This window comes from Pseudomonas sp. HPB0071 (genome assembly GCF_000478505.2).
In the GTDB taxonomy this organism is placed as follows: domain Bacteria; phylum Pseudomonadota; class Gammaproteobacteria; order Pseudomonadales; family Pseudomonadaceae; genus Chryseomonas; species Chryseomonas luteola.
Window position 1 is genome coordinate 2,590,372 of the sequence record NZ_KI517367.1, and the last position, 54,915, is coordinate 2,645,286.

Sequence of the window (54,915 nt, forward strand, 5' to 3'; positions counted from 1 at the left end):
AAGCCATGAGCGATATGGGCCAGGAGTATGAAATTCACTACAAATTGCTGGGCGAGCCCCACACCGACCGCATTGCCGACCTGAACGTACCGGTCACCGATGTGGTTCGTGAGCTGGCCGTCAAGCATCTGATTGCCGTCAACGATGCACAGTATCTGCTGTTCGATCTCGAACCGGGCTTGCCTATCGTGGGCATCAGTGATGTTTCGATCCACCGACTGGATGATGGAGTAGCGCAATGATTCGCGCATTCAGGGAAAACCTGACACAGGGTTTTGCGGGTGTATTACTGCTGCTGAGTGCTGTTGTTTTGGGCGGTTGTTCCACCGCCACGGTTGTGACCCTGCAGGATGGTACCGAGTACATCACCCAGGACAAACCCAACACTAAAACTGCCGATGGTTTCTATGAATTCAAAGACGTTTCCGGCCGCCAGATTCGCGTCCGGGCTGATGACGTAGCAACGATCAAAGCCGAAGACTGATCCGTCTGAACAGGAGGCACCTATGCCACGCGGCGACAAGTCAACCTACAGCGATAAACAAAAGCGCAAGGCCGAGCACATCGAGGAAAGCTACGAAGCCAAGGGCATGTCGGAAGACCAGGCGGAGGCGCGTGCCTGGGCTACCGTCAACAAACAGTCTGGTGGCGGCAACAAGAGTGGCTCCGGCAAACAGAAAAGCGAGACGGCCAAGCGCGCCGATCGTAAGGACTCTGCTCGCCGTGCGGTCGCAACCAAGCATGGGCATTCGCCGAATTCAGGACGCTCACCCAGTCGTAGCGCGTCGACGCGCGGACGTCGCGGCAGTACATCGCTGAGTGACATGACACGTGATGAACTAATGAAGAAAGCCGCAGAGCAAGGCGTTACCGGTCGCTCGCGCATGAAGAAAGACGAGTTGATCAAGGCCCTGAGCTGACCAACCCGATTTCGAGTTACACAGACCTCTTCTGCATACCGTGGGTATGTGGTCTGTGCGGGCGCAGCTGGCGCATTAGGTGACCCTGCCCCACCTTGAGCGTATAAAAAAGCCCCAGCGCCTAATAGACGCTGGGGCTTTTTCGTCAGGGCAGAATCAATCCTGTGCCTGATTGGCTTCCGGACGGAACATGCTACCCGTCACCAGATAGCGTTCATGCCAGGAGAGGGCTTCCGGCAACAGGTGAGGCGTATGTTTGCCGTAGCTACCACTGTTGGCCCGATCGATGTAGTCCGCCAGCATGTCGCGGTAGCTGGGGTGAACGCATTTTTCCAGGATGACCTTGGCACGCTGCTTAGGACTGAGCATGCGCAGGTCAGCCAGACCCTGATCGGTCACGATGACACTGACATCGTGCTCGGTGTGATCGACGTGACTCACCATCGGCACAATCGTGGAGATCAGGCCATTTTTTGCCGTGCTCGGCGCCATAAAGACTGACAGGTAGGCATTACGGGCAAAGTCGCCTGAGCCACCGATGCCGTTCATCATCTGTGTGCCCATGAGGTGCGTGGAGTTCACGTTGCCGTAAATGTCGGCCTCGATCATTCCGTTGAGTGCGATACAGCCCAGGCGACGCACCAGCTCGGGGTGGTTGCTCACGCCTTGCTGGCGCAGGATGATTTTCTTGCGCAGCATCTCCGAGTGTTCGAGGAAACGCTCGATACCGGCCGGGCTCAGGGAGAACGAGGTAGCAGCAGCCAGGTCCATCTTGCCGCTGATCAGGAGTTCAAGCATGCCGTCCTGGATCACTTCGGTAAAAGCGGTCAAGCCCGCGAACTCGCTTTCGCCCAGCCCCTGCATGAAGGCATTGGCGATGTTGCCGACCCCGGACTGGATCGGTAGCAGGTTGGCCGGAATACGACCCTGACGCACTTCGAAGCGCAGGAAATCGATCATATGCTCGGCAATGGCCTTGGAGGCAGCATCCGGTGCCTTGAACGGGCTGTTGCGGTCTGGCGCGTCGGTCTCGACCACGGCCACTACTTTCTCCAACGGCACCTGCAAATAAGGCTCACCTACACGCTCACCCGGATGGGTCAGTGGGATAGGAGTACGGTTGGGCGGCAAGGCGGTGTCATAGAAGATGTCGTGCATACCGTCGAGCGCATCCGGCTGCCAGCGGTTCACCTCCAGAATCACGGCATCGGCCATGTCCAGCCAGGTCTTGTTGTTGCCGACCGAGGAGGAGGGCACCAGGCTGCCGTCTTCACGAATGGCGGTTACCTCCACCACGGCAATGTCAACCTTGCCGAAAAAGCCGTAGCGAACCTTTTCGGCCAGTTGCCCCAGATGAATATCCATGTAATCCAGCTGGCCGGCATTGATGCGGCTGCGCAGCTCGGGGTCGGACTGGAACGGTACACGCAACTCGATACCGTCGACGCGGGCCAGCGCACCGTCCAGTTCAGGTGCAGTGGATGCGCCCGTCAGGACACGAATACGAAACGGCTCGCCTCGGCCATGGACTTCGGTAATGTGCTGGGCCAGGGCACCAGGAACGGCCTTGGGGTAACCTGCGCCGGTAAAACCGCTCATGCCAACGGTCATGCCATGGCGAATATGGCGAGCTGCCTGCTCGGCAGACATGCGTAGGGCAGCGAACGCGGGGTGGCGGATGCGATCACTCATCAGTGGAACCTCACAGCAAGGATAGAAGCATGCCCGCTTTCCAGTCTTATCATTGTCATGACGGGGCGGAGCTGCGGGCACCGTAGACCAAAACTAACGTTAGCGCCCTAATCAATAGGTCGTATTCTGCCCCATTGATAAGCGCGCTAGAGCGGCCAATTGTCGCAGATTAGTCGATCAGTTGCCGCTGATAATCTTCTCTGAACTGCATTAGTGAGCTACGCACGACTGTTACTGCGCCGTCGATCAAGCCGCAGCGCCCGCTGCCGGGCAGTAACTCGCACAAGCTTTCCAGGGCACGCAGATCACTGTGCAGACCGCCACCGGTATCGATCCGTCGTAGCAGGCGAGACAGCTGATAAGTGCCTGTTTTACAAGGTGGACATTGCCCGCAGGACCCTGCAGCAAAGAAGTCCACATACTCGGCCACCTTGCGTACGATGCTGGTGCCTTCGGAGATCACAATCATGGCCCCGGTCCCCAGGCTGGATCCGCGTGCTTTCACAGAATCGAAATCCAGCGCTACATCAAGGTGCTGTTCGGTTAACAGTGTATTAGATGGACCGCCGGTAAAGACGGCCTTGAAGGCGCGGCCCTGCAGCATGCCGCCGCCGTGCTCGAAAATGAGCGCGCGCAGCGACGTACCCATCGGCAGTTCGTACAGCCCCGGCTTGAGCACATCGCCGGAAAGCGAGTAGAGCTTGGTACCTGCAGCGCTGCCCATACCCAGATGGCGATACCAGTCTGCACCGTGCCGCAGGATATGCGAGACGTTGGCCAGCGTCTCGGTGTTGTTGATAAGGGTAGGCTTGTTATCCACCCCGCACTCGGCCGGGTAAGGCGGCTTGCGATGGGGGAAGGGAAAGCCTCCGTCGAGGGTGGCAATAACGGCTGTTTCTTCGCCCCCAATGTACAGCCCCGAGCTTTCCACTACGCGCAGGTCAATTGGTCGACCCTGCAGAGCTGCCAGCTCCTGAAAGAGCGGCTCTGTCTGCCATTGCTGTACGGCCTGTCTCAATGACACGACGGACGCGTGCTGATGGGGGTTCACATAGAGCAGTACATGGTTGGCCCCAATGGCCGTGGCGGCAATCAGTGCACCTTCGATAACTTGATGCGGGGATTTTTCCAGCAGTACGCGATCCTTGAAGGTGCCGGGCTCATCTTCATTGCCGTTGCAGACGACGTATTTATCCAGGTATGACGGTTGCGCAGCCGCAGGTGCCCATTTGCGATGGGTAGGAAAGCCGGCACCTCCCATACCCTTTAGGCCGGCTTCTTCCAGAAGGGGGATGATGGCGTGTGGCGCGGCCAGTGCCTGACGTAATCCCTGGCCGCCGCCCTGAGCAAACCAGGCTTGCAGATTGGCTCCGACCTGGGCTGAGGGTGAGAGCAGAACAGGTGTGAAACTCATGACGGTACTCCTCAGGACGGCGTCATGCCGGCCAGCATGGCCTGAACGGCACCGGGTGCGCTGGCACGCAGGGCCACGTCGCGGCGCAGATCGAAATTGCCGTAATCAGGAAACAGACAGGGGCCGCAGACATGGGTGGGCAGCCCTGCCAATGTGATTTGCCGCTGCCAGTCGTACAGGTGATACAGACCTACCTTGGGGGCGGGTTTCGGACTGGCTGTCGCGCCTGCATGCTGCCCCGCCCGGCGGCCGAACGCGATGATTTCCAGCAAGGCATTGCCCATCATGCGGTTACGGCCGTGGATGCCACCGCTGATTTCGCCTGCGCAATACAGGCCGGGTATGGCTGTCGCGCCGTGTTCGTCGATTTCCACACCGCCGTTCTGGTAGTGCAGGGTAGGCCGTACCATCATGGGCTCGATCTTGGGATCGATTCCGCAGCGATGGGCCAGATGCCCCAGACTGACCAGTCGCTCTTCCAGGATGCCCGGACGCCTGCGCTCAAGACCGGGGGTATCCAGGAAGACGCCCAGATTACCGTCACGCTCCACCCCACGGCCCTCTGCGCACTCCTTGAGAATGGCAGCGGCCACTACATCGCGTGGTTGCAGCTCATCAACAAAGCGCCTGCCTTCACCATTGATCAGCCAGGCGCCAGCAGAGCGTGCCGCCTCGGAAATCAAGCCGCCAACCAGGTGCGAAGGCCAGGCCAGGCCGGTCGGGTGGTACTGGAACGAATCCAGCTCCCGCAGTCGAGCACCCATCCGATACGCGAGCACCAGTCCGTCTGCGGTTGCACCGTAGTGGTTGGATGTTGGGAAGTCGTTCAGGTGCAGCCGTCCCGCGCCGCCTGTCGCCAGGATTACCCGGCTGGCGCGTACCAGAATGAACCCATGCCAGTCGAGGTTGTACAGCACGGCTCCTACGCACTGGCCGCTCTCGTCGGAGAGCAGCTCCACCAGCGGGCAGCGATTCCACAGCGAGATACGGTCATCCAGCTCCACGGCCTCACGCAGGACGCGCATCAGCTCAAGGCCGGTATAGTCGCGGTAGGAAAGGATGCGGGCGCATGTTGCACCGCCGGGTTTCTTGCGTAAGAGTTTGCCACCCACTGGGCTGCCTTCGGCCAGGTCGAACAGCATGCCGCGGCTAATCAGCCAACGAATGCAATCAGGTCCCGACTCTGCCAGGCGAGCCACCAGCGTACGGTCTGCACACAGGTGGCCGGCGCGCAGGGTGTCCTCGAAGTGACGCTGCAGGCTGTCCTCTTCACCGACAGCGGCCTGGATCCCGCCTTCCGCCATGACGGTATTGCTGTCACCCAGGCGTAGCTTGGTCGCCAGGATGACGCGTCGCCCCTGTTCGGCGGCTGTCAGCGCGGCCGCACAGCCCGCACCGCCGCCTCCGATGACCAGTACTTCGGTATTGATGACCGGTGCACCTGCCAGATCGGCATCACTGATCTGCGCATTGCTCTGCAGTAGGGCGGCCAGCCGGGAGGGGCATTCATCACCGCGGTTGGCCCCGATGCTCAGGCGAGTACGAGTACCCTCCTGGTAATCCGGGTGATAGCGTTGCAACAATGGTGTTTTGTCCACTGCCGGGGGCGCCATGCCGTCGCACCGGCTCAGGTTCGCCAGGGCAAGTTCGTAGGCAATTCCGCTCATGGCCAAATCCTCAGGTGAGCTCGACGTTTGGATCGACCGGCATGACGCCCAAGTCGATCTGACGTAGTCGCAGCAGCAGGTCGGAAGGACGCAACATCACGGATGCCGTCATCCGGCGAATGTACAGCCCCAGGTGGTTGGGCGAGATGTGTTCCGGGCAGGCAATGGTGCAGAGGTTGCACATGATGCATTCATCGAACACCTTGGCTGCGCTCAAATCGCCCGACGCGGCCAGGTTTACGCCTTTCTGGACTTCAAGATGCTTGGGACAGGCACGGTCGCATCCGCCGCAGTGCCGACAGTGGCTGGCTTCGGGAAAGGCGCTGTTGATGCGATCCAGCAGGTTCCAGGTATCGTCCCAGTCGTTGGTGGTGTAGGTGTGATGGCGGTTCATCGGCAGGTGATCCAGAAAGCTGACCTGCATGCCGTCCTCCACGGCGGTTTCACAAGCCAGGGCCGTCGTGACTTCACGCGAATCCTTGCGGCGCAGCAGCACGCGGCAGGAGCCGCATACACCTTGTCCCATGCAGCCGACACCATCGGTGAGCGGCTGTCCAGAGTCGATCACCGCCTCTAGAAGCGAGCGGCTGGTTGAAGTCTCAATACTGTGGCCGTTGATGGTCACGCGGGCGCTGAGGTCTGTCATAACACCTCCCTGACAGTCAGTGCGGGCGCGGAGTACGCCTTGATCAGCGCAAGGATAGACAGGTAGCCGTCAGTGCATACTGACCTGGCTCAATAGGCGGAGGAATGGCTGGGTGACCGACGAAAGGCCACCCGGGCGGTGCTACGGTCAGGACGGCCGTAGCACCGGTGACGCTTAGTGCCCGTGCTGATCAGGCTCCGAGGGAGCGTTACCTGTCACGCGACGTACGACGCGACCGATGGTCAGGCCCTGCATGAGGATGGAGAACAACACCAGTATATAGGTGATGGTCAGGATCAGGTCCCGTTCCGGCCCTGCCGGTAGCGACAGGGCCAGCGCCACTGAAATCCCACCCCGCAGTGCGCCCCAGGTCAGAATGCCCATGGTGCCCTTGGCCATGTGTCGCCAGTGCGGCGTCAGCATCACGACCGGTGTCACGCTAATCCAGCGGATAAGCAGGATGGCCAGGGTAAAGGCCACAGCGGCGGCCAGGTGCAGTCCTGTCACAGGCAGTAGCAAGAGCTCCATGCCGATGAGCACGAACAGCATGGCGTTGAGGATCTCGTCGATCAGCTCCCAGAAGCCGTCCACATAGCGGCGTGTGGTATCGGACATCGCTTTTTCACGGCCACGATTGCCGATGAACAGGCCGGCCACGACCATCGCAATCGGACCGGATACATGCAGGTGGGGAGCCACGGCAGCGCCGCCAATAACCAGCGCAAGCGTCAGGAGTACCTCGATCTGGTACTGATCGATGCTTTTGAGCATCCGGTAGGTGACATAGCCGATCACCGAGCCGAACAGGATGCCGCCCAAGGCTTCCTCGACAAACAGCATGACGGCGTGCCCGGCGGAGGGTGTCTCGCCGGAGGCGAGAATGCCGAGCAGCACGGTAAACACCACAACGGCAACGCCGTCATTGAACAGGGACTCACCCACGATGGTGATTTCCAATGACTTTGGCGCCTTGGCTGAACGCAGGATTCCAAGAACGGCAATCGGGTCGGTTGGAGAAATCAGCGCGCCAAACAGCAGGCAATACACCAGGTCTACATGCCAGCCCAGCAAGGGAAAGACGTAATAGGCCGTTCCGCCGATCAGGGCGGTAGAAACGAGAACGCCCAGGGTAGCCAGAAGGCCGATCGGCCAGCGGTAGCTGCGAAGATCCTGAACATTGACGTGCAAGGCACCGGCAAACAACAGGAATGACAACATCCAGTTCATCAATAGTTCGTTGAAGTCGATTCTCTGGATCAGCTGTTCAATGGTTTCCTCCAGCATGGGAAACCCCAGCGCCGACGCAATTTGCAGCAGCACACTGAACACCAGTGCAATCACCATGACGCCGATCGTGGGCGGCAGACCGACGAACCGGTAGTTCACATAAGTGAGCAGCGCAGTAAAACAGATAAAGGCAGCGGCGAGTTCAAGCATTGAACATCCTTTCAGTACAGCGATAGAAAGTAGAGGCCATGATGGCCATTAGGTAATTCTCATTAAGAACACCTATAGACGCGGAAAGTTACAGTTTTTTAGGGCAACGGCTGCGGACAGAAGTCACAACGGTAGCCAAGGCCATGAGGGTGCCTGGATCATCTTGTTGATATGTCCGTCTCGCTGGAAAGCGGATATCAAGCGTGCAGAGTCTGGAAAAGCCTTAACCTTTGGCTTATAAACAGGTCACTATCAGGTCTGCCAATTCAAGGAATTCCCATGACGTTCGGCTACTGGTGCATCCTATTCGCCTACCTCATTCCCTATGGCGCCGCGGCGTACGCAAAATTTACCGGCAGTGGCTTTACGCCGGACAACAACCGGCATCCACGTGATTTCCTTGCCAAGCTGGAAGGGCCCCAGGCGCGTGCCAACGCAGCGCAGCAGAATGCGTTTGAAATTACACCGCTGTTTGCCGCTGCCGTGATCGTGGCGCATGTCACCGGAGGTGCGGCTCAGGGAACGATCAATTTCCTGGCGCTCCTGTTCGTGGTCAGCCGTATCATTTATACCTGGCTGTATATCAAGGACCGTGCAACCCAGCGCTCCAAGGTATGGGCCCTCGGCATGCTGTGTATTGTTTTTCTTTTCTTCGCTGCGGTCTGATTTGCGTCGACTGATCAATCGCCAAAACAAAAGGCCGGCATGTTTCCATGCCGGCCTTTTGGTCAGTGATCGCCGCCTGCAGGAGCGGGGCCCTTGGCGCCGAAAGGTGGCTTGGCCAGCCAGATGATCAGGAACAGTCCCATGAACATCCAGCCGAGCAGCGTGAAATAATCAATGGTGGACAGCATATAGGCCTGACTTTCGACCACGCGATCGAGCTGGGCGTACGTGGCGTGAGAAGGGCCCCCCAGCATCGAAATGTAGTCCCGTGTCGCTGGGTCGTACACCGTTACCTGCTCGGTCAGCTGAGCATGGTGGAACGTGGCGCGGCGTGCCCAGATCCAGGTCGTCAGTGACGACGCGAAACTACCGCCCAGTACCCGTAAAAATGTCGCAAGCCCGGAGCCGTCCGCAATGTCTTTAGGCGGCAGGCTGGACAACAGAATGCTGGTTGTAGGCATGAAAAACAGCGCAATTCCCAGCCCCATGAACATTTGCACTTCAGCGATATGGCGATAATCAACCTCAGTATTGAACGTGGCACGCATGAAGCACGAGGCACCGATCACCAGGAAGGAACCCCCTGCAAGCAGGCGCAGGTCTGTCTTATGGGCGAACCGGCCAACCAGCGGCGACAGAAACACAGGCAAAAATCCCATTGGCGCAGCGGCAAGACCCGCCCAGACCGGCGTATAACCCAACTGAGTTTGCAGCCATTGGGGCAGAAGCAGGTTGATGCCAAAGAAGCCTGAATAGCCCAGTACCAGGGCCAGCGTTCCGAATGTGAAGTTACGGTATTTGAACAGCCTCAGGTTCACGATGGGATGCTTGTCGGTCAGCTCCCAGATTACACAGGCTATCAACGCGATGACGGCAATCAAGCTGCCAATGACAATGAAGTTTGATTCGAACCAGTCCAGGTCATTGCCTTTATCCAGTACAACCTGCAGCGCACCGACACCGATTACCAGAAGCGTCAGGCCCACATAGTCGATCGGCTGCCGAATGATCTGCTCCGGCTTTTTGCCCAGCTGTGCCCAAACCACCAGGGTGGCAAAGATACCGATGGGAACGTTGATAAAGAAAATCCAGGGCCAGGTGTAGTTATCCGTGATCCAGCCACCGGCAATCGGGCCGATGATGGGAGCCACCACCGTGACCATGGCCAGGAGCGCCAGGGCCATCCCTCGCTTGGCAGCCGGAAAGATTGATAGCAGCAGCGTCTGGGCCATGGGATATAGCGGCCCGGCCACGAACCCTTGCAGCGCCCGGAAAAATACCAGTTGTGGCATCGATTGCGCGATGCCACACAGGAACGAAGTGATAACAAATAGCACCACCGCAGCAAGGAACAGCTTTACCTCACCGAAGCGACGTGCCATCCAGCCGGTCAGGGGCAGGGCAATCGCGTTGCTGACAGCAAACGATGTGATGACCCATGTACCCTGCTCGGAGCTTACGCCCAGATTGCCTGAAATCGTGGTCAGGGCCACGTTGGCAATGGTGGTATCCAGCACCTGCATGAAGGTGGCCAGCGACAGGCCGACCGTGGCGAGCACCAGGCTCGCCGGGCGGAATGCAGAATCGCTCATGTGATCTCCGATTAGCGCTTGGCTACATCACGGGAGGCCGGGCCGTTCTCGTGGATCAGACGCTCGATCAGGCGATCGGCATCCTCCAGCTGGCGGGTATAGACGTCGGTAGCATAACGGGGCTGGGCCAGCGGCTTCTGTGCCAGTACCGGGCCGTCCAGATCATGCAGGTCGACGTCGACGTTCATCGACAGGCCAATGCGCAGCGGGTGCTTTTCCAGCGTATCCTGATCCAGGCGAATCCGCACAGGTAGGCGCTGCACGATCTTGATCCAGTTGCCGCTGGCATTCTGGGCGGGCAGCAAGGAGAACGCGCTGCCGGTGCCGACCCCCAGGCTCTCTACCGTACCGTGATACTTCACATCCTCACCGTACAGGTCGGAATGAATTTCAACCGGTTGACCGATACGCATGTCGCTGAGCTGGGTTTCCTTGAAGTTGGCGTCGATCCAGATCTGATCCAGTGGCACCACGGCCATCAGCGCTGTACCCGGCTGTACGCGGCTGCCAACCTGGACCGAGCGCTGGGCTACATAGCCTGTCACCGGTGCGATGATGGTGCTGCGGGCATTGTTCAGATAGGCCTGACGCAGCTGGGCGGCGGCGGCTTTCACATCGGGATGGGACGCGATCACCGTATCGTCTACCAGTGCACGGCTGGTACTGAGTTGTTGCTCGGCGCTGGTCAGTGCATTTTCGGCTGCGTTCAGCGTATCACGGGCGTGGGACAGTTCTTCCTGCGAGATCGCACCGCCGCGTGCCAGATCCTGACGACGCTTGTAGTCAGATCGTGCACGTTCCAGTTCGACCTTGCGTGAAGCTACCTGAGCCTTGTAGCTGTCCACGTTGCTGTACAGGCCGCGGACCTGACGAACCGTCTTGGCCAGATTGGCCTCAGCGCTCTGCAGCGCGACCTCGGTGTCGCTCGGGTCGAACTTCACCAGGACCTGACCCTCATGCACCAAGTCACCATCGTCAGCGGTAATGCTGACAACCGTACCGGTCACCTGCGGCATGATCTGGACAACGTTGCCGCTCACATAGGCATCATCGGTGCCCTCATGAAAGCGGCCATAGAGTGTGTGATAGAAGTAAGCGCCCACTGCTCCCAGGATGACGAGCAGAAGCAGGAGCAAAAGAAAGAACTTGCGCTTGCCGGATTTAGGCTTGCTGTTCTCGTTAGTGGCGGTTTGTGCGTTTGATTCAGCCATGTCTTACGTCTCAGCGATCCGAAGTTACACGTGGGCCCGGTTGCAGAGCCGGTGTGTCAGAAGAGGGTTCAAAGCCACCACCTAGCGCCTGCATCAGCAGGACGGAGGTATCAATACGCTCCGTCGCGAGGCTGGCCAGTTGGCGGTCTGCCTGAAGCAGTTGTTGCTCGACACTCAGCGCATCGAGATAACTGCCGATACCGGCGCCGTAACGCTGCATCGCGATGTCGAAAGACGCCTGAGCAATGTCGCGGGCACGCTGCTGTTCCTGAATCTGCTGATTCAGCGAGCGCAGCCGGGAAATGCTGTCGCCGATATCACCAAGGGCATTGACCAGCGTCTGGTTGTACTGGGCGACAGCCAGGTCGTAATCGGCGTTGCGGCTGGCCAGGTCGGCCCGGCGGCGACCACCGTCAAAGATCGGCAGCGAGAGGGCAGGACCGATATTGAAGAAGCGGCTGGGTGCTCCAAACAGGGCGTCGCCCAGCAGGGCATCGGTACCGGCCGCGGCGACCAGGTTGAGGTTTGGATAGAAATTGGTCCGGCTTGAATCAATGTCCTGCGAAGCGGCCTCCACACGCCAGCGTGCGGCTACCAGGTCGGGACGACGACCGATCAGCTCGGCGGGCAGCTGACTGGGCAGGGCGATTGTCTTCGGAGCAATCAGTTGTGGACGACCAATGCTGGCACCCCGGTCAGGACCTTTACCCAACAGGACGGCCAGACGGATCTGCGCACTTTCTACAGACTGCTTGGCAGCAGTGAGCTGCGCCTCCGAGGCGGCCTCCAGGCTCTGGGTCTGTTGCAGCTGGAACTCACTGTCCAGGCCCGCCGAGACACGCCGCTGGGCAAGATCGAGCATGCCGCGGGTACGCTTGAGGTCTTGTTCGGCCAGGTCGAGCATGACGTAAGCCTGGCCTAATTGGTTGTAGGCGCGTGTAACGTTGGCGGCCACGGTCAGCTCAGCGGCCTTGCGGTCTACCTCGCTGGCGCGGGCGCGGCCCAAAGCGGCTTCCCAGGCGGCACGTTGGCCACCCCAGAGGTCGAAGGTATAACTGCCATTAACGGATAGCTCGCGCAGCGTGCTATAGCGCCCGCCCTGGCCGGTCGGATCATCGCGACGTGACAGCCGGGAGCGGGTTATCGAGGCGTTGCCATCGAGCGTCGGCTGGCGATCGGCGTTTGCAGCAATCACTGCTGCATTGGCCTGGCGGGAGCGGGCATCGGCCACTTGGAGGTCCGGGCTCGATTGCAGCGCTTCACGGATGAGGCTGTCGAGTTGGCGATCTCCCAAGGTGTTCCACCAGTCGCTTTTCGGCCAGGCAGCCGGTGACAGGGCAGAACCCGCAACGGTCTGCTCGCTGTGCAGGCTCGCTGCGTCAAGCGCCCGGCCGTCTGTATGCAGGCCTGTAGGTGACGCGCAACCCGACAGCACCAAGGCAATGGCCAGGGCTGAGAGAGGGTATTTAAGGCACATGGCGTTATTGTTCTCCTTCATTGGCCGGGACCAGGCCGGCCGGAACCAATATCTTCTTGAGCAGGCGCTCCAGCTCATCGATCTCGGAATGGGTCAGCTCGCCGGTCAGGTCGTTCATGGCGTCAGCTGCAATCTGCGGGATCCGTTTGCTCAAGCTGTGGCCTTGCTCGGTGAGCTCGAGGCGAACCTGCCGTCTATCGGTGGTGCTGCGCACCCGAGCAATCAGGTCTTTGCTTTCCAGCCGGTCGATCATGCGGGTCATGGCGCCACTGTCGAGGGACAGGCAACGGCACAGCTCTGCAGGCGTATCCGCCGTATTGCGTGCCAGCATCAGCAACACCTTGAACTGGGCAGCCGTGATGTCATAAGTGACAAGGTGCTTGTCCAGCAAGCGATCCTTGAGCGAATTGACCAAGTGGATCAGATGGCCGAGCGAGTAACGCAGCGAAAAATTATCTGGTTTGAAACGTGTCATGGCAGTATCTGCCCAGGCAGCTAAGTCTGAGTAGAATACTGCCTAGGCAGCTATCTGTTTAGCAACATTTTGCAAAAGTCTCTGTTGCTAAGAGCGCAACAATGATTAGAAGTGCCTGAGAGGAAGAACAGTGAAAACGAAAAGGCCGGGCAGTCGATGCGATGCCCGGCCTTTGGCGTTACTAGAAAAGGGTCAGCCCTGCCAGTTGCAATAGCAGCCTACCGACAAGGTATTGGTCGACCGTACGCTGCGCCCTGACACGAGCGCTTCGAGAATAGGCTCGATAAAGCTGTTACCAGCTGTACAGATCATGCCCTCGCTATAGGGGCCGACATAAGCCAGCTTGCCAGCATTATCCCAGATGGCCACGGCTGGGCTGGCGGGCAGCGTATCGGCTCCAGGAATCGTCGATAGGGCCTTCAGACGTCCATCCAGCATGGACGGCAGCTTTCCTTCGCTCCCTGGTTTCTGCACGCTGTAGAACTCGACGCCCCGATCACCAAAGCGCGCCGTCAGGTTACGCAGGTGCGCCTGGTTGCCTTCGTTGCATGGGCAGTCCGGGTCCCAGAAGTGCACCAGCCGGATCGGTCCCGGGCCCGCAAGCTCGGGCGGGAGTTGTAGATGACTGCCATCAAAAAAGGCGGTCTGCTCGGCAAACGACCGTAGATAGCGCAGCTCGAACCACCAGTAGGCAGCACCCGAACCAGCAATGACAAGGATGGTGAATAGGCAGAGCAGAATAGTGAATCGACGAGAGGGCATGGCGTGACTGTTAATGCAAAAGAAGACATAGCTTGCCACGCCAGGGCGTGAAGCAGAACATGATTAAGTGTCCAAGCTTTACATGGGCAGGCCTCTCTTTTTAGTGTGACGACCATGACCACGCCGTTTCATCCAGAACAACTGCGACCGCTATTGGCGGAGCTGTCCCTCGATCCTGGCGAGTCTGGCCCGGCTATCCTGGCGTATCAGTCCTTTTATGGACTCGACATGAGCCAGCAGCACCCAGGCGTTCAGGCTCGCCTGGGCTGCATGCGCGTGGCTGATTACGAGATCGCCGTGCAAGGGTGGTGGCATGACCAGCCGCGGGCCACGCTTCTGGTGCTCCATGGCTATTACGACCACATGGGGTTGTATCGCCATGCGATCGACTGGGCGCTGTCGATGAATTTCGCCGTGCTGTCTTGCGACCTGCCGGGGCACGGGTTATCCAGCGGTCCGCGCGCAAGTATCGATGATTTTGCCGAGTATCAAGCGGTATTAAAGGCTCTGCTCGATCAGGCCAGACGCCTTGATCTGCCGCAACCCTGGCATATGCTGGGGCAGAGCACGGGAGGTGCGATCGTACTGGACCATCTGTTGAACGGGCAGCCCGGTGCGGAGATAGGCGAAGCGATTCTGCTGGCGCCGCTGGTTCGCCCCTGCAGCTGGAAGATGTCACATCTGACCTACCGGCTGGTTGGTCCCTTTGTCCGAGCATTGCCCAGGCGGTTTTCGGCCAACTCCGGTGACGAAGCGTTTCTTACCTTTCTACAGCATCATGATCTGCTGCAACCGCGCGAGCTGCCCAGTCGCTGGGTAGGAGCGTTAGCCCGCTGGATTCCACGTATTGAAAAGGCTTCGCCCAGTCTGCATCGGCCCATCATCATCCAGGGTGAGCAGGACTTCACTGTGGATTGGCGACACAATCTGCAGGTGCTGGAACAGAAGTTCGACAAGCCAGAGGTGCTGCGCCTGCCTGAAGCGCGGCACCATCTGGTCAACGAAACCGAAGCGTTACGCCAGCGCTACTTTGATTTTCTAAGGGAGCGGCTGACGTAGAGGAAGGGTTTAGTTGCTGCCTGAGCCAAGGCCTGCTCGCAGCGCGGCCAGGGCGGCCTGGTAATAGCGATGGCCCTCAGGCGAGCTGGCAAAGTCGGCAAACTGGGTCAGCTCGGTGTCGGAAAGGGTGCGATAAACGTAGAGCAACGTGTTTTCCAAGTCGCCATTGTTCATCTGCTGCATGATGCGCTCGCGTTGCTGGCCGATCATGCCCTGAGCCTGACCTATCAGGCCAGGGAGCATCTGGCTCAGGCTGTCAGCCGCCAGACCTGCCAACGCCATGCTGACTTCCGCGCCGGCTTCACGAGCTGGAATCACGGCCGCGATTCGTTTGATCTGTGTCTGACGGGCTGCGCTGGCCTGGATCGTGGGCAGGCCACCCGAGCTGCGGGCGATCTGATCGCTACGGGTGGCGCTGACCTCCGCCGCGACGACCTTCTGGCCTACAGGCGATTGGAAAAACTGCAAGGCAGGATTGGTCTCCGGCAGCGACTGGCGCAGCTGATTAATGGCACGCTGATCGATGGCATCGGCCGAGAAGCGGCGGTTACTGTTATCCACCAGCGTCTGGTACAACGCTGGCGGTAGGCTGTTCTGGTAGCGCTGCTGTGCCGCTTGCAGCGCATCGCGGAAGTGGCTGCGCTGTTCGGGCCAGCCCGCGGTCTGGTAAAGGGTTTGATAATTATCGGCCAGCGCGGGAAGACCGATGGCGAGTAGCAGACCAGCAATAAAAACGCGCATGAACTCTCCTGCAAGGGCATGCCTTGAGCTGCAGCATGCCAGAAAAAAGACAGTATTCTGGGTAGGTATCACGTTGCTGTCGAGGTTGGAAAGGGCCGATTCGTCGGAGCGTATAAATTTGAGCAGAAGCGTTGACGACTTATTACAATGCCGACGCCGCCAGCCGCTCTTGTCTATGCTGGTTATCTCGTTGCGATGTCTCGCAGGAATTCGATATGCCCATTCGCCCTGATCATCCCTTGTTGCAGCGTATCGTCGATGATCTGGCCGATGTCGGCTGGTCCCATCAGACGGTGTTTCTACCCGATGATCTGACCCGTGCGCTGGCGCAAGAGTGCCACAAACGTGCGCAGCACGGACTGTTGGCTCCAGCCGCTATCGGGCGTGGCGACAGCCAGGTCATTCGCGAAGGTGTCCGTGGTGATCAGATTGCCTGGTTAGAGGGCGATGAGTCTTCGCCTGCTATTGCCCGCTATCTGGCGCTTATGGATGCGCTCCGGCTGGCCTTCAATCAGAGCCTCTTCATGGGTCTCGAAGACTATGAAAGCCATTTTGCAATGTATCCGCCAGGGGCTTTTTATGCCACTCACCTGGATCGCTTCAAGGATGACGACAGGCGTATGGTGTCTCTGGTGTTGTACCTGAATGAGGCGTGGCTGCCCGAGCATGGGGGCGCACTGCGCATGCACCTGCCTGACGGACAGACCCGCGATGTATTGCCTGCTGGTGGCAGCCTGGTCTGCTTCATGTCTGGCGATTTGCCCCATGAAGTCCTGCCTGCGACGCGTGAGCGTATGTCATTAACGGGCTGGTTTCGCCGGCGGGGTGAAAACGTACTGGAAAACGTTTTGTAAATGGAAAAGATACTGATCAGCCGCTGCCTGCTGGGCCACCGGGTCCGCTATGACGGGGGCGCTCATGGCCCCTATGATCAGTTGAGTTCCTGGCTGGCGGAAGGACGTGTCGTCGCCGTGTGTCCAGAGGTTGCTGGTGGCCTGCCTACACCTCGGCCGCCGGCTGAAATCCCTGGCGGACAAGGCGCTGCCGTACTGGACGGCTACCAGCCCGTGATGACCGATACCGGTGAGGACGTCAGTGCGGAATTTCTAGCTGGAGCCTGTCAGGCTGTTGAGCTGGTCAGGCAGCATCGTATCCAGATGGCGGTGCTCAAGGCGCGTAGCCCCTCGTGCGGCAATCATGAGAATTACGATGGCACCTTTTCCGGACACCGAGTCCCGGGTGAGGGCGTAACAGCTGCAGCCTTGCGGCGTGCCGGTGTAAAGGTCTTCAATGAAAGCGAGCTGAACGAGGCTGTAGCCTACCTGCAGGCGCTCGAAGCGAAATAGTATTCATGTACAAAACAAAAAGGAGGCCAAAGCCTCCTTTTTGTTGGATGAACGCTTAGAATAACACGCGGCAGCGAATGGTGCCCTTGACGTTCTGCAGCTTCTCCTGAGCCATGTCAGAGTAGGCGGCATCTACGTCGACTACCACATAACCGACTTTTTCGTCCGTTTGCAGGTACTGACCGGAAATGTTGATGCCGTTTTCGGACAGCACACGGTTGATCTCAGACAGTACGCCCGGCACATTCTGGTGAATGTGCAGCAGACGATGTTTGCCCGGATGGGAGGGCAACGCCACTTCCGGGAAGTTGACGGAAGACACGGACGTACCGTTGTCGCTGTACTTCACCAGCTTCTCGGCCACTTCCAGACCGATGTTGGCCTGGGCTTCCATGGTGGAGCCGCCTACATGCGGGGTCAGGATGACATTGTCCAGGCCGCGTAGCGGACTGACGAACTCGTCATTGTTGGAGCGCGGCTCGACTGGGAACACGTCGATGGCAGCACCCAACAGATGTTCGTCTTTGATGGCTGCTGCCAGCGCTTCAAGATCAACTACAGTGCCACGTGCAGCGTTAAGCAGGATGCTGCCTTTTTTCATGGCGCGGATTTCACGTTCGCCAATCATCAGTTTGGTCGAGGGCGTTTCCGGTACGTGAAGCGTTACGATGTCGGCCATGCCGAGCAGCTCGGTGATGGAAGCAACCTGTTGTGCATTACCCAGCGGCAGCTTGGTAACTACATCGTAGAAGTAGACCTGCATACCCAGGCCTTCGGCCAGGACGGACAGCTGCGTACCGATGGAACCGTAGCCGATGATGCCCAGCTTCTTACCGCGAATCTCAAAGGAATTGTTGGCGCTCTTGAGCCAGCCGCCACGGTGGCAGGAAGCGTTCTTGGCAGGAATGCCACGCAGCAGCAGAATGGCTTCAGCCAATACCAGTTCAGCGACCGAACGGGTATTGGAGTAGGGCGCATTGAACACGACGATACCGCGTTCACGGGCGGCGTTCAGGTCCACCTGGTTGGTACCGATGCAGAAGCAGCCAACGGCGATCAGCTTCTTGGCGCAGTCGAACACTTCTTCGGTCAGTTGAGTACGGGAGCGAATGCCCACAAAGTGCGCATCGGCGATCTTCTCTTTAAGCTCAGCCTCGGGCAGCGCTTTGGAGATGTACTCGATGTTGGAGTAGCCAGCCGCTTTCAGCGTGTCTACTGCCGATTGGTGTACGCCTTCGAGAAGAAGAAATCTGATCTTGCTCTTGTCGAGTGAGGTCTTGCTCATCTGCGTTGAACCCGTAGTCCCGAGGAAGTGTGAATCGGCTGCCGGCTGGCGTCGCCGAAGGGTAGGCATATGCTAGCATGTTCTCCCTTTTCCTTGCCCGGATACGACCTGAGCGGTTCTCAGGACGACCATGAATGCCACGAGAGTTTCAACATGATTGACGCTGCTTTGATCGAATCGCTGAAAACCCTGGTCGAGCCCGGAAAGGTGCTCACGGATGCGGCCTCGCTGGAGTCTTACGGCAAGGACTGGACCAAGCACTTTGCCCCGGCACCGTCTGCCATTGTCTTTCCCAAGACGATAGAAGAGGTGCAGGCGATCGTGCGATGGGCCAATGAACATCGGGTGGCCCTGGTGCCTTCTGGTGGCCGTACCGGTCTTTCGGCGGCAGCGGTCGCAGCTAATGGCGAAGTCGTCGTGGCATTCGATTACATGAACCGGATTCTCGACTTCAACACATTCGATCGTACCGTGGTCTGCCAGCCGGGCGTGATCACCGAGCAGTTGCAGGCCTTTGCTGAAGACAAAGGTCTCTATTACCCCGTCGACTTTGCCTCGGCCGGTTCCAGTCAGCTGGGTGGCAACATCGGTACCAATGCGGGTGGCATCAAGGTGATCCGCTACGGCATGACCCGTAACTGGGTAGCCGGCCTCAAGGTCGTGACCGGTACGGGCGAGCTGCTCGAGCTGAACAAGGGCCTGATGAAAAACGCGACCGGCTATGATTTCCGTCATCTTTTCATTGGTGCCGAAGGCACGCTGGGTTTCGTGGTCGAGGCTACGATGCGGCTGGAGCGTCAGCCAACTAATCTGACCGCCTTGGTACTGGGTACGCCGGATTTTGATTCGATCATGCCGGTACTGCATGCCTTCCAGGACAAGCTGGACCTGACGGCCTTCGAGTTCTTTTCCGACAAGGCCATGGACAAGGTCCTGGCCCGTGGTGACGTGCCTGCGCCGTTCGATACCCGCTGCCCGTTCTATGCACTGCTGGAGTTTGAAGCAACAACGGACGAGCGCGCCGATCAGGCTCTGGCTACCTTCGAGCACTGTGTCAATGAAGGCTGGGTACTCGATGGCGTCATGAGCCAGAGCGATCAGCAGCTGCAAAACCTGTGGCGTCTGCGAGAAGACATCTCCGAGACGATTTCCTACTGGACACCCTACAAGAACGACATTTCCGTAACGGTTTCGAACGTGCCGTCCTTCCTGCGTGAGATTGATGGCATCGTGGGCGAGCACTATCCGGATTTCGAGATCATCTGGTTCGGTCACATCGGTGACGGCAACCTGCACCTGAACATTCTCAAGCCTGATGATCTCTCCAAGGATGAGTTCTTTGACAAGTGCAAGGTCGTGAACAAGTGGGTATTCGAGACCGTTGCGAAATACAACGGCTCCATTTCGGCTGAGCATGGCGTGGGCATGACCAAGCGGGATTACCTGACCTATTCCCGCTCAGAAGCCGAAATCGCCTACATGAAGGCTGTCAAGGCAGTCTTCGACCCCAATAACATCATGAATCCGGGCAAGGTCATCGCCTGATAGCCCTTGAGGATCAGGCGATAAACCGACCGTTCCGCTAACGTTCAGGTTCGTGTCGTTATGCTTGGCCGCCTGCCTTGGTAATGCGGCCAAGCTTTTGGTTATAAAGGATTAAACGGGACTTTTCCTCTTTCGGAGTCGGTTCACCATGAGCTACCAACACCAGTACGTCGATGGTACGAAGATCCACTTCCCGCTGGGCAAGGTGGTCTGTATTGGCCGCAACTATGCTGAGCATGCCAAGGAACTGAACAACCCTGTACCCACCGAGCCGCTCATCTTTATCAAACCGGCCAGTTCGGTCGTGCCGATTGAAGGTGGCTTCAGTATTCCTGAAGACCGCGGTACGGTGCATTACGAGGCGGAAATCGCCGTATTGATCGGCAAGCCCCTGTCACGCACGCCAAGCGAAGAAGAGGTCCGGGATGCCATTTCGGGTTTCGCGCCGGCGCTGGACCTGACCTTGCGTGATGTGCAAGCCCGCTTGAAGGAAAAGGGTTATCCCTGGGAAATCGCCAAGGGGTTCGACGGCGCCTGTGTCCTGGCGCCTTTCGTGCCGGGTGATGCCTACAGCGATCTGGCTGATATCGATGTTCGCCTCACCATCAATGGCGAGGTACGCCAGGACGGTAACAGCCGTGACATGCTCAACCCGATCATCCCGTTGATCCAGCACCTGTGCACACACTTCTCCCTGCAACCCGGCGATGTGGTACTGACCGGTACGCCCAAGGGAGTCGGCGCGTTGAACAAAGGTGAGGAACTGGTCCTGGAGTTGCCTGGCAAAGGCCGCTTCACGAGTCGTGTTCTCTAACATCCACCCTTGAGTAATCCGGAAGCATCAGGCGACGGATCCAAACCGCTAAGCAGTCGAAACCGTCGTCATGCCAAAAGTATTACAACGTCGATCCCTCAAATGGTGGCTGGCCGGCTTCGTGCTGGTCGTCGCCGCCACGCTCACATACCTGTTTCACTGGGACCAGCGTGCCTGGCTCTGGTGGCAGGAACGTAACACGCCTGCCAACCAGCATGCGGACAATATCTGGCTTCCGGGCTATACCGCGGTCATTCAGGCCAAGCCCTTGCCCGGCATGGAAAAGGCCGAGGCATCGGACATCGCCTATAACCCGGCGACCGGCACCCTGTTCATTGTCATGGGCAAGGAGCCTTTGCTGGTGGAAACCAACCTGAGCGGTGATATTCTCAGGCAGATTCCCATAACCGGGCTTTCCAACCCTGAGGGCCTAGTGGTCCTGGATGGAAATCGCATGGGTATTGTCGATGAGCGTCAGCGTACGCTGGCCCTGTTCAATCTGACCCCCGAGACCCGCCAGCTGCAGCCCGCAGATTTCCAGTTTTTCGACCTGGGCTTTGCCGATGCCGGCAACAAGGGGTTCGAAGGCGTTGCCTGGGATGCACGACAGCAACGTCTACTGCTCAGCAAGGAGCGAGATCCTGCAGCACTGTTCAGCCTGTCCAGCGATGGTGATCAGATCCTGGGTGAGATGACGGATCTTCCCGATCAGCCCGACCTGATGAATGATTATTCTGCGCTAAGCGTTGATCCCCGTACCGGCCATACACTGGTGCTCTCGGATGAGTCGCACCTGTTGCTTGAACTGGACGAAAGCGGAAAGCCGGTCAGTTTCATCAGCCTGATCGGGGGGCTCAATGGACTCAGTAAAAATATCCCTCAGGCTGAAGGTGTTGCGATTGATGAAGAAGGAACCGTTTACATCGTGAGCGAGCCTAACCTGTTCTATGTCTTCCGGAAATCTGACTGACATAAAATATCCGTAGGCTTGTCGTCGAGCGCGGGCATGCAGGTCGCCCGGATGATTGATCCCTCGACGGCAACGGGCCTACCCATGCAGCGTATCTATCCTTACCGCATTCCTCTGGCTGGCCTGCTGATGGCAGTGCTCATCGCAACCATAGCCAGCCAGCAGACCCCGCTCCTGGCGCGTCTCTGGTATGGCGTTCAGCAGCACTGGCATGCCGATGAGCGCCGTGAGGTCTCGGTTTGGCTTCCTGATTATCATGTCGATATCGAGGCCAAGCCTGTGCCAGGGCACGCGGATTTGTCGGCACTGACCTATGACCCGAGCCGGGGCACGCTTGCGAGCCTAACCAACAAGTCATCCCATTTCATCGAGCTATCACTCGACGGTGAAATTCTTCGGCAAATCCCTATGCAGGGATTCGATGACCCCGAGGCGATTGAGTACATTCGCCCGGGCGTTTTCGTCGTGGCAGAAGAGGGCCGGCAACGGTTGGTTCAGATTCATGTTGATGACACAACGAGCGTCATCGATGCGAATGACCCTCGCAATCAGACGCGTCTCTCTCTGGAATTGGCTGCGTTCGACAATCGGGGTTTCGAAGGGCTCGCCTATGACAGTCGACACAAGCGGCTCTATGTAGCTAAAGAAAAGGACCCTGTGCAGATCTACGAGATCGATGGTTTTGCCGACCCTGAGCCCGGCGCACCGGCCAATATTACAATCAGGTCCAATGTGCTGCGTGACAGGGGCCTGTTTGTCGACGATCTGTCGAGCCTCCACTTTAGTGCCAGCACGAATCACCTGCTGGCGCTCTCGGATGAGTCGAGGCTGGTCATTGAGCTGGATAGCGAGGGGAAGCCCTTGAGCACCCTGCCGCTCGATGCCGGGCGGCAGGGTCTGACGAAAAGCGTGCCGCAGGCCGAGGGCCTGGCCATGGACGACCAGGGCACGCTGTATATCGTGAGCGAACCGAACCTCTTTTATCGATTCAAGCGTAACTAAACTGCGTTATACGGATCAGAACCGCCACTGGGCACCCAAGCTGTATCCGGTCTGGCTACCCTCGGAATGGCCCAGGCGACTGTTGACCTCGGCATAGACGCCAATCTCCGGTGTGATCGCCCACTGAGCCCCGATCTGAGCGCGGGCAAAGTGCTTGTCTACCGAATCCAGCGCTGCCGTACGCAGCCGACCATCTCCACGGCTGATAACATCCAGCCGACTCTTGCGGCCATCACCCAGTTCTTCGACCCAGGCGACATGAGCATAGGGTTGTAGGGCCATGCCACGGCTCATGGGGAGATCGCCATAGACCCGCCAACCCAGGCTTGCCTGAATGGAGTCATAGGTCTGATCATCAAATGACATGGCGGTCCGGCGGCTGTCGTCTTCATCGAAGCTATCGATGTGGTAACGGGTATAGTCCAGTCCCAGCTGAGGACCGGTTCGCAGCTGACCGACCGTCATGTCGTAGCCCCCAGTCAGGCGAGCACCGAAGAAGCGGGCCCTGGTATCGCCAGATAACGTCTGGTTCAGGAGAACCGGCCCGCCACTGGCCTGAAGGAACACGGAGCGATCCGTATCGAAGCGGGTGTGACCCGCGCTCAGCTCACCTGCAGCCCAAAGCGGCCCGCCGTTGCTGACCAGACCATACAGCCCGGCCTGCCATGTCTCGTTACGAACCTTGCCAGAATGCTCCAGGTCATCCTTGCCACGCTGAATGCTCAGGCTACCGCCTACGGTCAGCCATTCACTGGCCCGATAATCGCCAATGGCATAGGCGGTGGCCCGCTTGGAGCGCTGGCTCGGATCTACATCAAACCCATGCTCAGGCTGGTACTCGCCCTCGATTCCCACGCTGCCACTGAATTGGTTGAGTGCAAGTGGTGCGAGCTGAAGGCCCAGCCAACGGCGGTCATGCAGCCGAGTAAGGGTTTCATGCTGGCTGCGCAGGTTGTCCTCCATGGCCCGTGCCAGCGCACCGCTGGAGGCGGTGGAAGCGAGCAGGTCGGCATTTGTCAGCTCTAGCAGGAGACGCGTCAGCAGGCGTGAATAATCACGAAGACGCTGCTGGATGCGCTCTGCACCCAAGGCGCCGGTCAGCACCGTCTCGTTGTCCAGTGATGGTGTATGCCAGGTGGCGCCGCCAGGAATGGCTGGATTGGTGGTCTGCTCATAGCCGTCCAACTCGCCGATTTCCCAGTTGGTCGCTTCGACGAACAGCACCGGAATACCGAGCGCCTCGAAGCTTGCTGCATCACTGCAACAGCCGGTGCCGGCAGGGTATTCCGAATTCAGTCCGGGATTCGTGCGCAGATCGATCCCCAGTTCCTGTGCGATACGAAGCGTCTGCTCGCGTATGGACGCCAGGGCGGGATTATCGACGCTGTTGGCACCGGCATGGGCATACATCAGGTCGCCCGTGATCAGGCTGTCGAGGTTGATCATGCCCAGCAGGCTGGCCCGCTCGCTATCGCTCAAGCCGGCTACATAGGCGCGTGAGCCGCGCAGGCCTTCCTCTTCAGCTCCGAAGGCAACCACATTGATACCATTTTCCAGCGCGATCCCGCTGAGGTTGCGCGTGATCTCCGTAAGGACGGCGGCACCGGAACCGTTGTCATCCAGGCCTTGGAGTGTCGGGCGGCCAAAGTAGGTATCAAAGTGTGCTCCTAGTACAAGGGTGTTGCCGCTGGTGCCTGCCAGCTGAGCCACTACGTTCTGTGAGTTCCGGTTTCCGTTCCAGGTGAAGGACTGGAGAGTGGCGTTGTTACCTATACGCTGCTGCATCCAGGCCGAGGCGCCCTCAAAACTCGTAGTGCCTCGATAACGACCCGGATACTCATTAATCAGAACGTCCAGTGTCTCGTCGGCGTATTCACCAAAGTCATAGGCACCCGCGGTACCCCCTATCAAGATACAGCCGACTGCAAGCGCTAGTTTGGAAAAGGAATGCACAAGCGATCCTCATTGTTATGGTTTGTTGTGTTGTAGTTATGGGTAGTGCGGAGCTGCATGGAGCAGATAGCGTGCCGACTTGAAAAGCGGACAGGCAGGCGACGCCTGGCAGACTGACAGCGCTGCCTGGGCGTAACTATAGATGGGGATGGAAAAAATGCCGGGCAGGCTGTGCACTGTGATCGTGCACAGCCTGAAGTGCGTGTCTCGTCGTGGGACGTAGGTGCTTAACGCTTGAGCGTCTGAACGCCTTCGGCGGTTCCCAGCAGCAGGACATCCGCCGAGCGAGCCGCAAACAGGCCAACCGTGACTACGCCGACGATGTTATTGATCTTGGACTCCAGATCGATCGGGTCAAGGATATGCATGTTATGCACGTCCAGGATCACGTTGCCGTTGTCGGTTTTAACACCTTCACGGTAGACCGGATCGCCGCCCAGCTTGACCAACTCGCGGGCTACGTAGCTGCGTGCCATGGGGATGACCTCGACAGGGAGCGGAAACTCGCCCAGCACATCTACGCGTTTACTGCCGTCGGCAATGCAGATAAAGGTCTGTGCCACGGCCGCTACGATTTTTTCACGCGTCAATGCTGCACCGCCCCCTTTGATCAGTTGCAGGTGCTCGTTGGCCTCGTCGGCGCCATCGATGTAGAACTCAAGATAGTTGACGCCATTGAGGTCATACACCGGAATGCCATGTTTCTTGAGTCGCTCGGCCGTTGCCTCGGAGCTGGCTACTGCGCCGTCGAATTCCATTTTGTGTTGGGCCAGCAGGTCGATGAAGAAGTTGGCGGTAGAGCCGGTGCCGACCCCAATGACGCTGTCACGCGAGAGGTGCGGGAGAATATAGTCCACCGCGGCCTGCGCCACGGCTTGCTTGAGCTGATCCTGGTTCATGATCGATTCCGGCAAAGGAGAAGTAGAGGTTCGATTATAGCCGGGCTGACCCTATCAGCGGTGAACAGGGTGGTTGACGCATTGTGGGTGGCTTGTCGTGCTGCTTGCGCAGTAGACTGACTGTTCCCCGCAAAAGCCCTGCCGAGAAAAGTCGATGCTCGAACAGTACGTCAAGAAAATGCTGACCTCGCCCGTCTATGATGTGGCCGTTGAAACACCTCTGCACCCTGCGCATAGCCTGTCGGAGCGTCTGGGTAACCGGATTCTGCTCAAGCGCGAAGACCTACAGCCCGTCTTCTCGTTTAAGATCCGGGGCGCCTACAACAAGGTGGCCCAGCTCACTGACGAGGAAAAGGCTCGCGGCGTGATCGCGGCATCCGCCGGCAACCATGCCCAAGGCCTGGCCTTAGCTGCACAGAAGCTGGGTATCAAGGCCGTTATCGTCATGCCTAAGACGACGCCAGAAATCAAGATCAAGGCGGTACGTGCCCGTGGTGCCAAGGCTGTCCTGCACGGCGATGCCTTTCCTGAGGCGCTGGCTCATGCGCTGAAACTGGTAGAGGAAAAGGGATACACCTTTATTCACCCGTACGATGATCCGGATACGATTGCCGGGCAGGGTACTGTCGCCATGGAAATCCTGCGCCAGCAACCAGGTCAGCTGGACGCCATTTTCGTGCCGGTAGGCGGTGGAGGGCTGATCGCGGGGATCGCCGCCTACGTCAAGTACCTGCGTCCTGACATTAAGATTATTGGTGTTGAACCAGACGACTCCAATTGCCTCCAGGCCGCCTTGCAGGCAGGTGACCGGGTGGTGCTGAGTCAAGTGGGTATCTTTGCCGATGGCGTAGCGGTCGGGCAGATCGGTCATCACACCTTCGAGATCTGCCGACACTATGTGGATGACGTGATTACCGTCAGCTCCGATGAGATCTGCGCAGCTATCAAGGACATCTACGACGATACGCGCTCCATCACCGAGCCGGCTGGTGCCCTAGGCGTGGCGGGGATCAAGAAGTATGTCGCTACCCGCGGCGTAAAAGGGGAGACCCTGGTAGCCATCGACTCGGGTGCCAACGTCAACTTCGACCGCCTGCGTCACGTGGCAGAGCGTGCCGAGCTGGGGGAACAGCGTGAGGCTATCATCGCCGTGACCATTCCTGAGCGTCCCGGCAGTTTCAAAGCGTTCTGCGAGGCACTGGGCAAGCGCCAGATCACCGAATTCAACTATCGCTATAACACGGATAGGGAAGCCCATATCTTTGTCGGCGTACAGACTCATCCGGAAACCGATCCACGCGGCAAGCTCATCGAAAGCCTGCGTGAGCAAGGGTTTCCCGTATTGGATCTGACCGACAATGAGCTGGCCAAGCTGCACATACGGCACACTGTAGGTGGACATGCGGCCCATGTGGATACCGAGCAGGTCTTCCGTTTCGAGTTTCCCGAGCGGCCTGGCGCATTGTTCAACTTCCTCAATCGCCTGGGTGGGCGGTGGAATATCACCATGTTCCACTATCGCAATCACGGCTCGGCTGATGGCCGCGTATTGGCGGCGCTTGAGGTTCCGGAGGAGGAGCGGCACCGTGTGCCCGAAGCGCTGGCAGAGATCGGTTATCGCTATTGGGATGAGACCAATAACCCTGCGTATAAACTGTTTCTGAGTTAACGCTTAGGGTGGCGGCGGGCGTCTGGTAGGGAACCAAGCGCCCGGGCCGTGTTCGATGAAAGGCTGGCCACGTTTACTGGCCAGCTGATACCAGTCATCGAACCGAGTCGGAATGTCTTCACCTACGTTTCCACATCACCGTGGCCTGCTGATGCTCAGCATCACGCTGATGGTCACCGTCTATTTTCTCGACAGCCTCTCCATCGCGCTGGCCAACCGCTATGTATCCGGCGGCCTGGGTGCTGATCAGCGCAGCTATGTCTATGCCACGGCAGCCTATAGCGTCGCGGTCATCTTTTTCACGGCGCCTCACCAGTGGTTTGTACAGCATCTGGGGTACCGGCACCTGATGATGGCGGCGACAGTTGTCCATACCATAGGCCAGCTGCTCTGTCTGGCCGGCGACCACCTGTGGGTCTTTGCCACGGGTAGAGTCTTCATGGGGGCGGCCGCCGCGACCTTTTTCGCCGGTGCGCGGGTGCTGGTGCTCATGTTCTTCCCCGGGCCGCAAACCCCCACAGGCATACGAGCCTTTGCCAGCGGCGTGCCGCTTGGCGCGGCGATGGCTTCTTTTTGTACGGCGCAACTGCTGGCGCATGAGGAGTGGCGCGGTATCTTTGCCGTGCCGCTGGTGGTCTGTCTGGTCATGGCCGTGTGCATCTGGATGGCCATTCCCTCGCGCGTCATACCCGAAAAGTTGTCGGCCAGACCAGCACTGCTGCCCATGGCTATCCTGCTGGTTGGAAGCATCATTGTCGAAACCACTATCCAGCGGATGAGTTTTGATTTCTACAGCGATACCTGGGAGCTGCTCGGACTCTTTCTGCTGGGTATCTGCCTCATGGCCGTCTTCATCTTTTGTGAGCGGCAGCGGGAGCGGCCAACCCTCGACTTTCGTAACGCCATCAATCCGGCCTTTCTGCTCGGCATGCTGTTCATGATGCTGAACTACTTCATGCTCGGTGCCTATAACTACGTTATTCCCCAATATGTCCTGAACGCCCTGCAGGTACCGATCTACACTGCTGGAACGGTCATGGCTATCGGCTGGCTGTGTGGGATAGTGCCGCTCATGGCCATTACCTCTGGCACGCTCAAGCGGTATTTCCCGTGGGGTGGCTTCAAGAAGTTTCTGGTGCTCGGCTATTCGCTGCTGGCCGGCTATGGCTTCTGGATGTCCAGCCAGAATGGCGAGGTGCCGCTTGTGCAGCAGCTTCAGCCTGCGCTCATGATGCATGGTGTGTTTCTGATCTCGACCTTTGCCGTGATCATCATGTACACCTTCATGACTATTCCTCCGCGTTATTTCAGCCAGGCATATCAGATCAAGAACATGACGCAGCAGATCGTCATGCCGCTGGGAATCGTCATGGCCAACGTCTTTCTGCAATGGCGCGATGCGTTCCACGCCAATGTCCTGCGCAGTCACATCACCTCATTCAATCCGCTTTATCAGCAGTATAGGGAACAGCTGAACGAGGCGATGGGGCATGCCTCCATGAGCCAGATGGCCTCGCTGATCAATCGCCAGGCTGCGATCCTGGGCTTCCTGGACTATTTCTACCTGATCGGCTGGGTAGGTGTAATTCTGGCTATCTACATGCTTCTGCAGCGGCACTTTCGCTGATAGGAGTGGGAAACGGGTCATGCTTTACCCGTCAGAATCCATTGATTGCTTGGCTATGTAAGCTTTTGTTCAGCAAGGGCTGAGGATACTGCTCGCGGATTTTCAGGCGCTCCGGCGGGATTACCCCAATGTAATGTCCATATGGACAAGCAGGCAGGAGTGGCACTTGCCAGCGTATTGCCACAGACGGCAAAAATACAGGCAGGGAGCTGCGTTGCCGCTCCAACAAGCTTTATGGAACAATGCAAGTCTATTGACTTTCCAGGGGTGTCAGCCGTGATCGATTCTGATGGTTTTCGCCCGAATGTCGGCATCATCCTCGCGAATGACGCTGGCCAAGTGCTGTGGGCTCGGCGCATCAACCAGGACGCCTGGCAGTTTCCACAGGGAGGTATCGATGATCGTGAAACGCCGGAAGAAGCGCTTTATCGCGAATTGAACGAAGAAGTGGGGCTGAGTCCGGATGATGTCCGGATTTTGGCCTGTACGCGGGGTTGGTTGCGTTATCGCTTGCCCCAACGCATGGTGCGTACGCATAGTAGGCCCCTGTGCATCGGTCAAAAGCAGAAATGGTTTCTGCTCCGGCTGATGTCTGAGGATCAGAGGGTACGCATGGATGTGACAGGCAAGCCGGAGTTCGACGGTTGGCGCTGGGTCAGCTACTGGTACCCATTAGGGCAGGTGGTGACGTTCAAGCGGGAAGTGTATCGTCGAGCCCTCAAGGAGTTGGCCCCGCGCCTGCTCGCCTGATCGATATGTTAAGCCTGTACCATACGTGTACGTATGGAAGACGGAAGAGGCACCGTTTGCATTGCCTCACCGGCCCGCCCGGTTATGCCGGGCCTGCCGTGGACGGAGGAAATGCTGTGGCCATGCTGGATGAACGATTTGTGACGTTGAATGGCAATACGCTGTCAGATAGGCGTTGCTGTCCACCTTCATCGATCGTGGCTATCAGGTCGGTGGCCGGAACTCAATTTGCTCGCGCCTCGAAATCCTTTACCAGGATGTCGTCCAACGTCACCAGAGCCCAGGGCTTCTAGCATGCTGAATACGCTGCGTAAGGTCGTTCAAGAAGTAAACGGCGCCAAGGATCTCAAAACAGCGTTATCGATCATCGTTCAGCGCGTTCGGGCGGCCATGGGCACTCAGGTGTGCTCGGTCTATCTGCTGGACCCTGAAACCAATCGATTTGTTCTCATGTCGACCGAGGGCCTGAACAAGCGCTCCATCGGGCGAGTCAGCATGGCGCCCAATGAAGGCCTGGTCGGCCTGGTCGGCACGCGCGAAGAGCCGCTCAACCTTGAAGATGCCTCCAGTCATCCGCGCTTCCGCTATTTCGCCGAAACGGGCGAGGAGCGCTATGCCTCTTTCCTGGGGGCGCCAATCATTCACCATCGTCGTGTGATGGGTGTTCTGGTTGTTCAGCAAAAGGAGCGGCGCCAGTTCGACGAAGGTGAAGAAGCCTTCCTTGTGACCATGAGCGCCCAATTGGCCGGCGTTATCGCACATGCTGAAGCCACGGGTACCATTCGTGGACTCGGACGGCAGGGCAAGGGTATCCAGGAGGCTCGTTTCGTAGGTATTCCCGGTGCTCCCGGTGTTGGTGTGGGTACGGCTGTAGTCGTGCTGCCTCCAGCTGATCTGGAAGTCGTTCCTGACAAGACCGTTACGGACATCGAGGCAGAGCTGGCCCTGTTCCAGCATGCGCTGGAGTCTGTACGTGAAGATATGCGCCAGCTGTCAGAGCGTCTGTCGACCCAGCTTCGCAAGGAAGAGCGCGCCCTGTTCGACGTCTATCTTATGATGCTCGACGACGCGGCATTGGGTAACGAGGTTACTCAGATCATCAAGAGAGGCCAGTGGGCACAGGGTGCACTGCGTCAGGTTGTGACCGAGCATGTTCGTCGTTTCGAGATGATGGACGATGCCTATCTGAGCGAGCGTGCCGCTGATGTAAAGGACCTTGGCCGTCGATTGCTGGCTTATCTGCAGCAGGCACGGCAACAATGTCTGGTCTATCCCGACCAGACCATCCTGGTCAGTGAGGAGCTGTCACCCGCCATGCTGGGCGAGGTGCCTGAAGGCAAGCTGGCCGGCATGATTTCCGTGCTCGGCTCTGGCAACTCCCACGTTGCCATCCTGGCACGCGCGATGGGTATTCCCACCGTCATGGGCGCGGTAGACCTGCCTTATTCAAAAGTCGATGGTATTTCGTTGATTGTCGACGGCTATCACGGCGAAGTCTTTACCAACCCTTCACCTCAGCTGCTCAAGCAGTACAGCGCTGTGGTCGAGGAGGAGCGTCAGCTGACCCAGGGGCTGGAAGCCCTGCGCAGCCTGCCGTGCGAAACCCTGGATGGCCATCGTATGCCGCTCTGGGTGAACACGGGGCTGCTGGCCGATGTTGCCCGGGCGCAGCAGCGTGGCGCGGAAGGGGTGGGGCTGTATCGGACTGAGGTCCCGTTCATGATCAACGACCGCTTCCCCAGTGAGAAGGAGCAGCTGTCCATCTACCGGGAGCAACTGGCGGCGTTCCATCCCCAGCCGGTCACCATGCGCATGCTGGATATCGGCGGAGATAAATCCCTGTCCTATTTCCCCATCAAGGAAGACAACCCCTTCCTGGGATGGCGCGGGATTCGTGTCACGCTGGACCATCCGGAAATCTTCCTGGTACAGGCGCGAGCCATGCTCAAGGCCAGTGAAGGTCTGGATAACCTGCGAATCATGCTACCCATGATCTCGGGGGTACACGAGTTGGACGAGGCCCAGCATCTCCTGCATCGCGCCTGGTGCGAGGTGCGTGATGAAGGGGTCAATATCTCCATGCCGCCTGTCGGTGTGATGGTAGAGGTGCCTTCGGCGGTCTATCAGGCCCGGGATCTGGCCCGTGAGGTGGACTTCATCTCGGTGGGCTCCAACGATCTTACCCAGTATCTGCTGGCGGTAGATCGTAATAACCCTCGCGTGGCTGACCTGTATGACTACTTCCATCCAGCCGTGCTGCAAGCACTCAAGAGCGTGGTGGAGGATGCTCATGCGGAAAACGTTCCGGTGAGTATCTGTGGCGAGATGGCAGGCGATCCGGCCGCAGCGGTATTGCTCATGGCCATGGGATACGACTCCCTTTCCATGAATGCAACCAACCTCCCTAAGGTGAAGTGGTTGCTGCGTCAGATGAGCCTGTCCAAGGCGAAGGAGCTCCTGGATCAGTTGCTCAAGATTGACAATCCGCAAGTGGTGCACAGTGCGCTGCATCTGGCCTTGCGTAACCTGGGGTTAGGGCGCGTCATCAACCCGGCTTCCACCGTCCAGAGCTGACAGCACGCCGGACTACAGCGTCCGGCGGCTTTCTCCAAGCGACTTGCCGTAGGCTCCAAAGCGACGTTCCGTAATGACGGTCTGTCCGTCTACCTGTTGCCGCAGCACAGTGCTGGCCCGTGTGCCGTAGTGTTCGCTGGAGATGAAAACGCTGGACAAGAGCATTTCCAGTTCATGGCTGATGCCGGTATGCGGAAGCGTTACGGGATCAGGTCGCCAGGTGTCGGCCAACAGTGCAAATAAAGCCTCGTCCGAAGGGGTTTCCAGGGCCTGTTCGAGACTTGCTCTGGCTCTGAGCAACTTGGGCCATGGCGTGTTCAAATCGGCATTGGATACGCCGTAAACGCCCGGCGGCAGTCGATGCGGTTTTCGGCTGCGAGCATTCAAATGCCATAACGACTGGCGATCGCCTAGAAGCAGGTTGAACCCTGTGTATTCATCGCTACGTTGAGCCACTTCATGTACATACTCTTCGGCCGAGATATCACGTTCCAGAAAGCGTACAGGCAGTTCGCCCCGTGAGCGGTCGGATACCGGCTGACTAGGATCCCTAATATTGGTCACGGTGGCAAAGCGACCATCCCTTCCTACCGCGAGCCAGGTCCCACCTGCGGTCAGGTCTCTTCCTCCAATAATGTCTGGTTGATCGTCCCATGTATCCAAAGGAGCGCTGGGGCGTGCATAGAACTCGTCACGGTTGGCGGCCAGGATAAGTGACTCGTTATCTTCAGGGCGCCACGCAAAGACAATCAGACACATCAGTTGGGCTCCGTAAGGCCTTGATCATTGAGGGTTCGCTCGTTTGCGTTGGCCGATTGGGCTACCATTGCCGTTTTGTTCGGCAGGATTCGATATGGAATTCGTGCTCTATCTGATTCTTGGCGCATGTGCAGGCGTTCTGGCGGGTCTGTTCGGCGTCGGGGGCGGATTGATCATCGTACCGGTTCTGGTGTTCAGCTTCACTGCCCATGGAATGGATACCGATGTGCTGACGCATCTGGCCGTCGGTACTTCACTGGCAACAATCGTCTTTACGTCAATCAATTCCATTCTGGCGCATCATCGTCAGGGAGCGGTCCAGTGGCCACTCATGGTGTGGATGACGGTTGGCATCATCCTGGGCAGCTTTGTCGGCGGGGTTACGGCATCTTATATTCAGGGGCCAATTCTGCAGAAAATAATCGGTACCTTTGCCATCCTCGTGTCGCTACAGATGGTGCTTGACCTTCGTCCCAAAAGCAGCAGACCGGTACCGGGCAAGCCGGTTCTGACGTTCGCCGGTGTGGTCATTGGCTGGGCGTCTGCCATCTTCGGCATCGGAGGCGGCTCGCTGACTGTGCCTTTCCTGACCTGGCGAGGCGTCAGTATGCAAAGGGCGGTGGCAACCTCATCTGCGTGTGGGTTGCCGATCGCACTCTCCGGAGCCCTTTCGTTCATGGTGGTGGGCTGGAGTGAGCCTGGCTTGCCTGAGTGGAGTCTGGGATATGTCTACCTGCCGGCCCTGGTAGGTATTGCGCTGACCAGCATGTTCTTTGCCCGTTTTGGTGCGCGTTTGGCGCACACGCTTTCTCCACGGCTGCTCAAGCGGCTATTTGCGTTGTTGTTGTTCAGTGTAGGGCTCAGCTTTCTGGTCTGAGAACCCTTTTATCAAGGAGTCGTAATGCTGCCTTATCCACAGATCGACCCGGTAGCGGTCGCGATCGGTCCACTCAAGATTCACTGGTACGGTCTGATGTACCTCATTGGTATTGGCGGGGCTTGGCTGCTGGCCTCACGTCGCTTGAACCGATTCGATCCCACCTGGAACAAAGACAAACTTTCGGATCTGGTCTTCTGGGTGGCGTGCGGCGTCATCATCGGGGGACGGTTGGGGTATGTCCTTTTCTATAACCTGGATGAGTACCTTGCCAATCCCACGCTGATCTTTGAGGTCTGGAAGGGCGGCATGGCCTTTCATGGCGGCCTGCTGGGCGTAATTCTGGCGGTGTGGTGGTTTGGTCGCCGCAACAACAAGAGCTTTTTCGAGCTGATGGATTTCATCGCCCCGCTGGTTCCAATCGGCCTGGGCGCCGGGCGGATTGGTAACTTCATCAATGCCGAACTGTGGGGCAAGCCGAGCGATGTGCCGTGGGCAATGATTTTTCCGCCCTTCAGCGATCCGGCCCAGTTGCCGCGCCATCCTTCCCAGCTCTATCAGTTTGCGCTGGAAGGCGTCGCCTTGTTCGTTATTCTCTGGTTCTTCTCACGCAAGCCACGTCCAACAATGGCGGTATCAGGGCTTTTCGTCCTGTGTTATGGCATTTTCCGTTTCCTGGTGGAATTCGTCCGTATGCCGGATGCGCAGCTGGGTTATCTGGCCTGGGGCTGGCTCACAATGGGGCAGGTCTTGTGCGTACCGATGATTCTGGGTGGGGCCTTCCTGATGGTTCTGGCCTATCGGCATCAGGGAAAGACCAGAACTCTGACGGAATGACCTGATCTTCAGGTGAAAGGTCACTGACAAGTCGAGAGGTGGTGCTTATAGTTAATGGTTAATCGCCTCTCACTTAAAGGACAGAAGTATGAGCCCGTTCCGCGCATTGGCCACCACGTTGGCCTTCTCCATGGCTTTATGGAGTGCTGCCGCACCGGCACTAGCCGATTCGGGTTATGAGACGGAAACCGTTAACAATGCCAGTGGCGATCCGAACTACCAAGCGAATGCACCAAAAGCCTTTTCGATGATCGGTGATCTGCTGATTGCCCGGCCGCTTTTGATTGCTGCCACTGCTATTGGCGCGGGTGCCTTTGTGGTCAGTCTGCCGTTTACCGCTGCAGGCGGTAATGTAGGCGAGGCAGGCAGGGCCTTGGTCGTCGAGCCGGGTAAGGCTGCTTTTGTTCGTTGCCTGGGCTGCACCCGCACAGGATATGGCCAGTCGGACTGAATCCATAAAAAAAGCCGGTCAATTGACCGGCTTTTTTTATTGGGCCTGTAAATACACTGATAGTGTCGCGCTGCCAACAGCCAGGATCAGGCCTGACCGCTAATTTTCAGATACTTTTCGTGCAGTTTTTCCTTGCTCTCGACGTTTTCCGGGTCGAGTGGGATGCAATCCACCGGGCAAACCTGCTGACACTGCGGCTCGTCGTAATGGCCTACACACTCGGTACAGAGGTTCGGGTCGATCACATAAATCTCTTCGCCCTGAGAGATGGCACCATTAGGGCACTCAGGCTCACATACATCGCAATTGATGCAGTCTTCAGTAATCTTGAGGGACATGAATTGCTCCCGCCGCTCACGGATGACGGCGATACAGAAAAGGTAAACGCGAATTGTGCCTTATCGGCGCGCGTGGTGCACGTCTGCGCCGATATATGTGCCCTAACGGCAAAATTTCAAGGGGCTGGCTTGAAACGTTCGGCCAGCGCTTCCTTGACAAGCGGGTGCACGAACTTGGTGACGTCGCCACCCAGTGCTGCAATTTCACGTACCAGCGTCGAAGAGATGTAGGAGTAATTTTCCGACGGAGTAAGAAACATGCTTTCTGCGTCAGGCGCCAGCACACGGTTCATGTTGGCCAACTGAAACTCGAATTCGAAATCCGAAACAGCACGCAATCCTCGCAGGAGGATCGTGGCTTTCTGCTCCTTGACGAGATTGGCCAGCAGGCAAGAAAAGCCAATGACCTCGACATTAGGCAGGTGTGCCGTAACCGCTCGAGCCAACTCTACCCGCCTTTCCAGCGGAAACAGCGGATTCTTCTTCGGACTGGCCGCTACGGCGACGACGACATGCTCAAACAAACGTGAGGCGCGTTCGACGAGATCACCATGACCCCTGGTGATCGGGTCGAAGGTTCCCGGGTACAGCACTCGATTCATCGCGGCGTCCTTACGGTCCGTGGGGGCTTGGATGGTAGCTCAGCCAGATCAGATGTCCAAGTCGAAAGGTGGATAAGCGGCCTGGTATTCATCAAAGGTGAGCTTTAAGCGTTGAGGAGTGTAGAAAAAATTGTCGAAAAACGCAGCCTTCTCGGGTTGCCTGTTTTCATCTGACGCGGATAGCGTTCGCTGATCGGCTATAGCCGCCACGTCTATGTCAGTCTCTCCTGCTGCCACAAGAGCCACTGCGGTATGCGGCGCTCCAGGTAGTAATCAGGGTTTCGCCATGTACCTGCGACAAAGCCTACATGCCCTCCATGAGCATGGCGCTCGAAGCATATCGTATTGGATAGCTCTCCTGGTGTTGGCAGGCTTTCACGTCCAATGAAAGGATCATCTTCCGCTTGAATCATAAGGGTCGGTATTCGGACGTCTTTCAGGTAATAACGGCTTGATGCCTGCTGGTAGTAATCGTGAGCATCCTTGAATCCGTGGAGCGGGGCGGTGATGCGTCCGTCAAAATCCCAAAAGCTCTTCATGTCCTCCAGGCTACCCAAGGCATCCAGCGAGGCTACATGGTCGTGTTGCTGGCGCTGCTGCAAAGCCTCTCGCTTGCGCTTTACATAGCTCACCAGCTCTCGCATGAAGTGCGCCTGATACACACGGGAAAACCCAATGGCGATACGGTCTGCGCAAAGGTCGAGCCGGAAAGGAACCGACACGGAGGCAGCCGCCTGGAGTGGGCAATTCAAGCCTGCTTCGCCCAGGTACTTGAGCAGCACGTTACCGCCAAGCGAGTAGCCAACAGCATAGAGCGGTGCCAAAGGGCGCTTGGCCTGAAGGTGGGCGATAACAGCGGCAAGGTCTTCGGTGACGCCTGAGTGGTAGCCCCGCGGTAACAGGTTCGGCTCGCCTGAGCACCCTCGCCAGTTCAATCCAACGCTGGCCCAGCCATGCTCGGCAAGTGCCAGTTGCAAACCCAGAATATAGTGTGACGAAGAGCTGCCTGTCAGTCCGTGGATAGCCAGTACCAGCGGCGCATAAGGATCTTCCGGTCCGTACCAGTCAAGGTCGAGAAAGTCACCGTCGTCCAGCCAGATACGCTCGCGTGGGCGCGTTATCAGGGGAAGACGACGCCAGAGTGATCCCCATAAAGTCTGCAGGTGAGGACCTGGCAGCCACCAAGCGGGCCGGAAAGCATCTGCCTGAGCTGATAGGTCCTCCACGATAGGGTGCATGGGCATCCCGTTACGCGGTTCGATGCCAGAGCGCGTAATGTACGCTTCCCGCCTTCTTTTCCCTGTGCAGGTGCCAGTTGGCGGGCATGGGAAGCGATGAGGGCTGACTTTCGCTTTCAGTGTAAATCCATGCATCCCTGGCCAGCCAGCCTTGCTCCTCGAGCAGTTGGCAGGCGGGCTCCAGCAGACCTTTCTGGAAGGGAGGGTCAAGGAACACTACGTCAAAAGGCGTGGCCTCATTGTGCTGAAGGTAGTGCAGGGCATCGTTCTGTACGACCTGAGCATTGGTGCATCCGAGTGACGCCAGATGACCGCGCAGCGAGCCTACCGCTGCAGGGTTCAAGTCCAGCCCTAGCGCCTGACTGGCACCCCGGGACAGCGCTTCAAGCAATAGCGCACCACTGCCCAGGAACGGATCCAGTACCCGTGCACCGGGCACATGGGGCATCAGCCAGTTGAACAGCGTCTCCCGGACCCGATCAGGCGTAGGTCTGAGCCCTGGTGCTTCTGGAAAGCTGAAGCGTCGGCTGCGCCAGTCGCCTCCAATGATACGCAGCTGGCTGCTGCCTTTACTCTGCGCCATGCTCAATGCTCCGGTACGCTGGGAGGCGGTGTATTGCCGCGCTCAACCGGCGCTGGCAAAGGTTGCTGGGCAACGGTTGGGCCTGCCGTCACGATGACAAAGCCATCAGGATTCAAATGCCGGGCCATGGCTTCGCGCACCTGATCCGTAGTCACGGCTTGCGTCTGCTTCATGAAGGTGTCCAGAAAGTCGAGTGGCAGGTCGTAGAAACCAATCATGCCGAGCTGGGCGACGATCGCACTGTTACTGGCGGTCGAGAGCGGGAAGCTGCCTGATATTTCACGCTTGGCATCATCCAGCTCCTTCTGTGTCGGCCCTTCCTTGAGGTATTGGCGGACGATGTTTTGCACAAGCCCCAATGTGTTCTGGCTCATCTCGGCTCGGGTTTGCAGGCCGATCGTGAAGGGGCCCGCGACCTGCATCGGCGTAAAGCCGGAATAAACACCATAGGTCAATCCGCGCTTTTCGCGGACTTCTGTCATCAGACGAGTGCCGAACCCGCCCCCACCCAGGATCTGGTTGCCCAGATATAGCGCGGCGTAATCAGGGTCCCGGCGGTCGATACCCTGCTCGGCCAGCATGAGGTGCGTCTGCTGTGAGGGAAACTCGATATGCGTAACGCCCGGTTTAGGTGGTTGCGGCTTGGCTACCGACGGCAGGGCAGGGCCCTTGGGTAGAGCGCGGGATACCTTGGCGGCAATGGCTTCGGCCTGGGGGCGGGTCAGATTACCTGTCAACGCGATGACCACATTGCCTGCTGTATACGCACGCTGATGAAAGGTGCGTAGCTGAGCAGGTGTGATCGACCTCAGCGATTCAGCCGTACCCATGCTGGGGTGCGCATAGGGGTGACTGCCGTAGAGCTGTTTCATCAGCGCATCACCTGCCTGAGCGCCGGGGTCCTGTTTCTTGTATTCGATGCTGGTCAACAATTGATTTCGAATACGCTCCAGCGGGGCGGCAGGAAACGTAGGATGACCTACCACCTTGGTGAAGAGATCGAGCGCCGGGTCACTTTTAGTCGGGTCGGACAGGGTACGCAGCCCGGCAACGGCCATGTCGCGATAGGCACCGTTTGAGAAATTGGCACCCAGATTTTCGAAGCCAATGGCTATTGCGGTAGTGTCCATTCCTGCAATGCCTTCGTTGAGCATGCCATTGGTCATCGTGGCGATGCCTGGTGTGTTGCCGTCCTGGCTGCTACCGGCTGCAAATGTCAGGCGGAGGTCATACATGGGCAGCTCATTGGCTTCTACAAACATGACGCGCGCGCCTTCTGGAGTTCTCCAGCTTTGGATATCGAGCTTGCGGGTAACCGGAGCTGTCTTGCTCAGCGCCTGCAGTGATTCCAGTTTAGGATGGGCCGCTGCACTGTCCGCCACGGGGGAAGTGTTCTGGCAGCCGCCAAGCAGCGTCAGGCTGAGCAAGGTGCCCCATGCATAAGAAAAGCGGACGTTCATGGGCGAGCCTCCTGCTGTGTCTGGGTCTCGGGAATCACGTGGGCGACTGTCAGGCGATCGCGAGTGAAGTAAGTGCGTGCAACACGCTGTAGATCAGCCGGAGTGACAGATTGCAAATCTGCAAGCTCGTTATCCATCTCGTGCCAGGACACGCCGATGCTTTCCAATTGACCAATATTGCTGGCCTGGGCTGTAATTGAGTCGCGCTCATAGACAAGGCTGGCGATCACCTGCGCTCTGACGCGCTCAAGTTCGGCGGTGCTCGGTGGCGTTTGCTTGAGCGCATCCAGTTGCGCCCAAAGGCCGGCTTCGACATCTGCCAGGGTCTTGCCCTTTTGCAGGTTGGGCATGGCGCTGAGCATGAACAGACTGTCGCCGCGAGTGTAGGACTCGTATGAGGCCGAGGCGCCGGTAACCAGCTCCTGCTCACGCTCCAGTTGAGTGGAGAGACGGGCGCTGTAGCCACCATCGAGCAGCGCTGAGATCAGGCGCAAGGCATGCACATCCCGTTGATTCTCTGCACTGGCAAAACCGGGCACGTTGAATCCCATCATGAGGCTGGGGATTTGCGTACGAACGGGAAGGATCAGACGGCGTTCACCTGGTGCCTGGAGTTCAAGCGGGCGCTTGGCAGGTGGCAGGTCCCGCTTGGGAATCTGGCCAAAGTACTGTTGAGCCATCTGTCTTACGTCTTCCCCGGTCACATCGCCCACTACAACCAGAGTCGCATTGTTGGGCGCGTACCAGGATTGATACCAGTGCCGCAGATCGTCGATGTTCATGCGTTTAAGATCAGCAGGCCAGCCAATGGTTGGCGTGCGGTAGCCACTGGCAGGATAGGCCGCCGCGCTGAAACGCTCGTAGGCCAGTGCCATTGGCTGATCGTCAGTGCGCAGGCGACGCTCCTCCTTGATGACTTCTATCTCGCGGCTGAATTCATCGGCAGGTAGGCGTAAGGTGGCCATGCGATCGGCTTCGAGCTCAAGCGCCACAGGCAAACGATCCTTGGCCATCACCTGGTAATAGGCTGTGTAATCGTCCGTGGTGAAGGCATTCTCGGTTGCTCCGAGATCACGCAGAACCAGGGAGGCCTCTCCAGGACCCATCTTGCTGCTGCCCTTGAACATCATGTGTTCCAAGGCATGGGAAAGGCCGGTCGATCCGGGCGTCTCGTAGCTTGAGCCGATCTTGTACCAGAGTTGTGAAACCACGACAGGAGCACGATGATCTTCTCGAACAACCACTTTCAAACCATTGTCGAGTGTGTATTCGTGCGTGGGTTGGGTCTCGGCGGCCAGGACGGTAAGCGGCGCGCAGAGCAGGCTGAACAGCAGACCAGTAGTACGTCGAGAGAAGACTGTCATCAATCTATGAACTCATTCCAGGGCTTGCCGGTCTTTAGCGCCAGCAAGCGATGAGGTGCTAGGATACGCATCCCTTTTCATGCCGGCCACGCCTGGCAGCACATCTTTATGGATTTGCCACAGCGTGCCCGCCCCTTGAGATAGACCTTTGCATGTTTGGTTCCGACGATAAAAAGTCCCCTCCCGCAGGGGAAAAGAAAGGGTTCTTCAGTTGGTTTCGCAAGAAGCCGCAGGAGACAACCGAGGCTAAGCCAGAAACGGCTGTCGAGCCGGTAGTACACCCGGAGCCGGTCCCCGAGCCGGCTGACGCTATTCCTTCAACCCAGCTACCTCCTGCTGAGGAGACCGAGACGCCCGCACCGGTAGCCGAGCAGGATGAAAGCGTAGAAGCCTTTCAGCCGGAGCCGATTCAGGCGCAGCCGGTCGAGCCGCCACGCCAGCCTGAAACGGTGCAGCCTTCTTTGCAAGCGCCTGCAGTTGAGCCAGAGCCTGAGCCTGCTATGCCGGCGCCTGTTGAGCCTGTATTCATTGAGCCCGAGCGGCTGGACGAATCGAGGACGGCCGAGCTCCAACCAGTTGCTGAGCCTGAGCCTGAGCCTGAGCCTGAGCCAGTAGCCGAGCCTGTCGTGTCGGTTGTAGAGCCAGAGCCAGAGTTAGAAGCAGAACCGGAGTCCGAACCGGAGCTGGCACCACAGCCCGCGGCACCGACAAAACTGGGCTTTTTCGCTCGCCTCAAGCAAGGGCTGAGCAAGACCAGCGCCAGCATTGGCGAAGGGATGGCCAGCCTGTTCCTGGGCAAGAAAGCCATCGACGATGATTTGCTCGATGAGCTGGAGACCCGGCTATTGATGGCTGATGTGGGGGTCGAGGCGACTACCACCATCATGAAGAACCTTACCCAGCGGGTTGCACGTAAACAGCTTGCGGACAGTGAGGCGCTTTATCAGGCATTGCAGGAAGAGTTAACTGGCTTGTTGACACCTGTCGAGCTGCCGTTGGCCATCGATAAGTCCACACAGCCATTCGTTATCCTGGTCGTTGGCGTGAACGGTGTGGGTAAAACCACCACCATTGGCAAACTGGCCAAAAAACTCCAGCTTGAGGGCAAGAAGGTCATGCTGGCTGCTGGCGATACATTCCGTGCCGCAGCGGTCGAGCAGTTGCAGGTCTGGGGGGAGCGTAACCGCATTCCCGTCATCGCACAGCACACCGGCGCTGACTCTGCCTCGGTTATCTATGATGCCGTGCAGGCTGCGAAGGCGCGTGGCATCGATGTTCTGATTGCCGATACGGCCGGTCGTCTGCACACCAAGGACAACCTGATGGAAGAGCTGCGCAAGGTGCGCCGCGTCATTGGCAAGCTGGACGAATCCGCCCCGCATGAGACTTTATTGGTGCTGGATGCAGGTACCGGCCAGAACGCCATGAATCAGGCCAAGCAATTCCATGCTGCCGTTCCGCTCTCCGGCCTTGCGCTGACCAAGCTCGACGGTACTGCCAAGGGTGGCGTCATTTTCGCGCTGGCCAAGCAGATGAGCCTGCCTATCCGTTACATCGGTGTAGGTGAAGGCATTGACGATCTGCGTGAGTTCGAAGCCAAGCCCTTCGTTCGAGCGTTGTTCGCTGAGCGGGAGACGACATGATTCATTTCGATCGGGTCAGTAAACGTTACCCGAACGGGCATATCGGTTTGCATGAGTTATCGTTCCGTGCGGAGCGCGGGGAGATCCTGTTCATTACCGGTCACTCCGGTGCCGGCAAGAGCACCCTGATGCGCCTGATCCTGGCGATGGAGCGACCCACCAGTGGCAAGCTTTCGCTGGCTGGACAGGATATTTCGCGGATCAGCAATGCGCAGATTCCATTCCTGCGTCGTCAGATCGGTGTGGTGTTTCAGAACCACCAGCTCCTGTTCGACCGTACCGTGTTCGACAATGTAGCCTTGCCTCTACAGATCCTGGGGTTGTCCAAGGCCGAGATTGCCAAACGTGTGACCATGGCGCTGGAGCGGGTCAGTCTGAAGGACAAGCTCGAAGACTATCCGTCGGACCTGTCTACCGGTCAGCAACAGCGCGTCGGGATCGCGCGGGCTGTCGTACACCGACCAGCCTTGCTGCTGGCGGATGAGCCAACCGGTAACCTCGATCCGCGGCTTGCCTCCGAAATCATGGGTGTGTTCGAGGACATCAACAGCCTTGGCACCACTGTACTGATTGCCAGCCACGACCATGCCCTGATCGCACGCCTGCGTCATCGTATGCTGACGCTGCAGCGTGGCCGTCTGATCGGGGATGAGGAGAGTCCTACATGAGTGCCAAGGAACTTCCACGCGGCGACGTACAGGGTGAAAAACCGGAAAAGCCCAAACGTCGCAAGACAGCCAAGCCGAAGCAGGATTGGCGCAGCCCGTTACATGCCTATTTCGAAGCGCATCTTATTGGCTTGCGTGACAGTCTGTGGCGGATGGGCCGACAGCCGATCGGAAGCTTTCTGACCTGCCTGGTTATGGGAATTGCCCTTGCGCTGCCGATGGGTGTATCGCTGCTGCTGAACAATGTGGAGCGGCTCGGCGGCTCATGGCAGCGCGCGGCCCAAATTTCTGTCTTTCTTGACCTTAATCTGGACGAAGCTCAAGGCAAGCAATTACAGGAACAGATTGCAGCGCTACCTGATGTCAGTGAGGTGCACTGGATCGGACGTGACGAGGCTCTGCAAGAGCTTCAACAGCAGGCTGGTCTGGGCGAAGCCTTGAAGGAACTGCCAGAAAATCCGTTGCCTTCGGTGATCTCCGTGACGCCGCAGGAGATTGATAAAGGTCGGCTGGACATGCTGCGCAGTCGTCTGGCTGAGCTATCTGGCGTACAGCAGGTACAGCTCGATATGCAATGGGTCGAGCGACTGACCGCCATTCTGAAGCTGGGTGAGCGGTTCGTGTTTGGGCTTACAATCGTTCTGATCGTAGCCCTGCTACTCGTCATCGGGAATACAATTCGTCTGGCCATCGAAAACCGCAGGACCGAAATCGAGGTCATAAAGTTGGTAGGCGGTACTGACGGTTATGTGCGGCGACCTTTCCTGTACATGGGCGCCATGTATGGGATAGGCGCCGGTATTGCAGCCTGGGCACTACTGGCTTTTGGCTTGAACTGGCTTAACGAGGCTGTCATCGAGCTGGCCGGTCTTTACGGCAGCGATTTTGCGCTGGCCAGCGTGTCCATGGATGAAGGCATCCAGTTACTTATTGGTGCAATACTGCTGGGTTACATTGGCGCCTGGCTGGCGGTGGCTCGCCATCTGAGAGAGTTGGCGCCCCGATAAGGGCGCCGATTCATGAATCAAACAACTGTCTCAAATTATGATGTAAAGCTATCGATTTGATTGATAGTGACTATTTAAGTGATTGATTTTAAAGGCTATAGGTTCTTTTTTGGGGAACTGTTAGTCTTGTTTTCTGTCTGATTCTTCAGTGATACACTGCCCTGTGCATAAGTGAATCGGAGGATTCGCATGACCAATTCTCTGCAACCTGTTCCAACATTGGTTCCTGGCGCTAGCCTGGAGGCCTATGTCAACTCTGTGAACAGCATTCCCATGCTGACGCCGGAGCGGGAGCGCGAACTGGCCGAACGCCTCTTCTATAACCAGGATTTAGAGGCGGCACGGCAAATGGTGCTCGCGCACCTGCGTTTTGTCGTACATATTGCCAAAAGTTATTCGGGCTATGGTTTGGCCCAGTCAGATCTGATCCAGGAAGGTAACGTCGGCCTGATGAAGGCTGTAAAGCGTTTCAACCCTGAAATGGGTGTCCGTCTCGTATCGTTTGCCGTCCACTGGATCAAGGCTGAGATACACGAGTTCATCCTGCGTAACTGGCGCATCGTGAAAGTGGCTACTACCAAGGCCCAGCGCAAGTTGTTCTTCAACCTGCGTAGCCAAAAGAAGCGTCTTGCCTGGCTGAACAATGACGAGGTTCAGGCGGTTGCCAGCACGCTGGGCGTCGAGCCGCGTGAAGTACGCGAAATGGAAAGTCGTCTGACGGGCCAGGATATGGCTTTTGATCCGGCTTCCGATGCAGACGACGATACGGCGTTCCAATCGCCCGCGCAGTATCTTGAAGACAATCGCTACGATCCGGCTCGTCAGCTGGAGGAGTCCGACTGGAGCGATAACTCTTCGGCCAATCTGCATGAGGCGTTGGAAGGCCTGGATGAGCGTAGCCGTGACATTCTCTACCAGCGCTGGCTGGCTGAAGACAAGGCTACACTGCACGAGTTGGCTGCCAAGTACAACGTATCGGCTGAGCGTATTCGTCAGCTCGAGAAAAATGCAATGAACAAGCTCAAGGGCAAGATCGCTGCCTAAGGGTTGATTCAAAAGCGAACCCCGCCTCAAGCGGGGTTTTTTATTGCCCGGAAATAACGAACCCCTTGTATAAGGTTAGGTTCTAAATGCTGCTGAGGGAGATGGGGACTGCTATGAAATCATTTTTACTGATGCTTTTTACATCGGTTCTTCTCGCCGGTTGTGGCAGTCATGACGATTTTGAAGGCAAGTGGAAAAGTCTCAATGCAGGTCAGGTCAAGTTGCAAATCGCGCCGGAGGAAGTCGCATGGCGTGTGACGGTCACGGGCGATGCGCTTTCCCCACAAACCTATGGTGCCACCCTGGTCGATGAGGGGCTGCGTGTCGATATGCCGCCTACTTCTGAAGTCTGGACCATAGATGACAACGGGCATTTGAAAGGGCTCGGTCAGGAGTTCATCAGAGAGTGAGGATGGTGTCAGCCCTCCGGTCCAGGTTAGGAGTCAGGATGAAGTTTCGCGTGTTCGTAGTGATGCTGAGCTGCTTGTGGCTGATCAGCTGCAGCAAGATCAATCAGGAAAATTACAATCGGCTCAAGGCTGGCCAAACCAAGGCCGAGGTCGAAGAGCTATTGGGCAAGCCTACAGAGTGTTCCGGTGCGTTGGGGTTATCAAGCTGCACATGGGGTGATCAGTCTTCCGCGTTCATCAGCGTGCAGTATGTCAACGACAAGGTTGTCATGTATGCAGGACAGGGGTTGCGATGAAAACATCTACCAAGCTTTTACTACTGGCTGGCGCGGCAGGATTGTTGGTCGCCTGTGCCAGTTCGACCAAGACACCACCGCCTGAAACCGTCGGTTCGCTTGATCTGAAGCGCTATCAGGGGACATGGTATGAGCAGGCGCGCCTGCCCATGTTTTTCCAGCGCAGCTGCGTTCAGTCCGAGGCGCATTACCATCTGCGTGACGATGGGAATGTTGCGGTGCTCAATCGCTGTCTGACGAACTCTGGCGATTGGGATCAGGCGACCGGTGTTGCCTCGCCAATGAAGCCTGGTGTAACGGACCGACTGGAAGTGCGCTTCGATACTTGGTTCAGCGGCGTATTTCCCAATATAGCCAAGGGCCCTTATTGGGTCTTTTATATTGACCCTGAATACCATAATGCCGTGGTAGGGAGCCCTGATCGCAAGTATCTCTGGTTCCTATCTCGCTCAGCCGAGATCACCCAGCAGCAGCGCGATACCTTTCTTGGCATCGCTAAAGCCAAAGGATTTGATACATCCAGGCTGGTCTGGCGAGGCCAGCCATCCAACTAAAGGGGGCAAGCATGGCCGATTCGGAGTTTCGCCTGTGGACCGATGCGTTCGCTGATAATGGTTTGATGTCAAAGCGCCAGGAATTTGATGTTGAGGCCTTTGGCGTATCGGGTGAAAATATTTCACCAGCGCTCATGTGGGAGAATCCTCCGCCGGGAATCAAGAGTTTCGCCTTGACGGTGTACGATCCCGACGCTCCAACCGGCAGCGGGTTCTGGCACTGGGTTGTGGTGAACATACCTGCCGATGTCACAAACTTGCCGGAAGGCGCAGGCTACGCGGATGGAAGCCTGCTGCCAAAAGGCGCTCTACAGCTGCGCAATGACTATGGAACCGTTGGATTTGGTGGGGCCGCGCCGCCAAAAGGCGATAAAGCGCACCGGTATATCTTTCAAATCCACGCGCTGGCAGTCGAAAGCCTGCCTGTGCCGGCAGAGGCTACCAATGCAGTAGCACGGTTCATGACGCATCTGAACCAGATCGCCTCCGCAACTTATACCGGTCTGTATGAGTTGAAATAAAGCGTATCGGCCATTGCACAAAGCGATGGCCGATCGTTATGTACGTCTTATGACGCGGCGAGTAGGGGCTCAGCCTCTTTGCTGGTCAGGCATCTGACGCCCTTGGTCTTCATTTCTTCAATAAAGCATTCCGCCAGATGTTCGAAGCCGGGTACTGCATGCGAGCAGTCGGTGAGCAGCACGAGGCGGTGAAGATTGGTCTCGCCCAAGTGATCCGCGATATCTCTTATGGTTCCTGCGACGCAGTGAGAGAGGGCTTCGCCGGCGATCAGTACAGTCTGAGCCTGTTCCAGTTGATTCAACAGATGGATATTGGATCGTGTACCTGGATCGTCAGGATCTGGCACTTCAGCGGCAATAGCGGAGTAATGCTCTGTGTTGGGATTGCTGCCCTTCGGAATGTAATGGACCGTCTTCAAGCGCGTCCTGCCCCATTCATTGAGTGCTTTGAGCAGGGGCGTATAGACATTATGCCCCCAGCTTCCGATCAGGCAATGCTCCGGCCATATGGTCAACTGATATCGCCCACGCTCGGCCAGAGCTTTCACATATTCAAGGCTATAGCTCTGCTTTTCCGACACGCAGGCTGTCCAGCGGCCCCGCTCGATATCATCCACAGAAATAACCGTGAACGGAGGAGGGGAGTGCCCTTCGGCATCCTGCCACCAGGACGGATGCGCTATGTGCAAGGGTTGGTGAGAATCCAGCGTGACATGAATGGCGTCCAGCCTGTGTCCCCACATGTGGATTAAGCTGGCAACCTTTCGGAGATCGGCACTTGCCTCTGGGACGGGAAGCGCAGCATCCGCAATATCACAAAAGTCATTTTGTGGATCGATAATCAGCAGGTGTACAGAGTCGGCTGAAGACATGGAAACGTTCCGATCAGAGAATGAGTGTGTCTCGTACGTGAGTGTACACGTGGGGTATAACAATCATTTACTGCCAATCCGCTCGCGCCAGCTTCCAGTCGTCGCCTTCTTTCCACCACTCCAGCCTTACACTGTAGTGGCGGGCCGCATCAGGCAGAAGGCCTTCAGCCCCTGTCATGCCTACCTCGGCATCCGTATAGCCTTTGTTCTGGTAAGTGGCATCGATCTGACTGTGTTTGCGGAAGGTAACGATATGGATATTGCGATATTTTAGAAACATACCTGCCATGGTTTGGCGGGCCCACGCACGATCGTTCTGTTGCTGGGCCAGAAACTGTGGGTGCAGTTGCTCATATACCGCTCCGGTTTTCTTGGCTTCCAGGCTGGCTTGCAATTGATCAGCTGCCTTGTCGAGTGCTTGCTGAGGATCGCTTTTGCAGCCCACGATAAATAACGGAAGTGAAGAAATGAGCAGACAGGTGGTCAAACGCATCACGAGAATTCCTTTTCCTGGTTAGGTTAGCGCTATGATGGCTATAGCACGGACAAACACGACGATGCTTTATCGCCACTGACAAGCCCGAAGGGGAGTAACATGCACAGCCTCTATCCGGAAATCAAGCCATACGCCCGCCACACACTTGCTGTAGATGATCCTCATGTCCTTTATCTGGACGAAAGCGGTTCACCGGATGGCCTACCTGTGCTGTTCATTCATGGAGGACCCGGTGCAGGCTGCGACGCGTTGAGCCGGCGGTTCTTTGATCCAGGTCTTTACCGGATTGTCACATTCGATCAGCGTGGGTGCGGGCGCTCAACCCCTTATGCCAGTCTGGAGCGCAATACAACCTGGGACCTGGTTGCTGACATGGAACGTATCCGTGAGCATCTGGGAATTGAAAAATGGGTACTTTTTGGCGGCTCTTGGGGATCGACTCTGGCGCTGGCCTATGCGCAGACGCACCCGGATCGTGTACATGCCCTGATCCTTCGAGGCATCTTTCTATGTCGGCCTGAGGACTTCCACTGGTTCTATCAGGATGGGGCGAGCCGTCTGTTCCCCGACTACTGGCAAGACTATCTCGCACCGATTCCTGAACAGGAGCGAGGCAACCTGATGCAGGCCTATTACAAGCGGCTCAGTTGCCCTGATGAAATTGCCCAGATGGGCGCTGCCAGAGCCTGGTCCTGTTGGGAGGGGCGTACGGCGACGCTTCGACCAAATCCTGATGTGGTCGAGCGATTTTCAGAGCACGCATTGTCCATTGCGCGCATAGAGTGCCACTACTTTGTCAACAATGCGTTTCTTGAGCCCAACCAATTGATCAGGGATATGCCCAAGATCGCCCATATTCCCGGTGTCATCGTTCATGGACGATATGACGTGGTCTGTCCGCTGGATAATGCCTGGGCCTTGCACAAGGCCTGGTCTAATAGTGAGTTGCAAATCGTGCGCGACGCAGGTCATGCCGGTGGCGAACCGGGCATCTGTGATGCCTTGGTACGTGCAACCGATGCCATGGCACGACAGTTGCTCGATGTTCCCCCGGAGGCTGAATGAAAGTCCTTATACAGCGCGTCACGCAGGCGCGTGTAGAGGTAGACGGTGAGATAGTCGGTGAGATCAACCAGGGGCTTCTGGCCTTGGTGGGCATAGAACCGACGGACAATGAAGTAACTTGCGAAAAAATGCTGCACAAAGTTCTTAATTACCGGGTTTTTTCGGACGCGGAAGGGCGAATGAATCGCTCGCTTACGGATGCAGGAGGTGGGTTGCTACTGGTTTCGCAGTTTACGCTGGTGGCGGATACGCAAAGTGGTTTGCGTCCAAGCTTCTCGACCGCAGCGCCGCCTGCACAGGGCGCGGCGGTGTTCTCGCATCTGGTAGGACTTGCGCGTTACCGCCACGCCCATGTGGCAACAGGTCGTTTTGGGGCCGATATGCAAGTTTCACTGACCAATGATGGTCCGGTAACATTTTTATTATCTATTTGAGCAACAGACTCTTACAGGTTTTCTGGAAGTGTCTATGATTGCGCAGTTTGGAACGACCGACACGCTTTGTGCGGAATCATTCGCGATCTTGTCAGTCCGACGACTGCTTATCCGTGAATGGCCATGCGTCGTTCAACGATTCGTACGCTGATTAAGGGGGCTGCGTTGTATTTGAATACTAATTCCAAGCCAGGTAAGGCTAAGGCTATCGTGCTGAGTTTTACGGCCATCATGGCAATGTTTGGGGCCAAGGCCTGGGCGTTTAGCCTCGATGACGTATCAGTGCAGGCCAAAAGCCTTGCCGAACAAAAATTCGCTGCGCCCAAGAGCAATCTGCCTGCCGTTCTCCGTGACATGAAGTTCGCTGATTACCAGCAGATCCGTTTCCGCCAGGACAAGGCGCTCTGGTCTGGAGAGAAAACGCCGTTCCAGCTGAACCTCTATCATCAGGGCATGCATTTCGACGTGCCAGTGAAGATCAATGAAGTCACGGCAACGGGTGTCAACGAGGTCAAGTACGATCCATCCTATTTCGATTTCGGCAATCTGCAGCTGGATCAGGCTGCCCTCAAGGATTTGGGATTTGCCGGTTTCCGCATAACCTATCCGCTGAACAAGCCCGACAAGCAGGATGAGTTTGTGACCATGTTGGGCGCCAGCTATTTCCGTGTAGTAGGCAAGGATCAGGTGTATGGCCTGTCTGCGCGTGGCCTGGCGATCGATACCGCCCTGCCGTCCGGCGAAGAATTCCCTCGCTTCCGTGAGTTCTGGGTCGAGCACCCACAGCCGGACCGCCGTAACCTGGTGATTTACGCCTTGCTGGATTCTCCCCGTGCTACGGGTGCCTACAAGATGGTCGTTACCCCTGGTAGCGACAGCACAGTTGATGTGCAGGCGCGCGTTTACCTGCGCGATAATGTAGGCAAGCTGGGCATTGCGCCACTCACCAGCATGTACCTGTTCGGACCCAATCAGCCAAGCCCGCAGGTCAACTATCGTCCAGCCCTGCACGATTCCAATGGCCTGGCCATTCATGCGGGTAATGACGAGTGGATCTGGCGTCCGCTGAATAATCCCAAGCGTCTTTCCATCAGCACCTATACAGTCGAAAACCCCAAGGGCTTCGGTCTTCTACAGCGCGGCCGTGAGTTCAGCCGTTACGAAGATCTGGATGATCGTTACGATCTGCGGCCAAGCGGTTGGGTTGAAACCAAGGGTGACTGGGGCAAAGGCAAAGTCGAGCTGGTCGAGATACCGACACCAGACGAAACCAACGACAACATCGTTGCCTTCTGGACACCAGACACCATACCTCAGGCCGGTGAGCCGATTGATCTGAGCTATCGTCTGCATTTCACCATGGACGAGCCTGCTCTGCACTCGCCTGATGTGGCCTGGGTTCAGCAAACTCGCCTCTCGACCGGCGACGTCAAGCAGCCCAATCTGGTTCGCCAGGCAGATGGAAGCACCGCCTTCATCATTGACTTTGAAGGCCCAGTTCTCAAGAACCTGCCGGAAAGTGCACAGGTGGCCTCGCAGGTCAGCCTTAACGACAATGGTGATCTGATTGAAAACAATGTTCGTTATAACCCTGTCACCAAAGGCTGGCGTTTGACGCTGCGTCTGAAGGTCAAGGACGCTACCAAGCCCGTAGAGATACGTGCTGCGTTGGCGGAAGGCGATAAGACGCTGACCGAAACCTGGAGCTATCAGTTGCCTGCCAATGAATAACCGTAAAGAAACAACACCCGTTCAGGACTACCTCGAGCGCTTGCCGCTCGGGGAGGCCGAGCGGCAGCAACTCGCGAGCGGTGTAGGCAGTACCGACGCTGAGGGCCTGGCTTCCCTGCATGGAAAGCTTGCGTCCACTGAGTCTGTTGGAAATGATCCTGCACTGAGTTCTGTAGAAGCACGCTTGAAAATGGGTTGGGGTGATGCCCTGTCCGAAGGTGACCTGCTTACCGTTGATACTCAGGGGCGGACCAATATCCGTACCATGCCTGCCATCACGCGGTCCCAGATGTTGCCGGAGCCATGGCGTACCAATCCCGTAGTACGTATATGGCATCGTCTGCTGGGTCGCAAACAGGAGGCTCGTCAGGTACCTGATGAGGAGGCGGACGCACACGCTCACTGGCGCAAAGTAGGGGCTTTCCGTCGTTTCATCCTGCTGGTTCTCATGCTCCTTCAGACAGGTATCGCTACCTGGTACATGAAAGCTGTTCTGCCCTATCAAGGGTGGTCACTGGTCGATCTTGGAGAGGTCTGGGATCAAGGGCTTCTGGAGTCTGCCAGGCAGGTGCTTCCCTATGTGTTGCAGACCAGTATCCTTCTGCTGTTTGCAACCTTGTTCTGCTGGGTTTCTGCCGGTTTTTGGACGGCCCTGATGGGCTTCTGGCAGCTACTGACCGGACGGGATAAGTACAGTATTTCCGCCAGTACTGTCGGGGACGAAGTGATTGCGCCTGAGGCGCGTACCGCCATTGTCATGCCGATCGCCAACGAAGACGTCGCTCGGGTGTTTGCCGGTTTGCGTGCGACCTATGAGTCTGTAGCGGCGACCGGGCAGCTTGAGCATTTCGACTTCTTTATCCTGAGTGACAGTAACAATCCGGACAAATGTGTTGCCGAGCAGAAGTCCTGGCTTGAGCTCTGCCATGCGGTAAAAGGTTACGGCAAGATTTTCTATCGCCGTCGTCGCCGCCGTGTGAAGCGCAAGAGCGGTAATATCGATGACTTCTGCCGCCGTTGGGGCAGCCAGTACCGCTATATGGTCGTGCTGGATGCTGATAGCGTCATGAGCGGTGAATGTCTCACGGGCCTTGTGCGCCTGATGGAAGCTAATCCGCGAGCAGGTATCATCCAGTCCGCACCCAAAGCTTCAGGTATGGATACGCTTTATGCGCGTCTCCAGCAGTTTGCTACCCGGGTGTACGGGCCGCTCTTCACGGCGGGCCTGCATTTCTGGCAGCTGGGTGAATCCCACTATTGGGGACATAACGCAATCATTCGCGTGAAGCCGTTCATCGAGCATTGCGCATTGGCGCCTCTACCCGGTAAAGGCTCGTTTGCAGGTGCCATCCTTTCCCACGACTTCGTTGAGGCTGCATTGATGCGTCGTGCAGGGTGGGGAGTCTGGATTGCATACGACATGCCCGGTAGCTACGAAGAGCTTCCGCCTAACCTGCTGGATGAGCTCAAGCGTGACCGCCGTTGGTGCCATGGCAACCTGATGAATTTCCGGCTGTTCCTGGTAAAGGGTATGCACCCGGTACACCGGGCCGTGTTCCTGACCGGTGTGATGTCTTATTTGTCGGCACCGCTCTGGTTCCTGTTCCTGGTGCTATCCACTGCACTTCTAGCCGTACACAAGCTCATGGAGCCGCAGTACTTCCTGCAGCCAAGGCAGTTGTTCCCAGTCTGGCCACAGTGGCATCCCGAGCAGGCAATTGCCTTGTTCTCGACCACGTTGATTCTGTTGTTCCTGCCAAAGCTGCTCAGCGTCATCCTGATCTGGGCCAAGGGGGCAAAAGAATTCGGCGGCGGTTTCAAGTTGCTGTGTTCGATGCTCTTGGAAATGCTGTTCTCGGTTCTGCTGGCGCCTGTACGCATGCTGTTCCATACGGTATTCGTGACTGCCGCCTTCCTGGGCTGGTCAGTGCAATGGAATTCGCCTCAGCGTGACGATGATGCCACGCCTTGGAGCGAGGCCTTCAAGCGTCATGGCTCACAAATGCTGCTAGGTATTATCTGGACGGCCGGTGTAGCCTGGTTGGACCCACGTTTCCTCTGGTGGCTATCGCCTATTGTGGTGTCACTGATGCTTTCCGCTCCGGTGTCAGTCATCTCAAGCCGTACCAATTACGGCATGGCGGCGCGTCGTTCCAGCTTCTTCCTGATTCCGGAAGAATACAATCCGCCTCGTGAGCTGGTGGCGACCGACGAGTACTTGCAGCAGAATAACCAAACCGTTCTTCGTCATGGTTTCCTGCAGGCCGTAGTCGATCCGCTGATTAACGCACTGGCATGTGGAATGGCCAAGGCAAGACATGCCAAGGTTGTGCCTCAGGCCGAAGCACTACGTCAGCAGCGCCTGGAAAAAGTACTAGCAGACGGTCCCGAGAAGCACTCGGATGCACAGTGGGCTATCTTGAGCGATCCTGTTGGAATGTCGCGTCTGCATCTGCAGGTGTGGCAATCAGGTGAAGCACGTGATCGTTGGGTGGAGGCGTACAGACGCATTCTGCCCGCACCTGCATCTGCCGAAACAAGTGCGCTTCCTGACGCAGACAGTGCTTCACTTGCAGTGAATCCTGCTCGCTAAGGTTGAGAAGGCATATGAAAAGCCCCAGTCAGAATATGGCTGGGGCTTTTTTATTGGCGACAGATGTTAGAACAGGCGGGCCAGGAGCGCTGTAACGGCTGTTTCTACACGCAGGATACGTTCACCCAGTTGAACAGGGTCAAGCCCTGCCTCTTGCAGCATATCCACCTCATAAGGGATCCAGCCGCCTTCCGGGCCGATTGCCAGCGTTACGGGGCCTTTTACTTCACGAGGGCAGGGTGGGTAATAGCCAGGATGGCCAGTCAGCCCAATCGTCCCTTTCGCCAATGATGGAAGACGATCCTCGACAAAGGGCTTGAACCGTTTCTCTATGATGACTTCAGGTAAAACGGTATCTCGTGCTTGCTCCAAGCCAAGAATCAGCTGCTCTCGAATAGCGGAGGGGTCAAGAAAGGGGGTTTGCCAGAAGCTCTTTTCAACCCGATAGCTGTTGATGAGAACCAACCGGGCTACACCCATCGAAGAGATGCCTTGCAATACTCGACGCAGCATCTTGGGTCGCGGCAGCGCCAAAATGAGTGTTATGGGCAGTTTAGGCGGGGCAGGTTGGTGCAGCTGAAGTTTGATGCGTGCTGAATCAGGCGTGAGGTCAAGAATTTCGCCTTCGCCCATCAAACCATTCAACATGCCGACCCTCAGTGAATCACCACGCTCAGCTTGGTGAATGTCTTTCAGGTGGGCAAAGCGCCGGTCTTTAAGGAGGACTTCATTGTCTCCGACGAAGTCCTCCTGTTCTAGCAGCAGCAGATTCACGAATGAGTCGCTGGTGGCTGATCCTCGTGCGAGGTCTTTTCTTCGTGTGGCTCACGTTTTCGAACGAAGCGTCCAAACAGGAGGCCAATTTCAAACAGGAGCCAC

The 54,915-nt window shown here is 57.4% G+C and carries 54 protein-coding genes and 1 pseudogene (1 of these 55 only partly in view); 30 read left to right on the top strand and 25 right to left on the bottom strand.

The annotated features are described in order from the left end of the window. Positions 1–5: 5 nt before the first annotated feature. Genes HMPREF1487_RS12205 through HMPREF1487_RS12215 form a run of 3 tightly spaced genes read left to right on the top strand, consistent with a single transcriptional unit; the run spans position 6 to position 920 of the window. Positions 6–242 (top strand): hypothetical protein, encoded by a 237-nt coding sequence (locus HMPREF1487_RS12205; protein ID WP_010796957.1) that lies wholly within the window; start codon positions 6–8, stop codon positions 240–242. Further along, on the top strand, positions 239–484 hold the full coding sequence (locus HMPREF1487_RS12210; RefSeq protein WP_010796958.1) for a YgdI/YgdR family lipoprotein: 246 nt from the start codon (positions 239–241) through the stop codon (positions 482–484). The genes HMPREF1487_RS12205 and HMPREF1487_RS12210 overlap by 4 nt, the downstream gene beginning before the upstream one ends. Before the next feature lie 22 nt (positions 485–506). Then, positions 507–920 (top strand): Rho termination factor N-terminal domain-containing protein, encoded by a 414-nt coding sequence (locus HMPREF1487_RS12215; RefSeq protein ID WP_010796959.1) that lies wholly within the window; start codon positions 507–509, stop codon positions 918–920. 156 nt (positions 921–1,076) lie between these two features. Here HMPREF1487_RS12215 and HMPREF1487_RS12220 read toward each other — a convergent pair whose 3' ends face one another. The 5 genes from HMPREF1487_RS12220 to HMPREF1487_RS12240 all read right to left on the bottom strand — a co-directional run bounded on the left by HMPREF1487_RS12220 (position 1,077) and on the right by HMPREF1487_RS12240 (position 7,776). Next, the gene (locus HMPREF1487_RS12220; protein WP_010796960.1) at positions 1,077–2,612 is read right to left on the bottom strand and encodes an acetyl-CoA hydrolase/transferase family protein; all 1,536 of its coding nucleotides are present in this window, start codon (positions 2,610–2,612) and stop codon (positions 1,077–1,079) included. Between the two features lie 169 nt (positions 2,613–2,781). Continuing rightward, entirely contained in the window at positions 2,782–4,026 is a 1,245-nt protein-coding gene (locus HMPREF1487_RS12225; RefSeq protein ID WP_010796961.1) for a complex I 51 kDa subunit family protein, read from the bottom strand. A gap of 11 nt (positions 4,027–4,037) precedes the next feature. Further along, positions 4,038–5,693: an FAD-binding protein gene (locus HMPREF1487_RS12230; RefSeq protein WP_010796962.1), complete on the bottom strand. Its 1,656-nt coding sequence runs from the start codon at positions 5,691–5,693 to the stop codon at positions 4,038–4,040. Positions 5,694–5,703: 10 nt separating this feature from the next. After that, complete coding sequence (locus tag HMPREF1487_RS12235) at positions 5,704–6,339, bottom strand: 4Fe-4S dicluster domain-containing protein (protein ID WP_010796963.1); 636 nt, start codon at positions 6,337–6,339, stop codon at positions 5,704–5,706. A gap of 174 nt (positions 6,340–6,513) precedes the next feature. After that, a complete protein-coding gene (locus HMPREF1487_RS12240) occupies positions 6,514–7,776 on the bottom strand; it encodes a cation:proton antiporter (RefSeq protein WP_010796964.1) in 1,263 nt (420 codons plus the stop codon). 279 nt (positions 7,777–8,055) lie between these two features. On the opposite strand from HMPREF1487_RS12240, the gene HMPREF1487_RS12245 reads away from it, so the two are divergent. After that, on the top strand, positions 8,056–8,442 hold the full coding sequence (locus tag HMPREF1487_RS12245; protein ID WP_010796965.1) for an MAPEG family protein: 387 nt from the start codon (positions 8,056–8,058) through the stop codon (positions 8,440–8,442). A 62-nt stretch (positions 8,443–8,504) separates the two neighbouring features. Here HMPREF1487_RS12245 and HMPREF1487_RS12250 read toward each other — a convergent pair whose 3' ends face one another. The 5 genes from HMPREF1487_RS12250 to HMPREF1487_RS12270 form a co-directional block, all read right to left on the bottom strand. After that, a complete protein-coding gene (locus HMPREF1487_RS12250; protein WP_010796966.1) occupies positions 8,505–10,034 on the bottom strand; it encodes a DHA2 family efflux MFS transporter permease subunit in 1,530 nt (509 codons plus the stop codon). Positions 10,035–10,045: 11 nt separating this feature from the next. Continuing rightward, entirely contained in the window at positions 10,046–11,245 is a 1,200-nt protein-coding gene (locus tag HMPREF1487_RS12255; RefSeq protein WP_010796967.1) for an HlyD/EmrA/EmrK family protein, read from the bottom strand. A 10-nt stretch (positions 11,246–11,255) separates the two neighbouring features. After that, the gene (locus tag HMPREF1487_RS12260; protein ID WP_010796968.1) at positions 11,256–12,722 is read right to left on the bottom strand and encodes an efflux transporter outer membrane subunit; all 1,467 of its coding nucleotides are present in this window, start codon (positions 12,720–12,722) and stop codon (positions 11,256–11,258) included. A gap of 4 nt (positions 12,723–12,726) precedes the next feature. Next, entirely contained in the window at positions 12,727–13,197 is a 471-nt protein-coding gene (locus HMPREF1487_RS12265) for a MarR family transcriptional regulator (protein WP_010796969.1), read from the bottom strand. Positions 13,198–13,389: 192 nt separating this feature from the next. Continuing rightward, positions 13,390–13,959 carry a DUF6436 domain-containing protein gene (locus HMPREF1487_RS12270; protein WP_010796970.1) on the bottom strand — a complete coding sequence of 190 codons (570 nt, stop codon included), beginning with the start codon at positions 13,957–13,959 and terminating at the stop codon, positions 13,390–13,392. Between the two features lie 114 nt (positions 13,960–14,073). Here HMPREF1487_RS12270 and HMPREF1487_RS12275 point away from each other — a divergent pair, with 114 nt between their 5' ends. Continuing rightward, the gene (locus HMPREF1487_RS12275) at positions 14,074–15,018 is read left to right on the top strand and encodes a phospholipase BipL (protein WP_010796971.1); all 945 of its coding nucleotides are present in this window, start codon (positions 14,074–14,076) and stop codon (positions 15,016–15,018) included. Positions 15,019–15,027: 9 nt separating this feature from the next. Here the strand turns inward: HMPREF1487_RS12275 and HMPREF1487_RS12280 are convergent, their stop codons facing one another. Further along, positions 15,028–15,759, bottom strand: coding sequence for a DUF2059 domain-containing protein (locus HMPREF1487_RS12280; RefSeq protein WP_010796972.1), 732 nt, complete (start codon positions 15,757–15,759; stop codon positions 15,028–15,030). Positions 15,760–15,974: 215 nt separating this feature from the next. On the opposite strand from HMPREF1487_RS12280, the gene HMPREF1487_RS12285 reads away from it, so the two are divergent. Together HMPREF1487_RS12285 and HMPREF1487_RS12290 are read left to right on the top strand one after the other, a co-directional pair. Then, positions 15,975–16,613, top strand: a complete 639-nt coding sequence (locus HMPREF1487_RS12285; protein WP_010796973.1) for a 2OG-Fe(II) oxygenase — start codon at positions 15,975–15,977, stop codon at positions 16,611–16,613. After that, positions 16,614–17,105, top strand: coding sequence for a 2-thiouracil desulfurase family protein (locus HMPREF1487_RS12290; protein ID WP_010796974.1), 492 nt, complete (start codon positions 16,614–16,616; stop codon positions 17,103–17,105). Between the two features lie 55 nt (positions 17,106–17,160). Here HMPREF1487_RS12290 and serA read toward each other — a convergent pair whose 3' ends face one another. Continuing rightward, positions 17,161–18,390, bottom strand: coding sequence for a phosphoglycerate dehydrogenase (gene serA, locus HMPREF1487_RS12295; protein WP_037030737.1), 1,230 nt, complete (start codon positions 18,388–18,390; stop codon positions 17,161–17,163). A gap of 153 nt (positions 18,391–18,543) precedes the next feature. Here serA and HMPREF1487_RS12300 point away from each other — a divergent pair, with 153 nt between their 5' ends. The 4 genes from HMPREF1487_RS12300 (at position 18,544) to HMPREF1487_RS12315 (ending at position 22,721) form a co-directional block, all read left to right on the top strand. Further along, positions 18,544–19,935 (top strand): FAD-binding oxidoreductase, encoded by a 1,392-nt coding sequence (locus HMPREF1487_RS12300; protein WP_037029969.1) that lies wholly within the window; start codon positions 18,544–18,546, stop codon positions 19,933–19,935. Positions 19,936–20,083: 148 nt separating this feature from the next. Beyond that, entirely contained in the window at positions 20,084–20,749 is a 666-nt protein-coding gene (locus HMPREF1487_RS12305; protein WP_010796977.1) for a fumarylacetoacetate hydrolase family protein, read from the top strand. A gap of 70 nt (positions 20,750–20,819) precedes the next feature. Continuing rightward, a complete protein-coding gene (locus HMPREF1487_RS12310; RefSeq protein ID WP_010796978.1) occupies positions 20,820–21,719 on the top strand; it encodes an SdiA-regulated domain-containing protein in 900 nt (299 codons plus the stop codon). Between the two features lie 84 nt (positions 21,720–21,803). Next, positions 21,804–22,721, top strand: a complete 918-nt coding sequence (locus tag HMPREF1487_RS12315) for an SdiA-regulated domain-containing protein (RefSeq protein WP_037030739.1) — start codon at positions 21,804–21,806, stop codon at positions 22,719–22,721. A gap of 15 nt (positions 22,722–22,736) precedes the next feature. Here the strand turns inward: HMPREF1487_RS12315 and HMPREF1487_RS12320 are convergent, their stop codons facing one another. Then, positions 22,737–24,674 carry an autotransporter outer membrane beta-barrel domain-containing protein gene (locus HMPREF1487_RS12320; protein ID WP_010796980.1) on the bottom strand — a complete coding sequence of 646 codons (1,938 nt, stop codon included), beginning with the start codon at positions 24,672–24,674 and terminating at the stop codon, positions 22,737–22,739. Between the two features lie 227 nt (positions 24,675–24,901). Next, positions 24,902–25,573: a ribose-5-phosphate isomerase RpiA gene (gene rpiA, locus HMPREF1487_RS12325; protein WP_010796981.1), complete on the bottom strand. Its 672-nt coding sequence runs from the start codon at positions 25,571–25,573 to the stop codon at positions 24,902–24,904. 136 nt (positions 25,574–25,709) lie between these two features. Here rpiA and ilvA point away from each other — a divergent pair. From ilvA to ptsP, 4 genes and pseudogenes are all read left to right on the top strand, one after another. Beyond that, positions 25,710–27,242: pseudogene (gene ilvA, locus HMPREF1487_RS12330) on the top strand (threonine ammonia-lyase, biosynthetic); the annotation flags it as partial. A gap of 112 nt (positions 27,243–27,354) precedes the next feature. Beyond that, entirely contained in the window at positions 27,355–28,869 is a 1,515-nt protein-coding gene (locus HMPREF1487_RS12335; RefSeq protein ID WP_010796983.1) for an MFS transporter, read from the top strand. Between the two features lie 276 nt (positions 28,870–29,145). Then, positions 29,146–29,619: an RNA pyrophosphohydrolase gene (locus HMPREF1487_RS12340; RefSeq protein WP_010796984.1), complete on the top strand. Its 474-nt coding sequence runs from the start codon at positions 29,146–29,148 to the stop codon at positions 29,617–29,619. Between the two features lie 294 nt (positions 29,620–29,913). Next, positions 29,914–32,193 (top strand): phosphoenolpyruvate--protein phosphotransferase, encoded by a 2,280-nt coding sequence (gene ptsP / locus HMPREF1487_RS12345; protein WP_010796985.1) that lies wholly within the window; start codon positions 29,914–29,916, stop codon positions 32,191–32,193. A gap of 12 nt (positions 32,194–32,205) precedes the next feature. On the opposite strand, the gene HMPREF1487_RS12350 is transcribed toward ptsP, so the two are convergent. Beyond that, a complete protein-coding gene (locus tag HMPREF1487_RS12350) occupies positions 32,206–32,952 on the bottom strand; it encodes an NRDE family protein (protein ID WP_010796986.1) in 747 nt (248 codons plus the stop codon). A 94-nt stretch (positions 32,953–33,046) separates the two neighbouring features. Here HMPREF1487_RS12350 and HMPREF1487_RS12355 point away from each other — a divergent pair, with 94 nt between their 5' ends. The 3 genes from HMPREF1487_RS12355 to HMPREF1487_RS12365 all read left to right on the top strand — a co-directional run bounded on the left by HMPREF1487_RS12355 (position 33,047) and on the right by HMPREF1487_RS12365 (position 35,117). Further along, positions 33,047–33,829, top strand: coding sequence for a sulfite exporter TauE/SafE family protein (locus HMPREF1487_RS12355; protein ID WP_010796987.1), 783 nt, complete (start codon positions 33,047–33,049; stop codon positions 33,827–33,829). Positions 33,830–33,853: 24 nt separating this feature from the next. Next, the gene (gene lgt / locus HMPREF1487_RS12360; protein WP_010796988.1) at positions 33,854–34,666 is read left to right on the top strand and encodes a prolipoprotein diacylglyceryl transferase; all 813 of its coding nucleotides are present in this window, start codon (positions 33,854–33,856) and stop codon (positions 34,664–34,666) included. An 88-nt stretch (positions 34,667–34,754) separates the two neighbouring features. Further along, a complete protein-coding gene (locus HMPREF1487_RS12365; RefSeq protein WP_010796989.1) occupies positions 34,755–35,117 on the top strand; it encodes a hypothetical protein in 363 nt (120 codons plus the stop codon). Positions 35,118–35,203: 86 nt separating this feature from the next. Here the strand turns inward: HMPREF1487_RS12365 and HMPREF1487_RS12370 are convergent, their stop codons facing one another. From HMPREF1487_RS12370 to HMPREF1487_RS12395, 6 genes are all read right to left on the bottom strand, one after another. Next, positions 35,204–35,455: a YfhL family 4Fe-4S dicluster ferredoxin gene (locus tag HMPREF1487_RS12370; RefSeq protein WP_010796990.1), complete on the bottom strand. Its 252-nt coding sequence runs from the start codon at positions 35,453–35,455 to the stop codon at positions 35,204–35,206. Positions 35,456–35,571: 116 nt separating this feature from the next. Further along, entirely contained in the window at positions 35,572–36,057 is a 486-nt protein-coding gene (gene coaD, locus HMPREF1487_RS12375; RefSeq protein WP_010796991.1) for a pantetheine-phosphate adenylyltransferase, read from the bottom strand. Positions 36,058–36,269: 212 nt separating this feature from the next. After that, positions 36,270–37,295, bottom strand: a complete 1,026-nt coding sequence (locus HMPREF1487_RS12380; RefSeq protein ID WP_010796992.1) for a hydrolase — start codon at positions 37,293–37,295, stop codon at positions 36,270–36,272. A gap of 10 nt (positions 37,296–37,305) precedes the next feature. Beyond that, positions 37,306–37,878, bottom strand: coding sequence for a 16S rRNA (guanine(966)-N(2))-methyltransferase RsmD (gene rsmD, locus HMPREF1487_RS12385; protein WP_010796993.1), 573 nt, complete (start codon positions 37,876–37,878; stop codon positions 37,306–37,308). Between the two features lie 2 nt (positions 37,879–37,880). After that, a complete protein-coding gene (locus HMPREF1487_RS12390) occupies positions 37,881–39,338 on the bottom strand; it encodes a M16 family metallopeptidase (RefSeq protein WP_010796994.1) in 1,458 nt (485 codons plus the stop codon). Continuing rightward, positions 39,335–40,702: a M16 family metallopeptidase gene (locus HMPREF1487_RS12395; protein ID WP_010796995.1), complete on the bottom strand. Its 1,368-nt coding sequence runs from the start codon at positions 40,700–40,702 to the stop codon at positions 39,335–39,337. Before HMPREF1487_RS12395 ends, HMPREF1487_RS12390 begins: the two co-directional genes overlap by 4 nt. 152 nt (positions 40,703–40,854) lie before the next feature. Here HMPREF1487_RS12395 and ftsY point away from each other — a divergent pair, with 152 nt between their 5' ends. The 8 genes from ftsY to HMPREF1487_RS12435 all read left to right on the top strand — a co-directional run bounded on the left by ftsY (position 40,855) and on the right by HMPREF1487_RS12435 (position 46,845). Next, a complete protein-coding gene (gene ftsY, locus HMPREF1487_RS12400) occupies positions 40,855–42,345 on the top strand; it encodes a signal recognition particle-docking protein FtsY (protein WP_010796996.1) in 1,491 nt (496 codons plus the stop codon). Beyond that, positions 42,342–43,013, top strand: coding sequence for a cell division ATP-binding protein FtsE (gene ftsE / locus HMPREF1487_RS12405; protein ID WP_010796997.1), 672 nt, complete (start codon positions 42,342–42,344; stop codon positions 43,011–43,013). The genes ftsY and ftsE overlap by 4 nt, the downstream gene beginning before the upstream one ends. Beyond that, a complete protein-coding gene (ftsX, locus tag HMPREF1487_RS12410) occupies positions 43,010–44,020 on the top strand; it encodes a permease-like cell division protein FtsX (protein ID WP_010796998.1) in 1,011 nt (336 codons plus the stop codon). Before ftsE ends, ftsX begins: the two co-directional genes overlap by 4 nt. A gap of 189 nt (positions 44,021–44,209) precedes the next feature. Further along, positions 44,210–45,064, top strand: a complete 855-nt coding sequence (gene rpoH, locus HMPREF1487_RS12415; protein WP_010796999.1) for an RNA polymerase sigma factor RpoH — start codon at positions 44,210–44,212, stop codon at positions 45,062–45,064. Positions 45,065–45,177: 113 nt separating this feature from the next. After that, on the top strand, positions 45,178–45,474 hold the full coding sequence (locus HMPREF1487_RS12420; RefSeq protein WP_019363964.1) for a hypothetical protein: 297 nt from the start codon (positions 45,178–45,180) through the stop codon (positions 45,472–45,474). Between the two features lie 38 nt (positions 45,475–45,512). Then, entirely contained in the window at positions 45,513–45,770 is a 258-nt protein-coding gene (locus HMPREF1487_RS12425) for a hypothetical protein (protein WP_010797001.1), read from the top strand. Then, positions 45,767–46,324: a lipocalin family protein gene (locus HMPREF1487_RS12430; protein WP_010797002.1), complete on the top strand. Its 558-nt coding sequence runs from the start codon at positions 45,767–45,769 to the stop codon at positions 46,322–46,324. The genes HMPREF1487_RS12425 and HMPREF1487_RS12430 overlap by 4 nt, the downstream gene beginning before the upstream one ends. An 11-nt stretch (positions 46,325–46,335) precedes the next feature. Beyond that, entirely contained in the window at positions 46,336–46,845 is a 510-nt protein-coding gene (locus tag HMPREF1487_RS12435) for a YbhB/YbcL family Raf kinase inhibitor-like protein (protein WP_010797003.1), read from the top strand. A gap of 47 nt (positions 46,846–46,892) precedes the next feature. Here HMPREF1487_RS12435 and HMPREF1487_RS12440 read toward each other — a convergent pair whose 3' ends face one another. Beyond that, a complete protein-coding gene (locus tag HMPREF1487_RS12440) occupies positions 46,893–47,717 on the bottom strand; it encodes a cysteine hydrolase family protein (RefSeq protein ID WP_010797004.1) in 825 nt (274 codons plus the stop codon). A 67-nt stretch (positions 47,718–47,784) separates the two neighbouring features. Beyond that, the gene (locus HMPREF1487_RS12445) at positions 47,785–48,210 is read right to left on the bottom strand and encodes a type 1 periplasmic-binding domain-containing protein (RefSeq protein WP_010797005.1); all 426 of its coding nucleotides are present in this window, start codon (positions 48,208–48,210) and stop codon (positions 47,785–47,787) included. A 102-nt stretch (positions 48,211–48,312) separates the two neighbouring features. Between HMPREF1487_RS12445 and pip the strand changes: the two genes are divergently transcribed. From pip to mdoH, 4 genes are all read left to right on the top strand, one after another. Then, positions 48,313–49,278, top strand: a complete 966-nt coding sequence (gene pip / locus HMPREF1487_RS12450; protein ID WP_010797006.1) for a prolyl aminopeptidase — start codon at positions 48,313–48,315, stop codon at positions 49,276–49,278. Continuing rightward, positions 49,275–49,712, top strand: a complete 438-nt coding sequence (gene dtd / locus HMPREF1487_RS12455) for a D-aminoacyl-tRNA deacylase (RefSeq protein WP_010797007.1) — start codon at positions 49,275–49,277, stop codon at positions 49,710–49,712. The genes pip and dtd overlap by 4 nt, the downstream gene beginning before the upstream one ends. 231 nt (positions 49,713–49,943) lie before the next feature. After that, complete coding sequence (locus tag HMPREF1487_RS12460) at positions 49,944–51,443, top strand: glucan biosynthesis protein G (RefSeq protein ID WP_100217696.1); 1,500 nt, start codon at positions 49,944–49,946, stop codon at positions 51,441–51,443. Then, a complete protein-coding gene (mdoH, locus tag HMPREF1487_RS12465) occupies positions 51,436–54,036 on the top strand; it encodes a glucans biosynthesis glucosyltransferase MdoH (RefSeq protein WP_010797009.1) in 2,601 nt (866 codons plus the stop codon). Before HMPREF1487_RS12460 ends, mdoH begins: the two co-directional genes overlap by 8 nt. Positions 54,037–54,102: 66 nt before the next feature. Here mdoH and HMPREF1487_RS12470 read toward each other — a convergent pair whose 3' ends face one another. Both HMPREF1487_RS12470 and tatC read right to left on the bottom strand, forming a co-directional pair. Beyond that, positions 54,103–54,810 carry a 16S rRNA (uracil(1498)-N(3))-methyltransferase gene (locus HMPREF1487_RS12470; RefSeq protein ID WP_010797010.1) on the bottom strand — a complete coding sequence of 236 codons (708 nt, stop codon included), beginning with the start codon at positions 54,808–54,810 and terminating at the stop codon, positions 54,103–54,105. Then, on the bottom strand, positions 54,807–54,915 hold the 3' portion of the coding sequence (gene tatC / locus HMPREF1487_RS12475; protein WP_010797011.1) for a twin-arginine translocase subunit TatC. The gene runs 683 nt beyond the window's last position; 109 of the gene's 792 nt are visible here — the last part of the coding sequence; its start codon lies beyond the right edge, outside the window — the gene reads right to left on this strand; it ends in the stop codon at positions 54,807–54,809. The genes HMPREF1487_RS12470 and tatC overlap by 4 nt, the downstream gene beginning before the upstream one ends.

Coding starts and splice junctions, on each gene's coding strand:
- HMPREF1487_RS12380 (WP_010796992.1), bottom strand. CDS start 37,295: ATGCACCCTATCGTGGAGGACCTATCAGCTCAGGCAGATGCTTTCCGG.
- HMPREF1487_RS12215 (WP_010796959.1), top strand. CDS start 507: ATGCCACGCGGCGACAAGTCAACCTACAGCGATAAACAAAAGCGCAAG.
- HMPREF1487_RS12220 (WP_010796960.1), bottom strand. CDS start 2,612: ATGAGTGATCGCATCCGCCACCCCGCGTTCGCTGCCCTACGCATGTCT.
- HMPREF1487_RS12275 (WP_010796971.1), top strand. CDS start 14,074: ATGACCACGCCGTTTCATCCAGAACAACTGCGACCGCTATTGGCGGAG.
- HMPREF1487_RS12395 (WP_010796995.1), bottom strand. CDS start 40,702: ATGACAGTCTTCTCTCGACGTACTACTGGTCTGCTGTTCAGCCTGCTC.
- HMPREF1487_RS12235 (WP_010796963.1), bottom strand. CDS start 6,339: ATGACAGACCTCAGCGCCCGCGTGACCATCAACGGCCACAGTATTGAG.
- rsmD (WP_010796993.1), bottom strand. CDS start 37,878: ATGGCGCAGAGTAAAGGCAGCAGCCAGCTGCGTATCATTGGAGGCGAC.
- HMPREF1487_RS12370 (WP_010796990.1), bottom strand. CDS start 35,455: ATGTCCCTCAAGATTACTGAAGACTGCATCAATTGCGATGTATGTGAG.
- ftsX (WP_010796998.1), top strand. CDS start 43,010: ATGAGTGCCAAGGAACTTCCACGCGGCGACGTACAGGGTGAAAAACCG.
- HMPREF1487_RS12225 (WP_010796961.1), bottom strand. CDS start 4,026: ATGAGTTTCACACCTGTTCTGCTCTCACCCTCAGCCCAGGTCGGAGCC.
- ptsP (WP_010796985.1), top strand. CDS start 29,914: ATGCTGAATACGCTGCGTAAGGTCGTTCAAGAAGTAAACGGCGCCAAG.
- dtd (WP_010797007.1), top strand. CDS start 49,275: ATGAAAGTCCTTATACAGCGCGTCACGCAGGCGCGTGTAGAGGTAGAC.
- HMPREF1487_RS12255 (WP_010796967.1), bottom strand. CDS start 11,245: ATGGCTGAATCAAACGCACAAACCGCCACTAACGAGAACAGCAAGCCT.
- HMPREF1487_RS12245 (WP_010796965.1), top strand. CDS start 8,056: ATGACGTTCGGCTACTGGTGCATCCTATTCGCCTACCTCATTCCCTAT.
- lgt (WP_010796988.1), top strand. CDS start 33,854: ATGCTGCCTTATCCACAGATCGACCCGGTAGCGGTCGCGATCGGTCCA.
- ftsE (WP_010796997.1), top strand. CDS start 42,342: ATGATTCATTTCGATCGGGTCAGTAAACGTTACCCGAACGGGCATATC.
- HMPREF1487_RS12230 (WP_010796962.1), bottom strand. CDS start 5,693: ATGAGCGGAATTGCCTACGAACTTGCCCTGGCGAACCTGAGCCGGTGC.
- HMPREF1487_RS12210 (WP_010796958.1), top strand. CDS start 239: ATGATTCGCGCATTCAGGGAAAACCTGACACAGGGTTTTGCGGGTGTA.
- HMPREF1487_RS12460 (WP_100217696.1), top strand. CDS start 49,944: ATGGCAATGTTTGGGGCCAAGGCCTGGGCGTTTAGCCTCGATGACGTA.
- HMPREF1487_RS12355 (WP_010796987.1), top strand. CDS start 33,047: ATGGAATTCGTGCTCTATCTGATTCTTGGCGCATGTGCAGGCGTTCTG.
- HMPREF1487_RS12250 (WP_010796966.1), bottom strand. CDS start 10,034: ATGAGCGATTCTGCATTCCGCCCGGCGAGCCTGGTGCTCGCCACGGTC.
- HMPREF1487_RS12390 (WP_010796994.1), bottom strand. CDS start 39,338: ATGAACGTCCGCTTTTCTTATGCATGGGGCACCTTGCTCAGCCTGACG.
- HMPREF1487_RS12420 (WP_019363964.1), top strand. CDS start 45,178: ATGAAATCATTTTTACTGATGCTTTTTACATCGGTTCTTCTCGCCGGT.
- ftsY (WP_010796996.1), top strand. CDS start 40,855: ATGTTTGGTTCCGACGATAAAAAGTCCCCTCCCGCAGGGGAAAAGAAA.
- HMPREF1487_RS12205 (WP_010796957.1), top strand. CDS start 6: ATGAGCGATATGGGCCAGGAGTATGAAATTCACTACAAATTGCTGGGC.
- rpiA (WP_010796981.1), bottom strand. CDS start 25,573: ATGAACCAGGATCAGCTCAAGCAAGCCGTGGCGCAGGCCGCGGTGGAC.
- coaD (WP_010796991.1), bottom strand. CDS start 36,057: ATGAATCGAGTGCTGTACCCGGGAACCTTCGACCCGATCACCAGGGGT.
- HMPREF1487_RS12350 (WP_010796986.1), bottom strand. CDS start 32,952: ATGTGTCTGATTGTCTTTGCGTGGCGCCCTGAAGATAACGAGTCACTT.
- HMPREF1487_RS12240 (WP_010796964.1), bottom strand. CDS start 7,776: ATGCTTGAACTCGCCGCTGCCTTTATCTGTTTTACTGCGCTGCTCACT.
- HMPREF1487_RS12265 (WP_010796969.1), bottom strand. CDS start 13,197: ATGACACGTTTCAAACCAGATAATTTTTCGCTGCGTTACTCGCTCGGC.
- HMPREF1487_RS12425 (WP_010797001.1), top strand. CDS start 45,513: ATGAAGTTTCGCGTGTTCGTAGTGATGCTGAGCTGCTTGTGGCTGATC.
- HMPREF1487_RS12435 (WP_010797003.1), top strand. CDS start 46,336: ATGGCCGATTCGGAGTTTCGCCTGTGGACCGATGCGTTCGCTGATAAT.
- HMPREF1487_RS12285 (WP_010796973.1), top strand. CDS start 15,975: ATGCCCATTCGCCCTGATCATCCCTTGTTGCAGCGTATCGTCGATGAT.
- HMPREF1487_RS12445 (WP_010797005.1), bottom strand. CDS start 48,210: ATGCGTTTGACCACCTGTCTGCTCATTTCTTCACTTCCGTTATTTATC.
- HMPREF1487_RS12430 (WP_010797002.1), top strand. CDS start 45,767: ATGAAAACATCTACCAAGCTTTTACTACTGGCTGGCGCGGCAGGATTG.
- HMPREF1487_RS12365 (WP_010796989.1), top strand. CDS start 34,755: ATGAGCCCGTTCCGCGCATTGGCCACCACGTTGGCCTTCTCCATGGCT.
- HMPREF1487_RS12305 (WP_010796977.1), top strand. CDS start 20,084: ATGAGCTACCAACACCAGTACGTCGATGGTACGAAGATCCACTTCCCG.
- HMPREF1487_RS12300 (WP_037029969.1), top strand. CDS start 18,544: ATGATTGACGCTGCTTTGATCGAATCGCTGAAAACCCTGGTCGAGCCC.
- HMPREF1487_RS12335 (WP_010796983.1), top strand. CDS start 27,355: ATGTCTTCACCTACGTTTCCACATCACCGTGGCCTGCTGATGCTCAGC.
- mdoH (WP_010797009.1), top strand. CDS start 51,436: ATGAATAACCGTAAAGAAACAACACCCGTTCAGGACTACCTCGAGCGC.
- HMPREF1487_RS12270 (WP_010796970.1), bottom strand. CDS start 13,959: ATGCCCTCTCGTCGATTCACTATTCTGCTCTGCCTATTCACCATCCTT.
- HMPREF1487_RS12260 (WP_010796968.1), bottom strand. CDS start 12,722: ATGTGCCTTAAATACCCTCTCTCAGCCCTGGCCATTGCCTTGGTGCTG.
- HMPREF1487_RS12280 (WP_010796972.1), bottom strand. CDS start 15,759: ATGCGCGTTTTTATTGCTGGTCTGCTACTCGCCATCGGTCTTCCCGCG.
- pip (WP_010797006.1), top strand. CDS start 48,313: ATGCACAGCCTCTATCCGGAAATCAAGCCATACGCCCGCCACACACTT.
- serA (WP_037030737.1), bottom strand. CDS start 18,390: ATGAGCAAGACCTCACTCGACAAGAGCAAGATCAGATTTCTTCTTCTC.
- HMPREF1487_RS12310 (WP_010796978.1), top strand. CDS start 20,820: ATGCCAAAAGTATTACAACGTCGATCCCTCAAATGGTGGCTGGCCGGC.
- HMPREF1487_RS12440 (WP_010797004.1), bottom strand. CDS start 47,717: ATGTCTTCAGCCGACTCTGTACACCTGCTGATTATCGATCCACAAAAT.
- rpoH (WP_010796999.1), top strand. CDS start 44,210: ATGACCAATTCTCTGCAACCTGTTCCAACATTGGTTCCTGGCGCTAGC.
- HMPREF1487_RS12315 (WP_037030739.1), top strand. CDS start 21,804: ATGCAGCGTATCTATCCTTACCGCATTCCTCTGGCTGGCCTGCTGATG.
- HMPREF1487_RS12290 (WP_010796974.1), top strand. CDS start 16,614: ATGGAAAAGATACTGATCAGCCGCTGCCTGCTGGGCCACCGGGTCCGC.